A 57,671-nucleotide genomic window follows, 5' to 3' on the forward strand; every position below is an offset into this window, starting at 1 on the left:
AAAGAGTTGGAAAGGGTTTTGAAACAGGAAAAGTCCACATTGTCATTAAAGCAAGCTGCTGAAGTAACGCATAATATGTATCAAATAACTTATAAATTGCCCGAATCTAAACAGACCAAATCCAGATTGCTACAAATGGACCAGCAGCAATCTGAATTATTTGAAATTGTCAATAAACATTTTTAGGGTGTCCCAAGGCTGAAAACAGGTCTTAACCAATAATTCCTCCGTATAAATATTACTTACTTCGTTGATATATTACTTCTTATAAGTAGTCGTTAGTGGTTAGTCATTCGTCATCAGTTATTTAATACTAACCCCTTGTTAACTAATGACTAATCACTTCTTCTGCCTTCTGCCTGTGCACTTCTGCCTTGGGCTTTTTATACATGCTCTTTTGAGGCAGAAGTCGCCATGCTCGTTTCATCCGTATAAATATTACTTACTTCGTTGATATATTGCTTCTTATAAGTAGTCGTTAGTGGTTAGTCATTCGTCATCAGTTATTTAATACTAACCCCTTGTTAACTAATGACTAATCACTTCTTCTGCCTTCTGCCTGTGCACTTCTGCCCTGGGCTTTTTATACATGCTCTTTTGTGGCAGAAGCCGCCATGCTCGTTTCATCCGTATAAATATTACTTACTTCGTTGATATATTACTTCTTATAAGTAGTCGTTAGTGGTTAGTCATTAGTCATCAGTTATTTAATACTAACCCCTTGTTAACTAATGACTAATCACTTCTTCTGCCTTCTGCCTGTGCACTTCTGCCCTGGGCTTTTTATACATGTTCTTTTGTGGCAAAAAGTCGCCATGCTCGTTTCATTTGTTAAAACAGGGCTATCCGGGAAAATATTTTTCTATGTTTTCGCCGGTCTAATACAATGGACCGATGAAAATTGTAACTTTGAAAGTTTCAAAAAACCATTTTTCCATGAGAAAGACCGATACATCACGGCGAAAAAAAGTTGACTTTCTGGTAATAGGTTCCGGTATAGCAGGCCTTAGCTTTGCCTTAAAAGTGGCTGATAAAGGGAAAGTTTGTATCATTAGCAAAACCCGTATCGATGAGACCAACACATCGTATGCTCAGGGGGGTATTTCCTCAGTGACCTATGCACCCGATAATTTCGAAAAACATATTCAGGATACGCTAACTGCCGGCGCCGGTATATGCGATAAAAAAGTAGTCCGGAAAGTGGTAGAAGAAGCCCCAAAACAAATTGAGGAACTGCTTAAATGGGGCGTCCGGTTTGACAAAGATGAATCGGGAAGGTTTGACCTACACCGTGAAGGGGGCCACTCCGAAAACCGCATACTGCATCATAAAGACCAAACAGGCTATGAGATACAACGTGGTCTGGTAGAAGCAGTCAGAAAGCATCCCAACATCGAAATTCTGGAAAATCATTTTGCTGTAGAAATCATTACACAGCATCATTTAGGGGAACTGGTACATCGCTGGCGACGCGACATTGAATGTTACGGTGCCTATGTGTTAAATCGGCGAACCAACAGCGTAGAAACCATTCTGGCCAAAGTAACCATGATGGCCACCGGCGGCGTGGGCAGTGTATATCAAACCACCACCAATCCCACCATTGCCACCGGCGATGGTATTGCCATGGTTTATCGTGCCAAAGGCATCGTTGAAAACATGGAATTTATTCAATTTCATCCAACTTCTTTATATAACCCTAAAGAGCGCCCCTCATTTCTCATTACAGAGGCCATGCGTGGCTTTGGCGGCATTCTTCGCCGAAGGGATGGAAAGAAATTTATGCATAAATACGATGAACGGGAATGTCTGGCGCCTCGTGATATTGTTGCCCGTGCCATTGACCATGAATTAAAAACAACAGGTGATGATTACGTCTATCTGGATGTGACCCATAAGCCTGCAGATGAAATAAAAAAACATTTTCCCGCCATCTATGAAAAGTGTTTATCATTAGGTATCGATATCACTAAAGATTACATCCCGGTAGTTCCTGCAGCTCATTTCTCCTGCGGTGGCATAAAAGTAGATATGAATGCTCGAACCAGTATTGCCCGTTTGTATGCAGCAGGTGAATGTAGTTGTACAGGCCTTCACGGCGCTAACCGACTGGCGTCAAATTCTCTGCTCGAAGCAATTGTTTATGCCGATGCCGCAGCAAAAGATGCCGGTGAAAAAGTGCACACTTATTCGTTCTGCGATGATGTGCCCGAATGGAATGATGAAGGGACATCTCACCCTGAAGAGATGGTTTTGATTACCCAAAGCCAAAAGGAATTGGAACAAATTATGAGTTACTATGTGGGCATTGTGCGGTCTAATCTGCGGTTAAAGCGGGCCCTCGACCGCCTGGAAATACTATATCATGAAACAGAAGACCTATATCAACGCTCTACTGTTTCACAACGACTTTGTGAATTACGTAATACCATCCAGGTGGGATACCTGATTATCAAAATGGCAAGACAAAGAAAAGAAAGTCGTGGTCTGCACTACAATAGCGATTATCCTGAGACCATTGACCTGAAGCACCATGAATAACAATGGCTTCGGAAGATTCCGGCAACCGTTGTTTCTCCAGTCCCCAAAAATTTCGTTTAACTGAACCGAACTATTCTGAGAAGGCAAGGGGTTATAAACCATTTGCTAAAAACAAGTAACAACAAACAAAAAAGTACTCAAAAAAACTCTGTGGAATTTCGTGATAAATTGCATATCACAAAGTTCCACAGAGCAATATATCCATCCAATCTTTAAATCTATTGTATCTTAGTTGCTTTCCAGAATATTCAATATTTTATCAAGTCGAGGCGTAAGGATAATCTCAGTTCTTCTGTTTTTTCTTTTTCCTTCGGGCGTATCGTTGGATACTAACGGAACATATGGTCCACGACCGGCTGCAATAATCCTTGACGGGTCAATACCGGAATTCTCCAATAAAATCCGGACAACTGAAGTAGCCCGCTTTACACTCAAATCCCAGTTGTCCAACAACACTCCACTACGATATGGAACAGGGTCGGTATGACCTTCAACCATAATATTTATGTCTTTGTTTTCTGCCAATACTTTTGCCACCTGTCGCACCGCCGATGCTCCTTCAGCACTGACCTGGTAACTTCCCGAACCAAAAAGTAACTTCTCTTCCATTGATACATAAACCTTCCCGTTTTTCATATGAACCTTGAGTTGGCTTTGGTCAAAACCGGTAAGCGCATCGGCAATGGCTTGTCGTAAGGCACGACTGGCACTGTCTTTCTGTGCCAAAGCTTGTTCCAATTCCAACAATCTTTGGTTTTTAGCCGCCAAATCGTCCTGAGCAGCTTTTAACCTGGCCATTGCGTCTTCAAGTTCAGCTTTTCTTAATTTAAGGTCACGCTCTGCCGCAATAAGAGCATCTTCCCGCGCCTGTAACTCTTCCTGTAATTTTTGCAGATAGGCTAAAAGCTCTTCGGTGTCACCGGCTCCGGTACGGCTACGTAACTGAGATAGTAAATCGTCATATTCCTCCCTCAATTTTTTAAGGTCGTTTCTGCAACTTCTCACTTCACGTCCTTTTTGCAGTGTATCAGCCGACAGCTCAGCTATCTGTTCTTTCAAACGGTCGGCTAACTCTTTTAATTCATTTGTACGTCCCAGAAGAATTTCATTCTCACTACTTAAACTCTCAACCTTGTCATCAAGCTGACGATTAGCTTCTTCCAACTCGCGATACTGGTTGAGGGGGACACACCCAATCAAAATAAATAGTAATCCTGCCCCGGCAAATAATTTTTGATTTAACTTCATTCTCGGATGGTTTTCATGGTTATTGTTTGTGGAATATCGTGTGTTTTCAAATAATTATAACTAAAATACCGAAAGTTTATTTTACAAATATAAAAAGCTAAGTGCATCTATCATAGTCAAAATATTAACAAACTTCTATCTTTGCAGGGACAAAGGGAAAAATGGTTCGTTCCTTAAAGATTCCATTAATTAACCAGAGAGAAGGAATGACCGGAATAATGGGCTTTGATTTCAGAAATTCATACATTTAGATTATAGCCCATATATTGTCCGTTAATTTTTATCGGACAATAATCAGGATATTTGAACAAATTAAGAATAACGGGCATGGCCTTGGATGAAACCCAATATTTAAAACAAATTAATAGTCCGGAAGACCTTCGGAAATTACCTCCAAAGGAATTGATAAAGGTTTGCACCGAATTGCGCGACTTTATTATTTCTTCAGTATCATGTAACCCCGGACATTTTGGCGCAAGCCTGGGTGTGGTAGAACTAACCGTAGCGCTCCATTATGTTTTTAACACCCCCTACGATAAAATTATATGGGATGTTGGGCACCAGGCGTATGGTCATAAGATTCTGACTGGCCGTCGTGACAGGTTCCATACCAATAGGAAATACAAAGGTATAAGTGGTTTCCCCAGTATTTTTGAAAGTGAATACGACGCTTTTGGGGTGGGTCATTCCTCCACATCCATATCTGCAGCGTTGGGTATGGCTGTTGCAGCCCAACAAAAGGGTGAGGACCGACAAATTGTAGCGGTTATTGGCGATGGTGCGATGACTGCCGGTTTAGCCTTTGAAGGGTTGAACAACCTGGCAGCTACCAAAGCCAATGTTTTGGTTATACTGAATGATAACAATATGGCCATCGACCCTAATGTGGGGGGATTTAGTGATTATCTTGTTGACATTGCCACCAGCCGAACATATAATAAATTAAGAAGAGAGGTCTTTAAAGCCTTACAAAAATTTAATATTGGTGGTCCGCGTTCCCGTGAAATGATTATTAAAATTAATAACAGTATTAAAACGCTGTTAACACGGCAAACCAATATTTTCGAAGGCTTCAACATTCGTTATTTTGGACCGGTTGACGGTCACGATGTGGAACGACTGGCCAGCGTCCTAAAAGACCTAAAAGAGATAAAGGGGCCTAAAGTATTACATATCATAACAAAAAAAGGGAAAGGGTTTAAGCTTGCTGAAGAAAACCAGACTGCCTGGCATGCTACAGGGAAAAAATTCGACCCCCATACGGGTCGGTTCCTCGAACCCTCATCCAACAAACCTAAACCACCTAAATTCCAGGATGTTTTCGGACACACCATTATCGAATTGGCGAAACAAAACAACAAAATAGTGGGTATCACTCCCGCCATGCCCACAGGGTGCAGCCTAAACCTGATGATGCAACAAATGCCCGACCGTGCTTTCGATGTGGGAATTGCCGAACAGCACGCTGTCACTTTTGCCGCCGGACTGGCTATTGCAGGTATGGTCCCATTCTGCAATATTTATTCTACGTTTATGCAGCGAGCCTACGACCAGGTGATTCATGACGTTGCCCTTCAAAAACTGAATGTGGTATTCTGTCTTGACCGGGGTGGTTTGGTAGGTGCTGATGGCCCTACCCACCATGGTGCTTTTGACCTGGCCTATTTTAGATGTATCCCTAACATGACTATTGCATCACCGATGGATGAATCGGAACTAAGGAACCTAATGTATACCGCGCAACTGCCCAATCAGGGTCCTTTTGCCATCCGCTATCCGCGTGGCGTAGGAAGCCTCATAAACTGGCAAACCCCTTTCGAAGAGATTAAAATAGGTACCGGCCGAAAACTCGCCGATGGTCAAGACCTGGCATTTCTTACCATAGGACCTATAGGTGTGAAAGTGGCCCGTATTGTAGAAGAATTACAGGAAGAGGGTATCACAGCCGGACATTACGATATGCGTTTTGTAAAACCTTTAGATGAAGCCTTACTTCATGAAATATTTTCAAAATATAAAAAGATTATAACCATCGAAGATGGTACCATTGTTGGCGGACTGGGCACTGCGGTACTGGAATTTATGTCTGATAACCACTATTATGCTACTGTACATCGGATGGGCATCCCCGACCGATTTATAGAGCAAGGAACGCAAACCGAATTGGCACGCGACTGTGGATTTGACATGGAAAGCATTAGAAATACAGCCAGAAAAATGGCAAAAGAAAGTTGATAGCCCGCTAAAGGTTCGGCAAAACCAAGCCCGTCCTTTTAAAGTCATGTTTATTCTCATCACCCTAAACGGCATTAAACCTTTATGCCGGCTACGAGCGATTTTATTCGTATAAAAATCACTTTACTTATTGTCTAAATGAAACGAGCATGGCGACTTTTGCCACAAAAGAACATGTATAAAAGACATAGGCAGAGTTGCACAGGCAGAAGGGGGTTGTAATGGTTAGTGGTTAGTTATTAGTGCTTTGTGTTGATTTACAAATGACTAAATACTAACTACCAATCACTATTGACTAACCACTAAAACCCCTTTTTTCTGTGAACATATATTCTTGTTGCGGTAAGAGTCGCTGTACTCGTGACATTCCATTTCAAATAAGGGAATGAGTTAATTTCTCTGTATTAAAAAAACCATTTCAATCTAACGGCTCCCTGAAACGCGGCGATATCAGTTATTTTGTCCGACCCATCTACAAACATATTAATAAAGGTAGACAGATAAACGTTAGATTTTATTGAATACTCAAAGGACGGACCTACATAAAAAGCCCGGGTTGGTGGGAAAGCCATCGCCGCAAAGCTACCGCTGAGAAGCGGCGTAAAAGGATACTCTACCGAGGCAAACAAACTGTATTTGGCAAAACTCAGTTGTCGAATCGACGATTGACTGCTGAATAAGGAAGCTTGCCGGCCAATAAATTCCGTTAATGATTCAGCTTTACCGGACAAATTACTGCTGTACAAAGCTTCGGCCTGAATCAACAAAGAGTTTTTAAAGGTATAATTAAACCCCATAGCGGCAATAAGCGTTTGTTCACCATCATCGGGAAACAGAAGGGTATTTTCTCCATAAAAGGCGGCATCGCCAATTTGTCCGGACCATCCCATTCCGGTCACCCATTCCCGGTCATTTAATCGTCCACCTATAAATTGCCAGTCGTAACTGCCGGCATTAAAGCGGTAACGGGCAGCCCACGTTTTTTGTCGTTCGTGGTCTATTTTGACTACCCCATCCAACTGTGAAGCAACACCGGTAAAGAACTGAAGCCGAATGCCATCAATTCCCGGACGTTCCGGGTAATCAAAATCAAAATAAGAATAAGCATTAAAAATGTCATTGGGATTCCACACCATAGCCTGCCCCCAGTTTATACGTTGGCGTCCTGCCCTTACCTGCAATTTGCCAATGTAAAAATCGAGCCACAATCTGTCCACTGCCACATTCATTACAGATGAAGAACCCGATGTCAAATTGAACGACATATCCAAAAAGCCATCATCTTTTTCTATCAGTCCGGAATACCCAACGATATCTCTAACCGTTTCGCCGCTTATATATCGATTTCGAAATTGTATCACACCCAATACCGAAGGGGAAAAGTCGTAACTAAAGTTTAACCGATTATGGACTACATTTTCCCACATCTTTAAATCCTGCAGGTCGAGGTAATAACCCACCGGCATTACACCGATATAACCATCAGCTTTAATTTGTGCGGACAGCTGAATACTTGTCAATAGTAGAGCAATTGAAATTAGTTGCTTCATCAGTATACTGTTTATCCTCTTTTAGTTTAAGGTGCAAAGTTCAAAGTATTTAATGGTTAAAGCCAGATGCCTAAAAATAAACCACCCAAATGTTCTTAAACTTGCACTCATACCTCTATTTTCTCAAATAGTCTTGTCATCTTTAATGGTTCCGTCTTGCAAGGTAACCACCCTTCTTGCTTTTTTCACCACCCGCTCGTCATGGGTAGAAAAAATAAAGGTAGTGTTCTCCTGTTGGTTCAACTCATGCATAATAGACAAAAGGTTTTCGGCCGAAGTACTGTCCAGATTGGCCGTAGGCTCATCGGCCAGCACAAACCGGGGATTAGATGCCAGCGCCCGTGCTACGGCCACACGCTGCTGCTGACCGCCCGACAGCTGTCGGGGGCGCACATCTGCTTTTTCGGGAATACCCACCGCTTCCAGAAGCTGAAGACTTCTTTTCTTTCTCTCGGCTTTAGGGACACCCTGTAACTCAAGGATAAATTCAACATTTTCACGGGCCGTAAGTACAGGTATAAGATTATAGGCCTGAAAGATAAAACCGATATGGTTTAGCCGAAACTTTATTTTCTCATTTCCTGACAAACGGTTGACATAAACCTCATCAATTATCACATCGCCACTATCCGGGTCGTCGAGCCCTCCCAGAATATTTAAGAGCGTTGTTTTGCCTGACCCGGATGGCCCTACAATGGCCGTAAATTCACCTTCGTCAAATAAAAGGTCGACACCTTTCAGTGCATGAACCGGCACCTGACGACTGTTATAAGTCTTATAAATTTTATTTAAAGTTATGATTGACATACCTGAAACTTTTTTTCTGATATATAGTTAATTTGAAGTATTAAATTTTTTCTGACATCAAAATTCGGTGCAAGAGGTCTTAAAAATTTATACCGTTCGCTCAATCCTTTTTAAATGGTTCTGACTGCTTCGGACGGTTTAAGCTTCAAAGCTTTCCATGCCGGATAAAGAGAAGCCAAAATTCCGGTTATTACTACCAACAATGCGATATTTAAAACCAATGCAACATCCCATTCAGGATAAATTATCGGGTCAAATCCCATTTCGGTAAGCCCTGTGCTCCAAACTGATAAATCGATCCCTGTGTAACTTAGTCGCCAGACGGCAATCATTCCCAGTAAAATACCTGACATACCTCCGGCTGAGGACAACATTACCGTCTCCAGGACAATCATTAAGAAGATTCGCCTGCGGCTCATTCCAACCGACATTAGCATTCCTATTTCTCTGACCCGTTCCAGAACAACCATCAACATGGTATTGATAATACCAAAGCCCAGAGCCAAAAGAATAATAATGACAAAAAGATAGAGGTAAGTATTTCCCAACTCGGTCATATACCCCAACTCGGGGCTAAGCTCTTTCCATGGCACCACTTCCATTCCTGTTAGTTCAGATTGCAGCTCTCGGGCTACCACCATGGCCTTGTCAGCATCACTAAGACGAACAACCAAAGAATGGCATTTATCGGCCGAGACACCCAATAATGACGCCAGATTCTCTTTTTTTACCCACACATTGGCTTCGTCAAAAGCAGTGTTATTGGTTTTAAAAATGCCGGCCACCCGAAAAGCCCCGCCGGTGATATTCCCGTCTACATCCTGGAAACGCAGAATAATTCGAGATTTCAACTTCAATTGTAACTGACCGGCCAGCTTTTGGCCAATAACAATCGGTCTTTTATATGGCGATTCAAACCAGTCTCCCTCTATGATTTTTTCATGAAGGTTAAGCACCGCTTTTTCAGCATCAGGGTCTATCCCATTAATTTTCACTCCCCTGGCGGTTTCAGTAGAAGCTGCCATTCCTTGAACCATAATACGTGGCGATATACCCTTTATCAAAGGATTTTCTGAAACAACAGTAGCCAGTTCGGAATTAAAAGAAACAGACACTTCAGGATGTTTTCGATATCCGTCACGAAAAATCTGTAGGTGTCCCGTCTCTGTTTCAACCCCGTCATGCAGCCGTTGCATCATCCATCCATTGATAAATGTGGCAGAAAAAATACCGGCAAACATTCCTACTGTCAATGCTGATATGATAATCCAGCTACGTACCGGACTGCGCCAAATATTTCGCCAGGCAATTTTAAACAACATATTCTTCTATTATTTAGTCTGTTAACATCTAAAATTCTTCGAACAAACAAGGACTACTCTTTTCTCGGCGAACTTATATTTAAGCTTTTAAAGCTCACAATAAAAAACTGTATTACAATAAATAACGCATTATGTTATAATCCTATATTTTAAGTTATTTACAAACGGTTTAATTCTTTTCTCCAATTACCGGTGAAACTTTAAAGGCCCTCGTCACAGGATAAACAGAGACTACAATAGTCAGCAGTAACACAGCAATCACTTGCTGAATGAAAACGCCGATATCCCAGGCAAAAAACATAAAAGGTTCGAACCCGAGGTTTTTCATCCATTCGCCTGCCTGTCCGGCAATAGGAATAGGATGATAAACAAACCAGCTGATAACCGGCATACAGCCTATAAAGCCGGCCAGAACTCCCAAAAGCCCCATCAGCAAGATTTCCAGTAATAACATAAGAGAAAGGCGAGAGCGGAACATTCCTACAGCCACCATGACACTGAATTCAGCCCTTCGCTCAGCCATCATCATCACCACCGTCCCCAGAATGCCAAAACCAATGACCACATAAAGAATTAATTTCATAATTAAGGCTGACGCTCTGTCACTTTCAATTTGCTGTAGGACGGCCGGAAACATTTCCTGCCAGGTACGTATTACTAAATCGCTATCTATTTCCTGTTTTAATTCCGTCAAGATATAATCCATATCCTCCTGAGAGTGCGCAATCAGAGCCAGGGAAGTAACACGACCAAAAGCCTGGAAAAAATATTGAGTCTCGTTAAGCGGCAGATAGACCAAACGTCGGTTCAGTTCAGGATTGGGATGCTGAATAATTCCTTCAACCTGATATTGTCCGAAAGCACTCACGCCATGAAAGCCCTGGCTAATCATCACAAGTGTATCACCGACCTCCAGACCAAGGTTATCCGCCAAATCAGCACCTACCAAAGCCCCATTCTTATCGAGATAAGTTCCACTTACCACTTTATTCGCCAGCCCGGTCATCCTGTCTTCTTTCCCGGGGTCAATACCCAAAACCAGAACGCCTTCTGTTTGGTTGCCCGAGGAAGCTAAGGCAAAACTTTCGAGACGGGGTACTACCATTTCAATTTGGGGATGTTTGCGTAGCTTTTCAAGCAAAGAATCGGAAGGAACAAAAGAATTATTAATGGTCTGATGGTCGGGAAACTCCTTTTGCTGAATCTGGGCATGACCGGCATAAAACTTAACCACATTTTCAATCATTTTTTGATAAGAACCTTCTTGCATAGACCCCATCAGTGCAGAAAAAATAACACCAAAAAATATGGAAGAAACGGTAATGAGTGTCCGCCGTTTATTACGCCACAGATTTCGCCATGCAATCTTAATAATGCCATATTTTCCCGCCACAACTCCCTGGCGAGTATTTCCTAAATACTCTTTATTAGAAGTAGTCATTAACCATTGAGATTAAAAGATGAAAAAATCACTTCAGCGCATCTGCTTCATATTCTGAATAGAGAAAAATGAATCTTTAATATCGATACCAAACTTAATATCCTTGAATTTTAAAATGGTTTTATACCCATCCTTGTCAACAGGTATCATGGTATACCGGGTAGGAATGGTGCGGTCCCCCACATTTTCAATTTCATCCAAAATTTCTTCGTTAACTAACTCCCCGGTTTCATCATAATACTCATTTCTAAGATTAAGAAATCCATCTTTAGTAATCCAGCTAAGGACCTTCCCCCATACTACAGGGGCATCTTCATGCGGTACCATTTTAATAACATAGCAATGGTAGCCACGTAAAGTCTCGGTACGCAAAAGCTCATGGTCATAATCCTTAACAATAGAAGCAGCATTGACGAGGTCGTCATTGGTAAGGTCAGAGCCCATCCACGATTGCATCATCATACTGGGTGGTATCTTAATCATTCTGTCAATGGTTGGGACGAAATTCCACATTTCCCGTTGACGCTTCAGAAACCTTTGTCCTTTCTCACGTGGTGGATGGTCAATATAAACCAAAGAATAGTCGTCACCTTTGGCCCAGGTCCTGAAACGCAAGGTTCGTGTCCATGAAGGACGAATAATCTGCATCTCCATTTCAGAATAACTACTATTGTCTCGCATCAGGTCGTCTGCTTTTTTAACAATATCATAAGCAGAAAGGGTCTGAGACGCCACATTCGTCTTAAAAAAAGAGAACAACAAAACGGAAATTGCACAAAACTTAAACAATAAACCTGAAGTTTTCATGACATTCAATTTTTATCTTTCGGGGACATTTTTTTCAAAAGCCCCTCATAATATTTTATCAAACGGTCAACGGCATAGTCTAATGGGAAATTATGCGGGTCAACAACATAATTAACACTAATACCATCGAGCATGGAAAAGAAAAACCTTAATTCAGCAACAGGGTCGGTGAAACCACGATGCCTAAAAAAGGCCTCTGCTTTCTTCATATGAGGCTCGAGAATCTGCCAAAGCTCTTTTTCTAAAATAGCATTTACCTTAGGCTGAGTAACTATCGAGTAATAGAGAATTAAAAACTCCCTGTTTTTTATCAACCATTTTTTGCTCTTTTGAATTACCCGGAAAAATTCCTCCTCTGTAATAACTCCGTCATGGTCAGAATCCATCCATTCAACGGCCTCAACAATGGTTTCAAATATCAACGCTTTAAGAAGTGACTCTTTACTTTCAAAGTAATTGTAAACCGAACCTTTGGCCACTCCCGCAGCTTTAGCAATTTCTTCTATCGTGCTGGCATGATACCCTTTTTGGGCAAACAACCTCAAGGCACTCTCTAAGATTCTTACTTTTTTGTTCTTTTTCATAACTCAAAAATTGACTGACCGGTCAGTCAAATAGATAAAATTCTTTTCAACGCAAACTTTTTTTAAAAAAAATACCCGAAGCACAAAACATGCCGTCGGGTATTTATTAGAATAAGGATTTATTCATTACTTCACCTCAAACCGGCTATCGTCGATACCTGAATTTACCTCAATCGATTTAATCTCTATATCAAACATCTGCGGGCCAACGGTTTGTTTCATGGATGAAGGGAAAAGAATTCCATCAACATTTTCATATCCCATATAAATTGTAGAAACGGTTCCTTGCGGGGTTTGCATAACTTCCTTATGTTTCAATCCATCATCTACACCAAAAAACAAACTGGTTTTCAAGCCGGATGATTTAGTAACAACTACCTTATAAACATCAATACCGTTAAAAGATTCTACCCCTTCAACTTCAAGATTGCCATCACCCTGAAGATAACTTAGCTCAGGGAAAATATGTGCACTTTCTTTCATGTACTCCAGAGCTTTCCCTTCAACCATTTGTTCGCCCATAGGTGTCTTCATCTTCCCTTTTTCACCATCAAAAACCTGCATTGAAATCACATTGCCATTCATCAGTGTTTCCTGACACATTTTATTGGGTTTCTTTTGATAATAATTAATTTCAATAGGCATACCCTGCATTTCCATGCCCATCATCATTTTCAAATCATTCACTTTATCCAGTGCCTGCTTACCACCGATGGCATCAATGTAAGCAGAAAGAATCTGGGATGGCGTTACATCGGCACTTACAGCTTTCGTTTCTACCAGGTTACCATAGTAGTCATACTCTTCCACAGTATTAGAAGGACTAAATTTTTTCATTTTACTTTTAATGGCAGAGACATCACCTACGGCCAAAATAACAGCTCGGTCGGGCTTAAGATATTTCATAGCCATTTCGCGCACATCTTCCTTGGTCACTTTTTCTACTTTTTGCAAAAAAGTTTCATAATAATCCTTAGGAAGATTGTATCGTTCAATGTTAAGTGCAAAACGAGCCACTGTTTGCGGGTCTTCCAGCGACCGGCCAAAATCCCCTGCAATTACATTTTTGACCAGTTGTAATTCTTCATCGGTAACCAATTCGGTGCGCATGCGTTCCATTTCTTTAAGAATTTCGGTAATGGCACTGTCAGTAACAGATGTACGCACTTCTGCAGAAGCGGAAAAACGCCCAACACGCTCATCAGTTTCAAGTTGAGAATAAGCACCGTAAGTAAAAGCCTTATCTTCACGCAAGTTCTGAAACAAGCGGGCATTAAATGACCCTCCGCCCAAAATGGCATTCATCACACGAGCTTTAATGGCATCAGGATGTCCGGGTGTGAGCATAACTTCATGAGTGACCATTACCACTGATTGCTCAGCACCTTCTTTATTGGCAACAACAACTTTGGGCTCATTATAACAATTCGGATAAGGGAATAAATTTTGAGGCACGGGCGCATCTTTCCATTTTCCAAAATATTGTTTGGCCTGTTTTTTAGCTTCCTTAACAGATATATCCCCTACAATAACCAAATAAGCTTTCCCGGGACGGAAGTACGATTCATAATAATTCCGACAAAGATCAACAGTGACATTGTCCAGTGTTTCTTCGGTCATAATCTCAGCATAAGGGTCTTCTTTCCCATAAACCAAGACCCCTGCCACATTTTCGGCAATGGCCCGCGGTTCTTGTTTATTAGCTTGAATAGAGGTTTTATATTGAGTCACTAATTTATCCAGCTCTTCTTGCGGAAACGTCGGATTCAACAATACATCCGACATCACGGATAAGAGTTCATCACTATGTTTAGTCAACGAACGCCCATAAATACCTTTAGAATAAGTTTCTAAATAGGCACCAATGAAATCAACAGCCTCGTCAATTTCTGCTTTTGTTCGGTTAGTTGTTCCGGCACGCAGTAATTCACCGGCCAACTGAACATAACCGGCAGCATCCCCTTCACGGGGCAATGTAACATTCAGGGTAAGCGAATAAGAAACTACAGGAACTTTATGGTTTTCAACCACAATCACAGTGAGGCCATTGGGCAACTTAAAAGTTTTATAATCTCCTATTTGTACTTCAGGTGCAGGTCCGGGTTTGGGAGGAACTGAACGATCGATTTGGGCACTGACTCCCGAAATCATTAATGTTAATAATAGAATTAAAGAGAAATATCGTTTCATAATTTTCATTGTTTTTTATTTGACACAATCCAAGGTTAAGAAAGTATTTGAATTATTTTTTTGGCAAATAATAAAGCACCACACGATTATCTTTGGTAAAATATTTATTGGCCACACCCTTAATATCTTCACGCGTTACAGCCATATATTTATCAAGCTCTGTATTGATTAAGTTTGTATTCCCGAAATAGGTATAATATCTTGCCAAATTGTTAGCTCTTCTAGCGATACGGCTATTGCTGTTTATAAAATCATTTTCAAACTTATTGCGTAGCTTTTGAAATTCACGTTCGTCAATAAGCTGGGTTTTCACTTTGTCTATTTCATTAATCATAGCTTCCTCAAGTTCAGCAATGTCTTTACCCATATTAGGTAAAGCCAAAACGATGCTTACACTGGGATCTTTGTATGGAAGCGGGAAAGAGCCCACTTGCATTGCAATTTGTTGATTATCGACCAACGCTTTATATAATCTGGAACTATGACCATCCGACAGAAGCGTGCTCAGCATATCAATAGCATAATAATCATCGGTTCCCATAGCAGGTGTTCGATAAGCATGCAAAACAAGGGGAACCTGAATATTGTCAAAAATGGTATCTCTTATTTCTCCATTCAGTGGGGGCTCAACAACGTTAGGTCTGTAAATTTCTTCTTTTCCGGCAGGAATATCTCCAAAATATTTTTCAACCAACTGACGTGTCGTTTCCGGCTGAATATCTCCGGCAATAACCAGCACAGCATTATTGGGAACGTAAAATTGATTATAAAAATGTTGAAACTCCTCATCTTTGGCTGCTCTAATATGATCGGGGTCACCAATAGTTGTCCAACGATAGGGGTGAACTTTAAAAGCTCTTTTCATAACTTCTATAAGAAGCGAGCCATAAGGACGGTTGTCATAACTTTGCTTTTTCTCCTCTATCACCACTTTTTTCTGTGTGGCAATACCTATGCTATCCACTTTCGCATGAAGCATACGCTCAGATTCAAGCCATAATCCCATCTCCAACTGATTGGAAGGAAGTACTTCGTAGTAATAAGTTCGGTCGGCAGAAGTATTCGCATTTAGAGTTCCTCCTGCTTTTTCTACATATTTGGCATATTCGCCTCTAGGAATATTTTTTGTGCCTTCGAACATTAAATGCTCAAAGAAATGTGCAAAACCGGTTCGATTGGGTTGTTCATTCTTTGAGCCCACATGATACATTACACTTACAGATACTATCGGTGTAGAGTGGTCTTCGTGAAGAATAACATGTAATCCATTAGTAAGATCAAACTCTGTAAATTCAATTTTCTGTTGTTGGGCGAAGGCAAGGCTTCCTGACAACAGCAGTGTTAGTAAAATCAAATAACTTCTTTTTGTTCTTTTCATATTAGTCATTTTTAACAGTTAAGGTCTTATAGACAATTAAATTCCAACTGGAAAAATAATTAGCCGATTGAAACGAGCATGACAATGAGAGATTTTCACAAAAGAGAATGAATAAAACTCTTTGTCATGCGAGTTCCATCCGACCAATGATTTAAGTAAATTTTATACGGATGAAACGAGCATGGCGACTTTTGCCACAAAAGGACATGTATAAATTTTATTAAGCCATGCGAGTTCCATTCGGCCAATGAGTTAAATAAATTATATACGAATGAAATTTTAAAGTTCATTTGAATATAAATATAAAATTCGCGTGACCTATAAATTTGTAAAACTTCTTGTTGTAACAAATCTTGTTATTCATGATTGTTCATTCAACTTTCGGGGGAGGTAGTGATAAATTTTTCGGATAGTGCATTTTTTTTGCATTAAGGGTTATAATATTTTTCAGCGATAAAAAATAAAATATTAGTTTGAAACATAATAGCCCCTAACAAATCGGAGACCAAACACAACAAAACCCTGATTATATTAATGTTAGAAACAACGGCTTGACCCTGGTCAGTTTATACAATCGCCCGCAAATGAACATATAGGTGTACAAAAATGAACACTCAAAAACGACCACTTAAAAAACCACTTAATTTTCTACCTTTGTGCATTACAATCTAAATAATTATGAATTTAGTAAAATATACATTTTTAATTTCCATCTTGCTCTTAACAGCTATTGCGTGCAGTGACGATGAGGCTTGTCTTTCCAATCAGCACTCTGTTCAGGCACAATTGCTATCAGCATGGTGGGATACCGATGTCGACACAACATTAACAGAAGTTACCGTAATCGGTTTAGGCCAAGAAGATAGTGTTTACAATAATGAATCGGTTTCCGAATTGTTTTTACCTCTAAATTTTCATACCGACACCACGGTTTTTGTCATTTCAGCTAAAACCCTTAAAGATACCCTGCGTTTAGTGGCAAAAAGAGAGCTCGATTTTATCTCCAGAGAATGTGGCTACATCTTTTCCTTTGACTTGGATACCGTTATCCACACCAAGACCTTTATAGACTCTGTCTCTATTATTTATCCAAAAATCAAATATGGCGAAACTACCGAAAATATTCAGCTCTATATTTATTAGTTTTTTGCTTATCCAATCTACTGTAAACAGTCAAAATAAGGAAAGCAAGAATCTGTTATCCCGAGATTCAAACCCTCAAGGAATTACTTTAGGATTAAATTTGGAAGGGCCTATCGGTTATTTATTTGACAAAGATAAATCGGCCTTTTCAATGGTTACACACATCAATTTATCCTCAAACTGGTTTTTTAGAGGGGAAGCAGGATTTGAGAATTTAACCTTTTCGGATAGGCATGCAGAAGAAAGAAATTATCAATATCAGAGCAATGGCTCATTTCTTAAGGCAGGTCTTTTATATGATTTTTTTAATGTTGATGAACCGGGCAACAATGACAACATTTTCATAGGCCTAAGTTATGGATTTGCTTTACAAGAACATGGTAGCCAGAGCTTCTTAATAAAAAATGATTATTGGGGCGACTACCAAGCTTCGATGACAAATTATTTCCTCCAAACTCATTGGTTGGAACTCATCGCAGGTCCACGTACCGAAATAATGAAAAATTTATATATGGGATGGACATTAAATATCCGGGTAAAAGTATTTCAGGATAATTCAAAAGCACTCATCCCCTTTTCTATTCCAGGTTATGGAAGTGGTGATAAAAATATTAACCTGGGCTTTTCTTACATTATTGAATATTTTATACCATGGAATAAAAAAAGAAAATAGATCGAGAGTGAAACAAATAACCTGTAATTGAAGTAAGTTTAATACGAATGAAATCCCAACAGAACATAGCTGTTTTTTGTGCCTCGAGCCCTCAGGTACCAAAAAAATATTTTGATGCGTCCCGAAAAGCCACTGAAGTTCTCGTGAAATCGGGTTACGGAATAATCTATGGCGGCGGAGGTCAAGGCCTTATGGGCGCTGTAGCCAATGAAGCCTTGAAACATAATGGAACCATAACCGGCATCATACCACGTTTTATGGTCGAGGTCGAATGGCAGCACAAAGATGTTAAAGACATGATACTTGTAGAAACCATGCATCAACGAAAAGAGTTAATGGTTCAAAAAAGTTCGGGTATTTTAGTGCTTCCCGGTGGCATCGGAACTATGGAGGAGCTTTTTGAGGTATTATCACTTAAAAAGCTGGGAAAATATTCTTATCCGGCCATAATTCTCAACACTGATGGTTTCTATGATGGTTTGTTAACACTTTTTCAAAAAATGACACAAGAAAAATTTATGCGTCCCATTCACAATCAAATGTGGACAATAGTAGATGAACCAACGGATATTATTAAGGCACTTCAAAGTGCCACCCTATGGGGAAAGGATGCAATCAATTTTGCCGCACTTTAATAAAAGTTTTAATTTTGTACTTCAATTTCGAGGGTTATGAACAGCCAAAGCCACTTAGTTGAAAAATATTTAGTTACGACTAAGAATCAAGATAGTGCTGCACAAAAGAAAATGCACCCGGCTGTGATTGTGCCTGAAAAAATTGAGCTTAAATTACAAAAACCAACAATAAAGCTATTAGAGATACCTGACGACTCTTCGTTTCAGCAACGGCAACAAATTCATTTTGAGAGAAAAGCCAATGAACAAAAGCTTTCATTAGCATCCACTGACAATAGTGGTGAGTTGCCTTATTCAAATATTGAAGGACCAGATACATTGGACGCGGTATTAATACACAACTGGATATCCTCAGGATTCAGGCAAACTCTATGGGCCTCCGCATCCAATGATTCGGTATGTTTTATACCCTATAACTATTCTTCAAGAACTAATACAACCTTAAAAGATAGCGTTAAACATTCTAACAAGCCTTACAACAAATTAAATTTAACTGACAGTACATCATTCCTTCAAAGAACTGAGCGTGGAGCCACGCAAAGTTCGCTCAGTAAACAAAAAGAACCAATTACTCATCCATCGCACCACAATCTGGTAACCGAGCCTTGGTTCATCTCAGCCCTCATACTATTTGTAGCCATTACCGGTTTTATTCGTTTAAAATGGCAAGCATATTTAACCAAAATTTTCCAGGCTGTTACATTTTCCACTATTGCCACCAAATTGCAGACTTCATCAAGCAGTAAAGAAAAAGTGGCATCCTTTTTTCTTAATGTATTGTTTTATGGTAATTTTTCTTTGTTTTTATATGAGTATATGGTTTTTAAAAACCATTCCTATTTTCATTGGACGGGATGGAATTTATGGTTATTAATTGCCGCATTTTTAATGGCTATTTCTTTTTCAAAAACTATTGTTTACAAATTTATAGGATGGGTATTCCGAATTGAGAAACAAACCACCAACTATTTATTTCAAGCATCCGTAATGAACAAGGCTTATGGCGTTATACTTATGCCTCTAGTAGTGCTTTTCCCGTTTTTAAACCCCGAAGCCAGCCCAATCGTTTTAAAAATTGGATTGGCTGCTTTTGTTTTGATGTATTTCATTCAAATAGTCAGAGGAATTGGAGCAAATTTAAGAGATGCGCTTTCAGTTTATTACATTATTTTGTACCTTTGTGGCTTAGAAATATTACCCTTATCCATACTGTACAAGGTACTTATTCATTGACCTGATTACTGGAATGGTTTCTGGTTTTGTTGAACTAAAACTTAAGTAAATTGAAGATCAAAAAAATTCTGGTTTCACAGCCTAAACCGTCAACGCCAAAATCCCCTTACTTTGAATTGTCTGAAAAAAACAACGTTAAAATTGATTTCAGACCATTTATCCAAATTGAAGGGGTTTCTGCAAAAGAATTCCGACAACAAAAAATTAATATTCTTGAACACACGGCAGTGATCTTTACAAGCCGTACGGCAATAGACCACTTTTTCAGGATTTGTGAAGAAACGCGCGTGACGGTTCCTGATGATATGAAGTATTTTTGTATTTCTGAGGCCACTGCTTTTTATCTTCAGAAATACATTGTGTATAGAAAGCGGAAAATTTTTCACTCAACCGGTAAATTTCCTGATTTGGTGGAGGTAATCAAAAAACACAAACAAGAAAAATTTTTGGTACCTCTCTCTGATATCCATAAACAGGAAATTCCGGACCTGCTGACAAAAGCCAAGGTGAAATTTACCAAGGCTATCTTGTATAGAACAGTAAGTAGTGATTTGAGTGATTTGAAAGAGATCGATTATGATGTGCTGGTATTTTTTAGTCCTTCCGGTATTAAATCATTATTGCAGAATTTCCCGAACTTCAAACAAAATGACACGCTAATTGCTTCCTTTGGACCAGCCACCGCAAAAGCGGTTAAGGAAGCAGGCCTGCGACTGGACATTCAGGCGCCAATGCCTCAAGCACCATCAATGACTGCTGCGCTGGAAATGTACATTAAAAAATACAACAAAAAGTAGCAATAATTCCTGCCAATTAACGGCGGGAATTATTGCATTACAGTTAATCTTATTCTGAAAAGAATATTCATCGACAAAAAGGACCTCGTATATCTTCATAATTGGGGGGTTAATATCAATGATTAGCGAAAAAGCCCGCCGATCGCAACCCATTCAAACTTGTTGATTAGGGGCCTTTTCTTGCTTTACAATATTCATATAAAAGCAGGCACTTTGTTCTTAACCTTAATGCATATTTTTATGTCATGAAAGGCTGTGAATTATTGAACCAGTTACCAATATGCATCAATCAGGATTCACGTTCGGAAAGTCAGAAAAGCTCTGTCGCCGAAAAATAATTGACCAATTATTTGGAAAAGGCAATTCTTTTCTGGCTTTTCCTTTAAAGGTACAATTTTTGTTCACAGAACTTCCTGAAGATGTCCCGGCTCAGGTAATGTTTTCAGTATCAAAACGTCGTTTTAAAAGGGCCGTAAAACGTAATTTATTGAAACGACGCATGAGAGAAGCCTTCCGGCTAAACAAACATCAATTGCACGAATGTGCCCAAAGCAAATCACTTCAAATGGCTATTGCATTCATTTACATTGGGGACAGCATACTCGACTACCATACTATTGAAAAAGGAATGAAAAAAGCCTTGATTAAACTAACAGATGAAATGAAAAAAAATGACACTATTCAGAGCCGTGATTAAGGCATTGAAAAAAACTATGGTTTTCTTATTAATAATTCCTATCAAAATATATCAATGGACCATTTCCCCAATGATTGGTCCTTCCTGCCGATATACGCCTACCTGTTCAACTTATTCTATTCAAGCCTTGAAGAAACATGGTCCGATTAAAGGATTATGGTTAGCCATAAAACGCATTTTATCATGTAACCCATGGGGTGGTAGCGGATATGATCCGGTGCCATGAACAGAAATTCATTTATTAAAACTCATCTGTGTGAAAGTACTGCATATAAATAAATTTGATTCCACAGGAGGTGCTGCTCTGGCAGCAGTAAGATTACTTCAAGCACAACGAGCCTATGGCATTGATGCCCACATGCTCGTTTTACAAAAACAAAGCGATTCGCAGTATATTACTCCCATATTCAAGAGTATAAAAGGCCAGATTTTTCAGAATCTGAAGTTTATTAGTGAAATATTGTGGTTTACCAGATATGAGAAAGACCGACAAAATCGATTTACTTTTTCTCCCGCCCGTTTTGGATTTAATCTTCACAAGCATCCTTTGGTAAAAAATGCCGATATTTTACATATTCATTGGATAAATCAAGGCTTCATTTCCCTGCCAGGTTTACAAAAGCTAACAACATTAGGAAAACCTATTGTCTGGACTTTACATGATTTATGGCCGGTTACCGGCGGATGCCATTATCCGGGAAATTGTGATAACTTCACTTCGGGCTGTGGCCATTGTCCTTTACTTAAAAAGCCAGGAAAAAATGATTTATCTGCTATCCAAAATAAAAGAAAAGAAGACATTTATTCTAAAGGAACAATAGCTTTTGTGGGCTGTAGTCAATGGATAAAAAATGAAGCAGAAAAAAATTCTCTTACCAAACTACTCAATCCACCCTTTTATCAAATATTTAACCCAATAGATTTAAATCTCTATTGTCCTGCACCCAAAGATGAAGTAAGACGACGGCTTGGGCTTCCCCGCGACAAAAATCTTTTATTATTAGGGGCAGCCAACATTTTTGATCCGAGAAAAGGAACTCAATATTTAATTAAAGCACTAAAAAATTTAGCAACTCAACATCCGAAACTATTAAAAGAGATAGAATTAATTACCTTCGGGAAAAACACTAATATATTTCAGGAAAAGTTAGCATTTCCCATTCATGATTTAGGCCTTGTAAAGGACGAAGTAAAAATGGCTCAACTATACCAGGCATCGGATCTATTTATTTTGTCATCCTTACAAGATAATTTACCTAATACGGTTGTGGAATCTCTGGCTTGTGGGACACCCGTTGTTGCTTTTAATATAGGAGGTGTCCCCGAAATGATTCACCATAAAAATAACGGCTATTTAGCTCAATCAGGACAATGGGATAAATTAAGTGAAGGCATTCTGTATGTCTTAAAAAACCATGAACAACTAAGTACCAATGCCCGAAAATTTGCAAAAAATAATTTTGCCCCTCATATTATTGCCCGGAAATACAATGAAATTTATCGGTCATTCCATTAATGCGCAAGGCAATAAACTTATTCTTTTTGAATACGAAAAACAAAACGTACTGTTCATCATTATGAAATTAAAAATAGTCTTTGATGCATAAACCCAGCATATCCATAATAACGGTAGTATATAACGCAGCCACATCAATTGAATATACTATCCAGGCAGTATTGGCTCTTACATATCCCAATAAAGAATATATTATAATTGATGGAGGTAGCACCGATGGTACAGTCGACATCATAAAACGGTACGAAAGGCATATATCAAAATGGGTGAGTGGTCCGGATGCCGGCTTGTATGATGCCATGAACAAAGGATTAGAAATGTCAACGGGCGATTTTGTTTGGTTTATTAATGCCGGGGATGCTCCCGCATCCCCCGATATTCTTGAAAGGGTCTTCACCGGCAACTCATACGCCGATATTTATTATGGAGATACCATGATTATTGATGAGAATGGAAAGAAAATAGGTAGACGACGCCTCTCACCTCCCTCTGCACTGAAATGGAAAGACTTCCGAAAGGGAATGCTTGTTAGCCATCAATCATTTATTGCTTCACGGAAAGTAGTGAAAAAATACGATTTAAGATATAAATTTTCTTCTGACTTTGACTGGTGCCTATATGCACTAAAAAATGCCTCAAAAGTCCAAAATACTCATCTAATTTTATCTCTTTTTCGTGATGGCGGAATAACTAAAAAGAACATTATTCCGGGCTTGAAAGAGCGTTTTCAAATTATGGTAAAAAATTATGGGTTGATATCCACATTACTAGCTCATCTAACAATTACACCAAAATTCTTTTGGTTTTGGATAAAACACAAACGATTTTAATAAAGCAAAACATAGACCAATACTCTGACGCTTGCCAAAAGTTTTTACAGAGCCAGTTAATTATTCTTCTTTGTTATTTCAGAAGGTCTATAGATATATACTACCCCATATTCAGAAGCTTTTTCTCTCTTTTGATCCGGTTCCAAATCCCCAAAAAATGCCTCAACTTCGTTCCATATCTTGACAATAAGAGAATCGGCAATTTCTCTTTCGGCAGCCACTTTCTTCTGCATTTTTTGGGAGGTTTTAACCAGATCTTTGTGTATGTTATAGTTTTCTAAAAATTTTTCAAAATGCACTTTCACCATGGCTATAGTCGGATTGAAAACCCTTGATCCTCCTTGCCCCATTCTTTTCTCTTCTCCTTGAATTACTTTTTCGCCCCAATGGATAAGTTGTTGTTCGGTATTAATTTCCGGAAGGTTTTTATCGGTTTCATTCAACCCATAAAAAGTTCTAACATTAGGCTTTAATTCACCCCTTGCGATAGCCATATTCACAACTTGAAGGAAATGTGAAAGGTACATTCGGGCAATGCGGAAATGCTCCGAAAGCAACTTCCCAAATTTTGATTGACGTTCTTTACTAAATTGATATTGACGGATAGCTTGTTCAAATTGTGGAACAAAAACCTTGACCTCGAATAATAATTTTTGGGAAAAAGCCAACTCTAAGGGACTAATTTGCGCCCCTTTACTTTGAGCAGTCTTTAAAGCTCTTAACCTAGCCTGATCTGTATTGGGAAGTCGTCGGTATGGCATGGTTTCATCTTTTCCTGCGGCATGAATATAGCAAAAAGTTTAACCAATTACAATACAAACAGATAATCTTATAATAAACAATACAAAAAACAAACCCCGGAGTCTTAAACGATCCGGGGTTATATAATTTTCAAATTCAATAACTATTATTCTTTAAGCTTAGCTTTAAGAAATTCACGATTCAATCGTGCAATATTGGCTAATGAAATTCCCTTAGGACACTCCACTTCACAAGCGCCAGTATTGGTGCAATTTCCAAAGCCCAATTCATCCATTTTGGCTACCATATTCCGAGCCCGCCGAGCTGCCTCAACGCGTCCCTGGGGCAATAGGGCAAGATGGCTAACCTTAGCTGAAACAAATAACATGGCAGAACCATTTTTACATGCAGCAACACAGGCTCCACAACCAATACAAGAAGCAGCATCCATGGCTTCATCAGCTGCTTCCTTGGGAATAGGAATAGCATTAGCGTCAGGAACCCCACCTGTACTAACAGAAATATACCCACCAGCAGCAATAATTTTATCAAAAGCGCTGCGATCAACAATAAGGTCCTTAATTATTGGGAAACCAGCAGAGCGCCACGGTTCTACAGTGATTGTTTCTCCATCCTTGAACTTACGCATATGCAACTGGCAGGTGGTAACACGGTCGTCGGGTCCATGAGGGCGACCATTTATATAAAGCGAACACATACCACAAATCCCCTCCCGACAATCGTGATCAAATGCAACAGGTTCTTTCCCTTCGCTAATTAATTGTTCATTAAGAATGTCCATCATCTCCAAAAAGGAGCTATCAGTAGATATGTTTTTGAGCTCATACGTTTCGAACCGACCTTTAGCTTTAGGACCGGCTTGACGCCAAACTCTAAGTTTAATATTAATCGTTTTTTCCATGACAAAATACTCCAATTAATTTAACACCCCCGTTATTTGTAGTTGCGTTGAACAGGTTTTACCACTTCAAATTTCAACTCTTCTTTGTGCAATTCTGGGTCCTGATCTTCACCTTTGTATAGCCAGCAGGCGGAATAAGAAAACTTATCATCCTGACGAAGTGCCTCTCCATCTTCCGTCTGATATTCTTCACGGAAATGACCTCCGCACGATTCTTCACGGTGCAACGCATCTATAGCCATTAACTCGCCAATCTCAATAAAATCAGCTAGTCTACTGGCTTTTTCCAATTCAACATTCATACCTTCGGAAGACCCGGGAATGCGCACATTACTCCAAAATTCTTTTTTGATGCTACGAATTTTTTCAATAGCTTGCTGCAATCCTTCCTTGTTGCGAGACATTCCCACAAAGTCCCACATAACAAGTCCCAATTCTTTATGAATGCTGTCGACCGAACGTTTTCCCTGTATGCTCATAATTTTGTCCAGTCGTTCTTTGGCTGCTTTTTCTGCTTCCTCAAATTCTTTTTCGTTAGTCGACATTCGCGGTGTTGAAATATCATCCGCTAAATAATTTTGAATAGTATATGGCAGAATAAAATAACCGTCTGCCAATCCTTGCATTAATGCGGATGCACCTAAACGATTGGCACCATGGTCGGAAAAGTTAGCTTCACCAGCAGCAAATAATCCGGGAACAGTGGTTTGCAATTCATAATCAACCCAAAGACCACCCATTGTGTAATGAATGGCGGGATAAATCATCATTGGTGTTTCATATGGATTTTCATCCACAATTTTTTCATACATCTGGAACAAATTGCCATAACGAGCCTCAATTGCATCTCGCCCAAGTCGTTCGATAGCAGATTTAAAATCAAGATAAACAGCCAATCCAGTAGCGCCTACACCATATCCGGCATCGCAACGTTCTTTGGCAGCCCTGGAAGCCACATCTCGGGGTACCAGGTTACCAAATGCAGGATAACGACGCTCAAGATAATAATCACGATCTTCTTCGGGAATATCTACTGGTCTTAATTTTCCAGCCCGGATAGCTTCTGCATCTTCTTTTTTCTTCGGCACCCATATACGTCCATCGTTCCGAAGGGATTCGGACATCAATGTAAGTTTACTTTGAAACTTGCCATGAACCGGGATACATGTTGGGTGAATTTGGGCAAAACAGGGGTTGGCAAACATAGCGCCTTTTTTATAGGCTCTCCAGGCAGCAGATCCATTCGATCCCATGGCATTGGTCGACAGGAAAAAAGTATTTCCGTACCCTCCGGTCGCCAAAACTACTGCATGCCCAAAATATCTTTCGAGCTTACCGGTAACCAAGTTACGAGCAATAATACCTCTGGCTTTGCCGTCAACAATAACGATTTCTACCAACTCGGTCCGGGTATGCAACTCAACGCTACCCTGATGCACTTGACGCATCAAAGCCTGATAGGCACCTAAAAGCAGCTGTTGCCCGGTCTGTCCTTTAGCATAAAAAGTACGACTTACCTGCGCACCACCAAAAGACCTATTATCTAACAATCCGCCATATTCCCTGGCAAATGGAACGCCTTGCGCAACACATTGATCTATGATACTATTACTTACCTGCGCCAACCGATATACATTAGCTTCTCTGGCCCGATAATCCCCTCCTTTTACGGTATCATAAAAAAGACGATATACAGAATCTCCGTCGTTAGGATAATTCTTGGCGGCATTAATACCACCTTGAGCAGCAATAGAGTGCGCACGACGAGGAGAATCCTGAATAGTAAAGACTTTTACATTAAACCCCATTTCACCGAAAGAAGCGGCAGCAGAAGCACCGGCTAATCCGGTTCCTACAACAATGATATCCAGCTTTCTTTTATTGGCCGGATTAACAAGTTTTTGATTAGCTTTATAATTGTCCCACTTTTGAGCTAAAGGCCCTTCGGGAATTTTCGCATCTAATTTAACCATGATCTCTCCGTATTTTATTTAGTTTGGCTGATAAAATAAGTATTGAAGAATGGCAATGGAAGAAAATCCTACTCCAATAATCCAGGCAAAAATATTACCTAAAATGGTTAATCTTTTTCTCCATAATTGGTTGCTAAAACCAATAGTCTGAAAAGCGGACCAAAATCCATGCGAAAGATGAATAGCCAGCCCAACAGCCCCAATGACATACACCACAACTATCCATAAATAACTAAAGGTAGTATTCACCAAAGCGTAGGCATTCTCCACCTGAGTAGGAACTCCACCAATTTCAATGGTTGTATGCTCAAGTCTTGGATCGCCTGTTATTTTCATTTTTACCCAAAAATTGGCAATGTGAAGTACCAAAAAGGCAGCAACGGTAATACCAAGCACCAACATGTTTTGCGAAGCCCAAGAAACGCCCTGGGTCTTTTTACCCGAAGCATAACGTTCCGGCCCTCGCGCTCGCCGATTCTCAAGCGTAAGCTTAACACCATAAAGGATGTGAATGATAAAACCCAGCGCCAACAAAGGCTCAATCACCCGTACCGCAGGATTGGTCGCCATAAAATGAGCGCCGGCATTAAAAAGGTCACCTCCATCGGGGACCAACAGAAAAGAGTTCACAGTTAGGTGAACTACAAGGAACAGAATCAGAAAAAGCCCTGATATACTCATCAGAAGCTTTTTCCCAATTGAAGAACCTAGTGTACTACTCATAAACCTATCAATTTTATTTGTATCTCGATTGTTTAACTAATTATTGAACCCCGTTTACATTGTTTATTGCCGCAAAGGTAGAAGCTACTTTCTTTATTACCCAAGAAAATTAAAGAAATTGTTCTTTATTTATAACTAATCTAATTTGGTTACTTCAAAAACCACTATTTCAAATCGTTTTTTTAATTTCTATATCTAAATTTAACAAGCTATAATCATTTTCATTTTTCATTCTACCACAAAAGTAGTATAAAATCAAAGATTTGATAAAAAATATAGCTTTAATTTATTCACATATCGCACTAATTGTTATATTTTATTTTTAAAAATCTTCAGTATCTTAAAAAATGTTTGACTGAATAACTAATTTTGAATTATTGTACTACATGAATCAAAAACTTACTGAAAAATTACAGCCATAAAATGAGAATATATTATTTATCAAACAAGTTTCGAATTGTACTAAAGTTTTATATTTTTGTTCAAAAATAATCCAGAATCAAACCATAATCAATTGATTTTAGCCATGGAAGATGATGTTCAAATTATAATTGAAAGCGCAGAAGAAAAGATGCAAAAAACCATTAATCATCTCGACCGGGAACTTGGAAAAATACGGGCAGGGAAAGCAGATCCCAGGTTGCTGGAAGGTGTATTAGTGGAATATTACGGCAGTATGACGCCTCTTAATCAAGTGGCAAGCATTAATACTCCTGATCCCCGTACAATAGCTATTCAACCCTGGGAAAAGGGAATGATTGCCACAATTGAAAAGGCTATTATGAATGCTAATCTGGGTCTTAACCCCGACAATAATGGTGATGTTATCCGGATTAATATTCCGCCTTTAACCGAAGAAAGACGGCAAAACCTTGTAAAACAAGTAAAGAAAGAAGGCGAAGAAGCTCGTATCAGTATCCGAAGCATACGACGCGATGCCAATGAAGAACTTAAAAAATTAAAAAAGAATGGACTTCCGGAAGATATTGAAAAAAATGCAGAAGAAGAAGTCCAAAAATTAACAGATAAATACGCTAAAACAATTGACTCAATGTTGGAAAAGAAAGAAAAAGATATAATGACCTTCTAAGAATGAATTTTCTTTCAAGATATACAAATTCCCGGACATCTATTAGTCTTAACAAAGATAAAATGTCCGGGATTTTGTTTCAATAAAATTTATTGACTTACTATATTTTATCTGACAGCTTTTTCCTTACAAAATCTTCGGTATATTCCAAGCGGTTCTGTCCTTCCACATCCATAAGCGTAATTTCACTTTTATTTTGCTCCCTCATGGAAGTTAATATCCTTATCATAACATTAATATTCCCTAAAGATTGATTTATCCGAGCCCTCATTTTCTTGGTTTTAGATTCAACCAGCCAGTCTTGGATCATATCACTTATCAATCCCTCCACAAATTCATCCGCCATTTTTTTCAGAATCAAAATATCACGAGCAGGGAAAAATGGCTCATTAAGAGCAGCAAAGCAATTCATCAAACTTGCAATGTAAGGGATAGCATCAAAAGCTTTGTCAATTTCACTTGGGGGAATAGCATCAAACTTAACTTTCCGCGAAAAATACAACTCCCAAGAACCCCAACTATCTTCTTGTTTCAGATAATCCACAGCTTCATTCAATGCTAGTTGAATTTTTTTACCGATGTCAATTGCTTTTTCCAAAGTTAGTGAACGCGCATTTACTTCCCCGGCCTTTTCAGATAGGTATAGCAAACTTGAAACTTCCTGAAAATAATACTTATCCATAGTAGCCTGCCTGATATTTTTCACCAGAACCCGTAAGCTCCGCGTTTCCCGTTTAGATTTAAGCAAAGGCTTAACTTTTTCCAGTTCTTGATCAAAAATCTGTATCCTTTTGGGGAAGGACTTTAGCAACATATAGGTTTCAAGAAATTTTAGCCTCTTAGGATCATTTTCATTATCTTGTTTTTCTAGGACAACATAAAATAACGATCTTAACCCAGGTATTTGGTCAAGGTTTTGAGAAGATAAATGAGGCAGTAATTGTTTGGTAAATGCTGTATTGGTTTTTCTCTCTTTTCTGACCTTTTCTTTCCGGAAATTTGTCAGCATCTCAAAATAGTTCTGAAGCGTCTCTTGCTTAATTATCTCTTTTTGAGCTTCTTTTATCTGATCTGCTATCCCCTTAAACATGATTATTTTTTTAATTGAATTTAATGCTAATTGTCCTATTATTCTGCAAAATATAATAAAGCCAGGAACACGCCTAGAAATTTCATTAACCTTTTAAAATTTCTCCTTTAAAACTTACTTGAATAAATTAATAGAATTACAGTTTTTTTACCGAATGAAACGAGCATGGCAACTTTTGCCACAAAAGGGCATTTATAAATTTTATTAAGCCATGCGAGTTCCATCCAACCAATAACTTAGATAAATTTTATACGGATGAAACGAGCATGGCGACTTTTTGCCACAAAAGGATATGTATAAATTTTTTAAGCCATGCGAGTTCCATTCGGCCAATGAGTTAAAAAGATTCTATACGAATGAAATTAAACTTATTTTACTGCAAATTGTGTTATATCCTCTTCTGCAATTTTTTAACTACAATAGAAATTTCTAAATAAATTCCCTTCTGCCTGTACTCTATTTTTTATATATTCATTTGGTTTAGCTTATTACATCGGAACAAAATATATTTAATTAATTGGTCCGATTAAACTTACATTACCTAAAGTTTATACATCTTCATGTTGTTACAACCTTTGTGGTACTGCTTGTTTCATTCAAAAAAACTTTTAAATTTAAATCACCATGACAATAAAATAATTTCTAGAAATATTTTTACAATCATATTTTAGAAAATTCTATTTTTTTAAATGCAAAATGATTAGATACAATACATTGAAGCCATAAATATAAACAAATATACTGTTCTTCAAATATTAATTTGACTGATAATAATGGATAAATGACGGTTCCCATATATCAGCCTGATTAATGAAATAACTTCGCTATAAAATTTAAATATTACACTTTTCTAATTAAAAACATAAGATTATATTTAAATAGTGGCACAATTTCTAATAGCCAAATCAAAAATTCTTCAATATAATTAATTATAAAAGTGCAAGTAAGCTTACAAGAATCAAACAAACCTCGGAAAAACAAAAAGCTTAAATTAAAATCTCCCAATCCCAATAAATGTCCGGCTTTAAATTCATTCCAATAAAGAATTGAAAAACAACAATAAAACTATAGTCCTATAACATATTTTTAGGCCACAATAAATGGTTGTTAAGAAATCAAATGTAACATTTAACAATAATCCAGTTCATGAATTCTTCTTTCTAGCATTTTACCTTCCCCCAAAAGTCCTTCAACCATAGATATTGTTAACTTGGAACAATATCAAAATCTTATGAGATTTTTTAAAATCCCACTATAATTTAATTCCGGAAACCAATAACTATAGTTAATTCCTTCGAATTTTGCAATTATGGCTATAAAATTGCCAAATAAAGACAAACATACCTACTGATGCAAAAGCAACGAACAACCAGGAAATAGTCATTTGATCAGGCAAAGGCTGAAGTGGATTTATTTCAGGATGTGTATATCGATAATAATAGAACAATATCAATGATAAAAAATTGTTGGCAAAGTGTCCTGCGATGGGATACCAAAGATTTTTGCCCCAAATCATCAGATAACCAAGAATCAAACCGAGGAAGAAACGCGGTAAGAAAGAAAAAAATTGTAAGTGAATAGCGCTAAAAATAAAAGCTGTCAAAAAAACTGCTAAATGTTCATTGCGAAACCATTCTTTAAATATAGGCTGCAATACCCCTCTGAACAACATTTCCTCACCTAAAGCTGGTAAAATGGTTATCATAAAAACATTAACCAAAACAAGATAAAATTGATCGGTATCCAAAAATCGGAAAATCAAATCTGCAGCACTCTCCTCTGATTGACGCATCCATTTCTCTAATCCTCCCAAAAAATCGGGCAACTTTAAAGTGCTATTCCAAAGGCCTAAATAATTAACTAACGGTTGAGAAAAAATTATAATCAAACAGCTAAGTATAAGCATTATTCTTTGGGGCTTATATAGGCCTAATCCCCGGGAAAAATGACCCCAAAACAAACTTCCTGCCAACAAAGAGGGAATAATAAACAGCGACATACTTTGAACTATCTGAAGATAGCGCAGCATCCCGGTAGTCATCAATCCATCTATACTACTTCCCTTCAGTAAAGAAATATTATCTACAAAAGGCAGAGCTACAAGCACAGCTAAAAAAGAAAAAACCATAAAGCTGGATATTACCAGCAATATGGTCATGACTATTTTCCCAAATCCCCCAAAATGATTCCAGACTGCTTTCATTCGCATAAAATTCACTTAAGTTATTGTCAGGATAAACATGCATGACCTAAAGCTTATGCAAGTTCTTGTTGTGAAAATCTTACACTGTCAAGCTCGTTTCATACCAGTAAATTATTCCACTATAACTAAGTAATAATTTTTTTTGCCTTTCTGAACCAGCAAATATTTGTCATTCAAAAGATCTGATGAATTAACCTTTTTATCTTCTGATTGAACTTTTTCCTTATTTATTCCAAGGCCTCCTCCTTTAAGAGTGCGGCGAGCTTCACCTTTCGATGGGAAAATGGGAGTTTCCCCTGCAACCAAATCTATAACGCCAATTCCTTGCTCAAGATTTTTGCGGCTGATATTAAAAGTAGGTACCCCCTCAAATACTGATAATAGTGTTCTTTCATCCAATTTTCTTAATGTATCTGTTACATTTTTCCCAAAGAGAATTTGAGATGCATCAACAGCCATTTGAAGTGCATCCTGGCCATGAACCAATTGTGTAACTTCTTCTGCCAAACGCTTCTGTAATAATCTTTGGTGCGGTGCTTCGTTGTGCTGAACTATAAGTTCTTCTATCTCTTCACGAGGTATACGAGTAAATATTTTAATATATTTTTCAGCGTCTTCATCAGAAGTATTAAGCCAGAATTGATAAAAAGCATAAGGACTGGTACGCTCCGGATCAAGCCAAACATTTCCGGTTTCTGTTTTCCCGAACTTACCGCCATCGGCTTTGGTAATAAGAGGACATGTTAATGCAAAAGCTTCACCTCCGGCTTTTCGCCGGATAAGTTCTGTCCCGGTAGTAATATTTCCCCACTGATCCGAACCTCCCATCTGTAATTTACACCCATATTTCTGATACAAATGGAAAAAATCATATCCCTGAACCAATTGATAAGTAAATTCAGTAAATGATAACCCCTCTCTGGCCTCATTACTTAAGCGCTTTTTAACTGAATCTTTAGCCATCATGTAATTGACGGTAATGTGCTTACCAACGTCCCTTATAAACTCCAGGAATGAAAAGTCTTTCATCCAGTCATAATTGTTCACTAAAAGGGCACTGTTTTCCTTCTCGGAATTAAAATCCAAAAATTTGGAAAGTTGTTTTTTTATACATTCCTGATTATGTCGAAGCGTTTCTTCATCCAGAAGATTCCGCTCTTGAGATTTCATGGAAGGATCTCCTATCATCCCGGTAGCACCACCAATCAACACAATTGGCCTATGCCCAAAGGCCTGGAGGTGCCGGAGCATCATAACTCCAACCAAATGACCTATATGTAACGAATCGGCTGTAGGATCAATACCCACATAAGCCGTGGTCATCTCTTTTTCCAATTGTTCTTCAGTTCCGGGCATGATATCGTGAATCATCCCTCTCCACCGTAATTCTTCTACAAAATTCATATTATTATGGTTCTCTTTTTTTAATATTAAAAACAATAATTAAACCTCATCAAATCGTTAAAAAGGTTTGACCTTCTTCTTCAGCTTTAAGTATATCATTCAAATCTTTGTTCATCAATTCAAAAAAGAATGGAGCTACGTTTTTAACCGGACCATAAAATTTCGAACGTTCCTGCTCCGATGGAGTAATAATATTATCTTCTAATCCAAAAGCATTTAAACCAAGCAATACGACACTTATTATGAACCCGGCTTTCAGAACACCAAAAATCAATCCTATTATTCGATTTATCAACCCTAGCGCTATAGCCTCCAGCAGCATATGAATCAAACTTGCCACCAGATGAACTATTACCACAACTACCACAAAAGTGATCAAAAAAGCGATGATACCCAAATATTGTGTATTGATAAAGCCGGAAATTAAATCGCTTGTAACATCTGAAAACTGCACAGCCATTATTATCCCCAATATTAAAGCTGTAAGTCCTGCTAACTCTTTTACAAAGCCATTTTTCAACCCCTTAATGCCTGCCCAAATGAAAATAATTCCGGTAATTATATCAAAATAACTCATAATTATATTATTTAGTTGGAGACAAAAAATATTTAAAGTCCATTTTTTAAGTAGGGTTGAAAAATAACCATTGCCAAATTCCTCATCTTATGCTTTTTTTATATCCGCAACTCTATTACAAGTCAAGGGAAGGCAAAATTATTTATATTTATATGCAAAACAACAAATATAATGTCATATTTTTGGAGAGGGTTTAAACAAAGCCTCTTTATTATTCTAGATTTTTTGCAGAGAATTCTCTTAAATTTTGATAATTAATTCACAACAATACAAAACAAAGAAACTATTTTATGCCGTTATTTTCGAGCATTATTGGATTATTCAATGCCCGGCGCTTATCTCAAATAGATCTTTTCAGAAAGGCGCCTATGGAAGTTCAAGAATCGGTTTTCTTTTCATTAATTGAAGAAGCTCAAAACACGGAGTGGGGTAAAAAGTACGATTATTCATCCATTCGCCGAATTCAACAATTTCAGGAAAGAGTTCCTGTTCAGGGTTATGAAAGCTTTGAACCTTATGTGGAAAGACTGCGAAAAGGCGAAAAAGATGTACTCTGGCCGGGAGTAACACGCTGGTTTGCAAAATCCTCAGGAACAACTTCCTCAAAAAGCAAATTTATTCCTGTAACTAAAGACGCTCTTGAATCTTGCCATTTTCGAGGAGGAAGAGATGTTCTCGCAATTTATCACGACAATTATCCTGACAATGGTGTTTTTTCCGGGAAAACATTAACATTAGGCGGAAGTCATCAAATCAACAATTTTAGTAATGATTCTTATTACGGTGATCTTTCCGCAATTCTTATTGAAAATCTTCCTTTTTGGACTCAGTTTTTTAAAACACCGGGACAAGATGTAGCATTGATGGAAGACTGGGAAGAAAAACTGGAAAAAATAACGCAAATAACCATTGAAGAAAATGTTACCTCTTTAGCGGGTGTTCCTTCCTGGTTTTTAGTGCTGATAAAACATATTTTAAAAACAACAGGTAAAAATAATTTGCTTGAAGTATGGCCCAACCTCGAACTTTTCATTCATGGTGGCATCAACTTCACGCCTTACCGAAAGCAATATCAAGAGATTATACCTTCCGACCAAATGCATTACATGGAAACGTATAATGCCTCAGAAGGTTTTTTTGGCATACAGGATGACCCATCATCTTCTTCAATGCTTCTAATGCTTGATTATGGCGTTTTTTATGAATTTATTCCATTAAACGAATTGGGACAAGATCATCCCAAAACCCTATTGCTTGACGAAGTAGAACTCAATAAGGACTATGCATTGGTCATTTCCACCAATGGCGGGTTATGGAGATACATAATTGGCGATACAATACGATTCACCCACAGATATCCCTTCAAATTTATTATTTCTGGACGTACTAAGCATTTTATTAACGCTTTTGGAGAAGAAGTGATTATCGACAATGCCATTAAAGCACTTCATGCAGCCTGTGATGCTACAGGCGCCATTGTTAGAGACTATACTGCCGGACCACTCTATATGAGCGCCGGGACTAAAGGAGCACATCAATGGATTATTGAATTCGAAAAACAACCCGACTCATTAGATAAATTCAAAGAGGTCCTTGACAAAACACTGCAAAATGTCAACAGTGATTACGAAGCTAAACGTTACAAAGATATTACGCTTGGTCCTCCCGATTTGGTTGTTGCCAGGAAAGGATTATTTTTTGACTGGATGAAATCAAGAAATAAATTAGGTGGACAAAACAAAGTCCCCAGGTTATCCAATAATCGGGACTATTTAGATGATTTACTCAAGCTTAACCATTAAAACACCAGATTTATGCATATCGCAATTGCCGGAAACATAGGTGCAGGAAAAACCACCCTGGCAGGCTTACTGGCCAAACACTACGGATGGGAAGTTCATTATGAAGAAGTAGATGAAAACCCCTATTTGGCCGATTTCTATAATGACATGAAACGATGGGCTTTCAACTTGCAGATATACTTTCTTAAAAGTAGGTTTTCTCACATTATTAAAATTAGAGAATCCAACAAAAATGTAATTCAAGACCGAACCATATACGAAGATTCGGTAATCTTTGCCGCGAACCTTTATGACATGGGATTGATGAGTCCGCGGGATTATGAAAATTATACCGGACTTTTCAATCTTATGAGCCGTTTAATTGCTCCACCCGACCTGTTAATATACCTTCGGGCATCGGTACCAACCTTGGTCCGGCATATTCAAATGAGGGGTCGCCCTTACGAATCATCCATTCGTCTTGATTATTTAAAACGACTTAACGAACGGTACGAAACCTGGATACGAGATTTCAAAGAATCAGACCTGTTAATTGTTGATGTTGACAAAAACGAATTTATTAAAGACAAAGGAAATCTTAGCGCCATCATCGATAAAGTTGACAGTAAAATCAACGGTCTTTTTAGCTAATAAAAATGTGAATGAAACAATAAAAAAATATCCTTTTAAAAACCCCAAAGCGACTTATTGATGAACGAATAATCCTGGAAGCAAAACGACTTCTTGTGCACCCCAATTTATCCGTCAAAGAAATTGCATACCAAACCGGATTTGAGGGTCCCACTAATTTTATTAAATATTTTAAGAAGCATACCTCTTTAATCCCCTTACAATTCAGGAAACAGTATTAACCTTAACCAGAGCATCAACACCCGCTGCCTGTAACATATAATTGTGTAAATCTGTGTTACGGACAAAAGGTGGTAATGCTTCGGTTTCTACCCCAAACATGGCCAATTCCACAAAATCCCCGGAATGATTCATTCCTGACCAGTAAATTGAAAGATATTTTTCCTGAATTTCGGCCAATTGACGGAACGGCAACTTATACGCATTGTAAAGCCCATCATTATCAAGCGAATGATACTCATTCAACAATATTTGTGCTTCATCAGTGGTTATAGAATATCCTTGGGCATAATTAATGCGTTCTATAACATCAGCGGGTGAATCGTTCCTTTTTATATTAGTCAGTATCCACTCATTGGTATGTTTAAAATTTTGCATTAAATCAAACTTCGCATCTACCTTAGAACTCATTATTAGACCTGGATTAGAGTTCCCATGGTCAGTAGTGATGATAACCAATGTGTCATCCCTGTTTTCAGCAAACTTAATCGCTACATCAACAGCTTCATCAAAAGCTATCTGATCATACAATAAGGCACCAGCATCATTCCCATGAGCAGCCCAGTCAACTTTACCCCCTTCAACCTGCAGAACAAAACCATTGGAATTTTCCGACATCAAGGCAATAGCTTTAGAGGTCATCTCTGCTAGTGTGGGCACTTTTTGTGTCAACTCCTTATCCGATTTTTGGTCAAGTGTATAAGGCAATCCACTTTCAGAAAAAACACCTAAGGTTGGTTTCCCCGGTTCAACCAATTCCATTTCACTTTTGGTTTGAACCACATTAAAACCACGTTTCTTAAAATCATCAAAAATATTTCTACCGTCTTCTCTCTTCGTGCCATCAAAATATTCTCTTCCGCCACCCATCATCACATCAAATTGAAGTTCCAAATATTTATCTGCAATTTTTTCCTGCATATTTCGGTGCTTCATATTTACACAAAAACCTGCAGGAGTGGCATGTGTAATTGGAACAGTAGTAACACATCCAACGGCCTTCCCGGCTTCCTTAAACTTCTGAAGAATTGGCTTATGCTCCAGACCGTTTGGGCCCACATTAAGAGAACCATTCTTAACTCTGATGCCCCCTCCCCATGATGAACTGGCAGCAGCCGAATCCGTTACTAAAGAATCGGCCGAGGCTGTATCCATCAAGGCATGTTTAACTTTATTTTGACGATACAAAGACATCCACCTGCTTTCTCTGCCCTCCTTCCTTTGCAACAGTAAATCAGCCATGGTAAGGGTACCATTGCTCATTCCATCACTTACTAAAAAAATTATGTTTTTGGCTTTCCCTTTAAAACCTTTTTTCCCTGTTGATGATACCGGACTACATCCTACTGATGCCATTGTGCCACCTAAGGCAGCTAACAACCCTGCATTTAAAAACTCTCTTCGTTTCATTCGTATTAAATTTTCTTTAACTATTAACAAGCAAAATAATCATGAAAAAATAACTGATAAAAAGTATTTATTGTTCTTTATTGAAACAATCATCCCCGTAAAAATAATTAATTCAACCAAAAACAAAGATACTTCCGGCTTTATTTAACGCAATGTAAACATTGATTTTATTTTATCTTTATACTTCAGTTTCAGTCAAATTAATAACCTATTGCATTTTCAGCTCATGCTGCCAAATTGTAACCATATCCCCACATCCACAAAAAAAAATCACACCTCGAGAATATTTTTCACCACAATTCTATTGTTGGCAAACCACAACACAGCCTCCCCTATCCACATTCAGCTTTATCCGTTAAAAAACTAAATTGCGTTAACTTTGTGTTTCATTTATAGGATACGAAATTAATTGTTTAATTTAACAACCTGAAAAAAAATAAAAATAGTACCCTATTAAATGAAATCATTTACAGAAGTTATGAATAAATTATTCATTTATTTTGCTCTAATTTTATTTGTCCTGGGTTGTCAAAACAAAGAAAATAGTTCTCATTCCCCCTTTCATCCGGCAATAAGTGCATTCACTTCGGGACAGATTTCTGCAAAATCACCCATAATGATTGAATTTGCCAATCCGGTTTCAACAGCGGCGGCTGGCGAACAAGTGCCCGCCGAAATTATCTCATTTACTCCCTCAATTAAGGGTACCGCTACCTGGTCCGATAATCGCACAATTGTATTCAACCCTTTTGAAATACTTCCTTCGGGAAAGTCATTTAAATGCAAGGTCAACTTGCGTAGCCTTTTCCCTAATGAAAAGGAATCTTTCTATTTCACATTTCAAACCATTCCTCAAAATTCCTGGATTACCACTGAATTTATCGGGCCAAAAACTGTCGCCGATTACAATACTTACCAAGCCGTTTTTAAAATTACTTTGGCAGACATTGCCGAAAACAAAATGGTTGAAGACAACATTGACATTGACTTTAACGGGGAAAAATTATCCCCTCAATGGACGCATATCGATGGACGTAATCATCGCTTAACAATTAATGGAATAAAACGCGGCCCAGAAGAACAAGAATTAATAATTACTGTAAATAAAGGACCTTTATCACCGGAGAAAAACAAACAATTATCAGTAGTTATTCCTCCTATCAATACTTTTAAAATACTTTCGGCACAGTTAAGTAATTCACCTCGAAAAATTATAACGGTTACCTTCAGCGACCCCATTGATCCTGCCCAAAATATTTCAGGACTTTTCCGATTATCAAATCATGACCTTGATTGGAGTCTTGATAATAATGTGGTTGAACTATATCCCGATGAAAAAATTTCCGGAGAGCATACACTGGTCATTTTACCAGACATTAAAAGTCTTACCGGTCAAAAGTTACCAGGCAGTGCAGAATTCACTTTTTCATTTACAACTGATATGCCCGCAGTGGAAATTATTGGTGACGGGACCATTCTTCCTGGCACCAACGGTTGGTTTTTACCTTTCAAAGCGGTAAGTCTAAAAGCAGTAAGGGTACGAATTATCAAAATTTATGAACATAACATCGGTCATTTTCTACAGGTCAACCGATTAAACGGGGAAACCCAACTTAAAAGAGCAGGACGTCTTGTTCATAAACAACGAATAAACCTTGATACAGATCCTACCCGAAACCTTCTGAACTGGAATACATTTTCATTGGATTTGTCGCGCTTTATTCAGCCTGATCCCGGAGCCATCTATCGTGTAGAATTAGGTTTCGAAAAAACGGATGCTATTTTACCGTGTACAAATCAATCTTCAGGCATCACTAATACCAGCGAGCAGCCTGATCCAGAGGAAGGTTTTTGGGATGATGCTGAAAACTACTATGCGGTATATCCGTATTATTACGGTCCAAATTTCAACTGGTACGAACGCAATGATCCCTGTTCCGATTCTTATTATTCCCGTGATCGATGGGTAACACGCAATGTGCTGTCATCAAATATAGGGTTATTGGTCAAAGCCGGAACTAATCAACAATTACTGGTTACTGCTACCGACTTAATAACAGCCCACCCGCTCGAAAAAGTAGACATTGATATTTTTAATCTGCAAATGGTAAAAATAGGAAGCGGAACGACAGGAAAAGACGGACAAGTTTGGGTTAAAATCGATGGCACGCCATTTCTTCTTATAGCCAAACAAGGCAAACAAAGAGGTTACCTTCGCCTGGATAAAGGTCAGGCACTTCCTACGGATCGCTTCGATGTTGCCGGTGAACAAGTAAAACAGGGATTAAGAGGATTTATCTTTGGAGAACGAGGTGTGTGGCGACCAGGCGACTCACTTTTCATCTCATTTATGCCCATTGAAAATGAGCCTGGTACACTGCCCGAAGGTCACCCTGTGACACTCGAGTTAACTGATCCTCGAGGACGATTGGTTTATCGGCAAACACAATCACAACCTGAAAACCGTCTCTATACATTCCGCACTAAAACCAACCCCGATTCACCTACCGGATTTTGGTTGGCCCGAATTTTTGTTGGAGGAGTAACCTTTGAAAAAAGCATCCGGATTGAAGCTTTCCGTCCAAATCGACTGAAAGTACAGTTAACAACACCTGAAGCTATTCTCAATGCTGGTTCAACAGAAAATTTCAAAATATCATCGGAATGGTTACATGGTTCACCTGCCAAAGACCTCAAAACAGACGTGCATTTAAATCTTATTCCAGCTAAAACTTCCTTCAACAATTATCAAAGCTTTATTTTTGATGATCCAACCCGTTCCATCAACGAATCGGAAATTACCATTTTCGAAGGAGTACTTAACTCAGAAGGACAAAGTTCTTTTCAATATAAAATTCCTCATATTAACCGCGCACCAGGATTGATTAAAGGAAATTTCTCCATACGTGTTTTTGAAAAAAGCGGAACATTTAGCATCGGAACAAAATCAGCACTTATTTCCCCATATAAAACCTATACCGGTATTCGCATACCCAAAGGGGATGACAGAGGATTTCTATTAACAGATCAAGACCACCAAATTGATGTGGTTACTGTTAATGCAAAAGGTCAACCTGTTGGCCAACAAAAGGTACAATACTCTATTTATAAAATAAATTGGCGGTGGTGGTGGGAAAAAACAGATGAAGACCTGGGGCGTTACATTTCGTCCAATAGTAGCCATATCATTGATAAAGGAATAATTACAACCGATAACGAAGGCAAAGGGCACCTTAATTTTCGCATAAACAAACCCGACTGGGGCAGATACCTAATTCGTATGGTAAACCCGGAATCGGGACATTCAACCGCAGCCACTGTACGTGTCGATTGGCCGGGATGGGCCAGAGAAGCTCATGAAGGCGACGGCGCATCTCAATTAGCAATTTCTTCAGATAAGTTGTCCTATGATGTAGGGGAGCAAATAACTGTTACCTTCCCATCAAGCAATGTTGGAAAGGCGTTGGTGAGCATTGAATCAGGTAGTAACATACTCAGAACATGGTGGGTAGATCCCAAACCTAAACAAACTGAAATAACCTTTGAAGCTACTCCTGATATGGCGCCCAATATTTACGTCAACATTACTTTAATTCAACCTTTTGGGCAAACCGTTAACAATCGTCCTTTACGCCTATACGGCATCATTCCCATTATGGTAAAGGATCCCAATACCCTCTTAAGTCCGGTCATTCAAACTCCCTCGTCATGGGAACCCGGAAAGGAAGCAGTTATAAAGGTTAGCGAAGCCCAAAATAAAGAAATGTCTTATGTTTTGGCTGTCGTAGATGAAGGATTACTCGACATTACAGGTTATGCCACCCCTGATCCCTGGACACGCTTCAATTCCCGGCAAGCACTGGGAGTAAATACTTGGGATCTGTTTGACGATGTTATTGGTGCTTTTGGTGGAAAAATAGAACAAATTTTTAGTGTCGGAGGCGACCTTTCACTGTCCGAAGATAAAGGAAAACTGTCTACTCAAAGATTTGAGCCCATGGTCAAATTTTTTGGGCCTTACCAACTAAACAATAGAGAAAAGAACGAACATCGGTTCAAAGTTCCTGCCTATACCGGTTCGGTAAGAGTGATGCTAATTGGCACCAATGGCCATGCTACCGGAAGTTCTGAGACCATTGTAAAAGTAAAAAAACCGCTTATGGTATGGGCTGCTATGCCCCGATTATTAGGCCCAAATGAAAAACTCTGGTTGCCTGTAACCGTTTTTGCATCGGAAACTAACATTAAAAAGGTGACCGTATCGCTCTCTGGCTCTCACCACTTCTCCATTGAAGATAATGCAGAAAAAACCGTATCATTTGATACACCCGGCGAAAAAACCATCTATTTTAAAATATCCACCACATCATCGCTAGGAGTATCCAAACTAATGATAAGTGCCTCAGGTAACAACTATCAGGATAATCTAACCAAACAACTGGAAATAAAATTACCCAACCCAAGCGTAACAAAAACAGCTTTTTCTGTTATTAAACCCGGTACTTCAATCCATATTCCTTACAATCTCCCGGGAATTAAAGGTACCAACACACTTAAGCTGGAAGCTGCTAATATTCCACCCATAAATATTGCTGAGCGTCTAAATTTTCTTGTCACCTACCCTCATGGATGTATAGAACAAATTGTTTCCGGTGCATTTCCTCAATTATATCTAAACAACATTACGGAGCTTAGCGACACGCTTCGTCATGAAGTTCAGAATAACATTGCTTCCGTTCTCCAACAACTTAAGGCTTACCAAACACCTGATGGCGGTTTTTCTTACTGGCCAGGTCAATCACAATCGGATGACTGGGGCTCTAGTTTCGTTGGTCACTTTATGCTTGAAGCCGAAAAAAAAGGTTATCCCATTCAACCAAATTTAATGAATGGCTGGATTAAGTGGCAAAAAAACAGAGCATCCAACTGGTTACCTCGCCCTGAATCCACTAGCTATTCTTCTGAACAAATGATACAAGCATATCGCCTGTTCACTCTTGCACTAGCTGGTGAACCTGCAACTACTGCCATGAATCGCCTTCAACAACAATCAAATCTTATACCTCAGGCGCGATGGTTATTGGCTGGTGCCTATGCCCTTGCAGGAATGTCTGAAGTAGCTGAAAAAATCATGGACCATACACCTATGATTAACACAACCAATCTTATTCCTCATACCTACGGGTCTTCTTTGAGAGATAAGGCTATTTTAATATATACGCTCAATTTACTAAACAGAAAAGAAGTAGCGCTGCCATTAATTCAAGAAATAAGCAAAGCCCTCAGTTCAAAACAATGGTACAGTACTCAAACTACGGCCTGGTCCCTACTTAGTATTCTGGCATTTTCCGATAATAACAAATATGAATCCTCTCTTCACTTCTCATATTCCTTAAATAATGGGGCGAACATTACTGTAGGGACAGACAAACCACTGGCACAACGCACCCTTCATATCGGTTCTAATCTCAACGGAGAAGTTAAAGTTACCAACCATTCTAGCAAGGAACTTTTTATCACATTACTAATGCAGGGTACTCCTGCAAATATCGACACAACTGAATGGTCAAAGAACATTTTCATTGAACGACGATTTGTTACTCTTGATGACAAACCCTTAAATCCTCATCAAATCGAGCAAGGAACCGATATAAAATACATAATAAAAGTTACCAATCCAGGATCGGCAGGTGATGCCTCTCATCTTGCTTTAACGACTATGATTCCCTCGGGATGGGAAATTCGTAATTCCAGATTGGAGGGAATACACATATCGGGTAACGACCAGCCGGATTATCAAGATATAAGAGATGACAGAGTTCTAACTTATTTCAATTTACCGGCAGGAAGTACCAAACAATTTGTAATATTAGTACATGCAGCATTCCCTGGAAGCTTTTATCTGCCTCCTATTACTGTTGAGGATATGTATAATAATTCTATTAATGCTAAAACGTCGGGGTTGATGACTACTATCACAAAACCATGACATTAATTTTAATTTATGAGCTTTCCTCAAACAAATTAGACCCAAAATATAATTCTAATGCTCGTAGATGTAATTTTTTACTCGCACTCTTAAGCTTTTTATAAATTTGAAAATAGAGAAAAGTGCACAGAAAGAAGTAAGAAGAAGTTTTTGTGATTTGTCATAATGAACAGTCATTAGTGATTTGTCAATAGCCCATAGAGAGTTGGTGCAACTAATGACTAAAGACTAACCTTGAAAATTATTTGATCAATGAGTTAAGTAAATTTTATACGGATGAGATACATAAATTTTCATACTCACTATCCCCCGGCAGATACCAAACCGGAAATTGCCATTGTTAGTTGCGTAGCGCCCGAACCACTACAACAATGTCCTCCCGGAATTTGGTTATCCTATGGTATTCATCCTTGGTATATCCTCCACTCAAACATGACTAATTTAATTGAAAAGGTCAAAACTTTAGCCCATAACCAACAAGTGATCGCTATTGGAGAAGCAGGATTGGATAAGCTTAGAGGACCCGCAATGGATATTCAGAGACAGATTTTTTGTCAACAAATTGATATTTCTGAAACCACGCAAAAACCATTAATAATTCATTCCGTTAAAGCCAACAATGAAATATTAAGCCTGAGAAAGAAAAGAAAGCCTTTGCAACCTTGGATAATTCACGGTTTTAATGGTCTTCCACAGGAGATGGAACAACTGATTAAGGAAGATTTTTATTTGTCTTTTGGACCCAGAATATTTTACTCAGACAGTAAAGCAGCCAATTCATTAAAAGCAATACCATCCGACCGTTTTTTTTTGGAAACTGACCATACCAATAAATCCATTTCGGCTTTATATCTTCGTGCCGCAGAAATAAGAGGAATTTCTACCCAAGAACTGGAAGAAATTATTGAAAACAACTTTAGAAGATTATTCGGAAATATCATTGAATAATGGACAATTATTGGCTGGAACGTACCGACCTTCTGATAGGTAGTAAAAATCTTCAAAAACTCAAACAATCACATGTATTGGTAGCAGGCCTGGGTGGGGTTGGATCATGGTGTGCCGAAATGCTTGCAAGAGCCGGAGTAGGCGAGTTGACGCTTCTCGATGGCGACGTTGTTACACCCTCGAATCGTAACCGGCAGTTGCCGGCTCTCAAATCAACGGAAGGAATAGCAAAAACAGAGGTGATGGCTGCACGAATTAAAGATATTAACCCCGATATTGTTCTTCATACACTTAATCAGTTTCATACAGGAGAAGATTTTAAGACACTTTTATGCCAACCCTTTGACTATGTTGTGGACGCTATCGATTCTCTGCATCCTAAGGTTTGTTTAATTGTTACCGCCATTCAAAAACAACATCGGTTAATCTCTTCCATGGGGGCAGGTGGTAAAATCCATCCCGAAAACATACAAATTGTGGACATCAGCCGTTCATACCACTGCAAATTGGCGCGTATGGTACGAAAGCGCCTTTCAAAGTTTAATATAAAAAAGGGATTCAATGTTGTCTTCAGTCCTGAACCCGTCCCTAAATCTGCAGTAATTTCTACGCAATCGGAACGAAACAAAAAGTCAACCGTTGGCACCATTTCATACATGCCTGCCATATTTGGTTTGATGGCGGCCTCAAAAGTTATCAGAGATTTAATCGAAAATAATCACAAAAATCTAAAGCCTAAATCACAACTTCATAATCACTTTCCTGATTTGCATTAAAAATAATTGTTGATTCGTATAAAATTTGCTTATATAATTAGTTAAAAGATCATTGATGCCAACGCTCACTCCATAATCCCCTAAAGGGGAAATTCCCATACCAGCATCAAATTCAATAAATTTCACTTCTGCCTTCTGCCTGTACACTTCTGCCTTAGAATTTTATACATGCACCGGGGCAAACCCTCTTAGTCATGTTCGCCACATTCATCATTTCTGCCTGTTTTTTTATTTCTTTGCACTATGATTGAATCAATAATAAATCCTTTACACACAGATTGGACGACATGGTTGGCTACATTGGCAAGTGCATTATTAGTAGGCTTATCCAAAAGCGGACTTAAAGGTATCGCCATGGTTACCATTCCTCTTTTGGCCCACTTCTACGGGGGGATGGCCTCCGCCGGATTGTTAGTCACATTCCTGGTTTTCGGTGACATGTTTGCTATTCGCTACTATTATAAAAGCCTAAGGTGGGAGCATATCAAAAAGCTCTATCCTTATGCATTGGCGGGCATTATATTGGCGCTCATTATAGGAAAAATGATTACTGATAATCAGTTTCGCAACGTCATTGCCATTTCAATACTAGTTTGTTTAGCTTTAATTTTTTATCGTGACTACTCAGGTACCTCTGGTGGTTTTACTCAAAGAAACTGGTTTGCCCGAACATTAGGGGTAACCGGAGGCTTTGCTACCATGATTGGCAATGCGGCAGGACCAATCTTTAACTTGTATCTTTTATCAATGCGACTACCCAAAAACAGTTTTATAGCTACCGGTGCAGTATTCTATTTGAGTATGAATCTGCTTAAAATTCCACTTCATTACTTTGTATGGAAATCGGTAACCATCGAAACATTTCAGCTAAATTTTGTTATGTTGCCTGCCGTATGGCTGGGCTCTGTCACCGGCAAATACCTGGTACGTTTCATCCCGGAACGGGAATTCAGAATCTTTGTAACTTTTGTCATTGCTGCCTCAGCTATCTTGCTTTTCTTTAAGTAAAAAAATTGTCTGGCATTCCTCTTATAATCCCTAATTTTTATCTTATCCCAACCATAGTTATTCATAAAAGTATACTTCCCCCGGTAATGGGAAACGCTTTCCCTCGATAATGGGAAACACTTTCCCTCGGTAATGGGAAACACTTTCCCTCGGTAATGGGAAACACTTTCCCTCGGTAATGGGAAATGCTTTCCCTCGGTAATGGGAAATGCTTTCCCCCGGTAATAGGAAACGCTTTCCCTTTACCCATAGAAATACATTCCCGACAAAAGAAGACAAGGACGGATAGTATTCCTCCGAATGTTTTGGGGTATTATTCTACCCGATATTTTTTCGAATTCAAATCTATTACATAACATGTTTACGACTCTGTTCCGGAAAAGTTGATCAACCCCGAATAATCCCAAACTGGGAAAAGCTATGTAAAAATAAATCTTACCGGGATCCTACAATATGTATAGCCCGGTAAGATTTCAAATTATTAAACACCTACAACAATAGACTTCGGGTCACGACAATTAATTTACCGCTTGACGAATAGTGCTTTATTTTTTTGTTTCACTACTCCACTCAACTCCGCTGATATCGGTCAGTATCACCTTGTATTTTCCATTTGGCAAACCCATTAGCCCATCATCTACAATCGACAGAACTGCCCGGGCTCCAAGAGGAATTATAAGGCTATGCTTTCCCGGTTTAACTTTGGTGACGTACCTGTTTTCAATCCGTTCTTTCGGGAAAGAAGCCAAGGCCTCGCCATCCAGTTTCAAAACTGTCTCGCCTTGCTCATCTTCGAGGCGAATACCTATCAGGAAAGAGCCGTAAACATCCACCCCCTCTGTACGAAACACTTCAAAAGAAATGGTATTCCCCGAAATCTTTGCATCCGATATTTCAACCCGTGGCTTTACCGATTTATTATGCAACGGCCCCCATAATCCGCCATGAAAGTATTGATTGGTAAAAAGAGTGATAAACAAAATAAACAGGGAACCTGCCAACACAATCTTGCTCAATAAGGACTCTCTGATTGAAAGAGCACCTGACCCAAGCCAGTTAAACCACTTTTTACCGGCAATAACAGGCTTATTTTTCATCAACCAATAATCCAGGGAATATTTGTCGCTTCCGGCAATAAAAACGGTAAAACCGGCCGCTATACCCAATACCCCAATTTGCCATTCGTCCAGACAGGTGGTACCAAGCCACCCCGACCCCATCAGAATGCCGGTAGCAAGACTAAATACTCCGATACTCATCAGGCGCGTCAGCAAACCAAACATAAAAAGCAGCCCTACCACTCCTTCTATTATCGTAAAAATCACCATCGCCCACCACAACAGGTCGGGGTGCAACACCAGATACTCTATCATCGGTTTTATCCCCAATGCATTGGGCAAAAAATGATTGAACTTCTCACCGATATATCCTGCCGCTTCGGGGTTTAATTTGTCGGCCAAAAACAGTCTTCGCCAAAAAGCCGAAAAATAGGTCCAACCTACCACCAAACGTAAGGCCAGGGTAAACAATCCCTCTTTATATTGTATATGTTCAAATCTATTGTCATTCATAATAATGATGTTTTATTTTTTTTAATTCTCTAATGAAGAAATATATTGCCCATCGTCCTAACCGGGCAAGCTTCGCATGCTAACCTAAATATTTCCGGAATACACTGATTTCTTCTAAAAGTCACCGTCCTTGAGGTTGATAAATGGATGTAGTTTCTGCCATCAAACTCAAGACATCATCATCTCCCCTATCCGACAAAAAATAACTTTTGCTGCTGATGGAAAGACGATAGGTGCGTTCCTTAAGAGCGGTGAAATCTGTTTTATTTCAACCGTCATTAAAGCATTGTATTCTATCTTTTTGAGAACGACAAGTCTAAACCCAATATTTCATTTTTTTGTAGAGAATATAGACAGGAATCTTTACAGAAAGAGGCCATCCCTGAGATGGGGAAAGCAATGAATAACCAACATTTAAAACTATTGGTGAACAACCAACCTCTTTAACCTGGCATGAATGCAAAGAGGTATCAACAGTCGCTTTTGAAGAGGTGAAAAAATATGTTTGGACTCTATCCAGACTACAATGACTACCTGCATGAACAGTGGCTCTGGATGGATTAAGCAATTTAATAAAAGGCAATTCCAGCTCGTAGCTGATAAACCTTCGCACAGTACAGGAGGAGAGAATCACCAGCAAGACCATCCCGGCAAACACGAAAGCAGGCTTCCTTTTCTCAATTATGTTATGGATATTGCCGTACATTTCCCCTAAACGAAAAGTTTGATGCAAAAAATTTTTGCCTTGAAAAAATTTTCTGTCAAATTTAATATTTTGAAGCGAAAGAATCTCAAAAAGCAGAATCTTTACCCGGATAAATTTCCTCTAACCTAACAAACCTCATCCACCATTACGGAAAAATCCTTAACTTTAAGGTCTCTAAATGCGGATAGTAAAGTTATTTATCATGAATATAGATTGGTCTAATTTATCATTTAATTATCTGGATACCGACTACAATGTTCGGTGTTATTATCGCAACGGGAAGTGGGGAGAATTGGAAGTCTCATCATCCCCGCAAATCAACATTCACATGGCGGCAACAGCGCTGCATTACGGACAGGAAGCATTTGAAGGGCTTAAAGCCTTTAGGGGGAAAGACGGCAAGATCAGAATTTTTCGTATTGAAGAGAATGCCCGTCGTATGTTATCCTCGTCAAAAGGTATCATGATGGCCGAGGTGCCGGAAGAGCTGTTTGTTGAAGCAGTAAAGAAAGTGGTAAAGCTTAATGAACATTTTGTGCCTCCGTACGAATCGGGTGCATCACTTTACATACGTCCCTTGCTGATTGGAACCGGTGCGAAAGTAGGCGTTCATCCGGCTGATGAATATCTGTTTCTGGTATTTGTTACGCCTGTTGGGCCCTATTTTAAGGAAGGATTTCAGCTCACCAATATTGCAGTGATGCGGGAATACGATCGTGCAGCACCCCAAGGTACCGGTAACATCAAAGTGGGTGGAAACTATGCAGCCAGTCTGAAAGCCGGTATGCTGGCTAAAGAAAAAGGCTACTCGGCGGTATTATATCTTGACAGCCGAGAAAAAAAATACATTGATGAATGTGGACCGGCTAACTTCTTTGGTATAAAAAACAACACTTATATCACCCCGGAATCCCGTTCTATATTACCGTCCATTACCAATAAAAGTCTCATTCAATTAGCTCAAGACATGGGACTAAAAACCGAACGTCGTCCCATTCCTTTTGAAGAAATTTCAACATTTGAAGAGGTAGGTCAATGCGGTACCGCAGCGGTGATTAGTCCGGTAGGTAAGATTGATGACCTTGACAACAACAAATCTTACAGTTTCTCAAAAGATGGGAAACCAGGTCCTATATGCACCAAATTATATCATAAATTAAGAGCAATTCAATATGGCGACGAGCCCGATCCCTATGGTTGGGTTACGGTTCTCGAATAATCGCATCAGAGGGTGTCTAAAAATTTTGTAGTGTTTGGTACAAACAAACCTATTTCTTTGGATTTTATTATTTCACAAAGTAAAAATTACAGTTTTTAGACACCCTCTTTTTCCTATCCTGATATTCACTCCGCATATCCTATTAAACTCATTGACATATCCTTATCTCAGGCTACAGACAAGATTACAACGTTAAGACTTTCTTCCCAATTCCTAACCTTATTTTACTGTACCTTATGGTTTACAGACGTCACCAATCCACCTCTTTAAATCGGGTTAAGACACCCGGCATATGTGCTTTCCCCACAAAAAATGATGCGCACCATCCGGCAATATCATGTCCATCATTTGGTCAAAACATGCGCATCTTTCAACAATTTCATCGGTATCAAATTTTCGGTCGAAAAGCATCTTTTTAATATTCCATGCGGATGGAACGAGTACAGCCAGGCAATGTTGTCTTAAAATGAAGGCATAAAGCCAGAAAAACAAGGCATACATGTTCCTTACATTTAGCCGCGGGAGATTCCCGGAAGGTTAATCTTAACCTTTAATAAAGACAAAATCGTGCTCATGAATCAAACAAAAAGTCCTACCCATTATTTTGGATAGGACAAAAATCTTTTCTTCACCGAAAAAACTATCTATTTATTTAATCTCCTCGTAATCCACATATTCGCCTTTCTGGTCATTCTTGCCTGAGGTATTGGAACTTCGGGGATTATACTCTATTGTTACTTTACCCTCTTCTTTCTTCCTTTGGTTTATATAATCTTCTCGCGCCTTTTCCTGTTTATTCTGCATTTTATGCACCTGACGGGTAATAAACAGGGGCACCAGATACCGAAAAATTAGTCGGAATAAATAGTAGAATAAAATGAGATATATTATAATTCTAAAAAGCATAATCAATTAAAAAATAAATTGGTTTAACGAAGGAAGATTTCGGGCAATGTTTATTGCTGTTCAATGGCCACAGCCTGTTTATTTCCATCCTCCATTGTCCCGGCGGCGAAGTGCAGAATAGAATCTCTGAGACCACTTCGAATCACCTCTAAAGCCTTATTTAAGACCTCATCCTGTTCTCTGATAATAGGATAAAAACCTTCATTATCGAGGATATTTCGGGCGATATAGGCTTTTGTTTCGTTAATGATAAGTTTTTTTGAAACCTGATATTGGGCGGGATTAAATTTCACTTTCTCTTTTGTGGCAAATTCCACCAGCATATCACCAATGGGTTGTTTGTCGAGGTAAGCTTTTAATTCATCAACCGTTTCGTATTTGGAAAGTTCATTTCGGTTTCTGTCGGCATAGTCCAACGCAAATTTATAAATAACCCCCGATTCTCTAAGATTGAAATAATAATCAGAAAAGTTAGAAGTATCTCTTCCCACAAAAACATCGGGCATAATGCCGCCACCACCATAAACGATTCGACCACCCACGGTTTTGTAAACGAGTGAATCGTTAACGGTTATACTATCTTTATTAAAAAATTCGCCATGCTCGTAACGATAAAGAATGTCTTTGTAGTAGTCTTCGATACCGTTGTTGTAAGGTTTCTGGATACACCGACCACTGGGGGTATAATATCTTGCCACGGTAAGCCTGAGAGCACCCCCGTCGGGCAACGGAAATTGTTGTTGAACCAAACCCTTCCCGAAGGAACGACGACCAACAACTAAGCCTCGGTCATTATCCTGCATGGCACCGGCAAAAATTTCACTGGCCGAAGCACTAAACTCATCAATCAATACAGTAACATCGGTATTCTTACACGAACCGCTGCCATTGGCATGTATTTCCTGACGAGGGCTATGAACTCCTTCGGTATAAACAATCATATCGCCTTTATCCAAAAATTCGTTAACCATGCTAATGGCTATATCGAGATAACCACCGGAATTTCCTCTCAAATCAACAATTACATGTGAGCAATTATGCGCTTTTAACTTAGCAAGGGCACCTAACAATTCCTGATAAGTATTGCGCGCAAACCTGTTAATTTTAATATAACCAATGGAATCATCGAGCATGTAGGCAACATCTACACTGTATAGGGGGATACTACCTCTGGTTATTTCAAAGTTGATAAGGTTTTCTCTGTTTTTTCTTTTTATTCCAACGTTAACTTTTGTTCCGATATCTCCCCGCAACATACTTACCACATCATTGGTCGGCATATTAACGCCGGCAATAACAGAATCGTTAACAGTAATAATGCGGTCGCCGGGTAATATACCAACCTTTTCGGAAGGACCGCCCGAAACGACACTGATAACCATCACCGTATCATTCTGCATGCTAAACTCAACACCAATACCTCCAAATTTACCTTCCAACTCCTGATTGGCTGCCTGTAAATCTTTGGGGGGAATATAGACGGAATGCGGGTCAAGATTTTTTAAGACTTCCGGTATAACCTTTTCTTCCAGTTTATCTACATCTATACTATCGACATACTGTTCTTTGATAAGATTGATAATGGACTGAAGTTTTCCGGATTGTGGATATAACAACAGCCGCCGACCGCTTTCGCTGGTTGCGGAAGGCATCGTAACGCGACCAATCCACATGCCGAAAACCAATACTATCGCCAGTACTATCGGGAAATAAATTTGTTTGGATGTGTGTTTTCTTTTTTCTGTCATCGTGTTTCTTATGTTATTTTATTGCTGCCTAACTATTCAATTGCGTTGAGTTTCAATGCTGCTATCAGTAAATCTACCAGAAAATCGAAGACCCTACAAAACAATCAAAAATTTTGTTTCACTTATCAAATATTATACCTAAAAAACTATTGCCCTTCATCCTCGTCTACCTGCACCACTTCAATATTTGCCCGTTTCAGAAGATTTATTCCGTCTTCCACCCTATATTTCTCTGAGAAAACAACCCTTTTTATACCTGCCTGGATGATAAGCTTGGCACATTCGATACAAGGGGAAGAGGTAACATAAAGAGTAGCACCTTCAGAGCTGTTGCCAGACCTTGCAACTTTAGTGATAGCATTGGCTTCGGCATGCAATACGTAAGGTTTGGTTTTATTATTCTCATCCTCACACTCGTTCTCAAACCCGGAAGGTGTTCCGTTGTATCCATCGCTGATAATCATTTTGTCGCGTACCAGCAAAGCTCCAACCTGCCGGCGACGGCAATAACTGTTTTGAGCCCAGATGCGTGCCATTGCCAAATAACGCTGGTCCAGAAGTTTCTGTTTTGTAATAGATTTTTGTGAATTTCCCATATCCGTTGTTAAATGGTAGTCCTACAAAAATAACAAAGAAAGCAACTTACAGTTGCATCCTAAGATAAGTTTTTCATCTTAAAAGACAAGAAAAGCTAAAAGAGGTAGTAAAGGAAGAAATGATAAGTAATACAATTGTGGGGTATAAGCGCTCCTTTAAATTTCTCAAATCACAAAATTGTCGTCGATGTATCTTTGCAATTTTTCCTTGTATTGTTCACTGACAGGAATCCGCATCTCATCGAAAACAATGCGTGACCGCTCAATCATGGTGATTTTCTCTACATTAACGATATAGGACCTATGTACCCGGATAAACCCGGAAGAAGGAAGTTTCTCTTCAATTTTTTTCATGCTCAGCAGAGTCATGACGGGTTTAGCATTTTCAAGAAAAAAACGCAAATAACCTCTGTTACCTTCGATGAACAGAATTTTATCCAGTTCAATGCGAATAATTTTATATTCAGACTTAATGAAGATATGATTGGGGGTAGAATTTAATTTCTCTTCAGAATGTTTTTGTTTAAAGTGTGAAAGCGCCTTATTTGCCGCTTTCAAAAATGTAGAATAATCAATTGGTTTCAGTATATAATCCAGAGCGTCCAGTTTAAAGCCATCAATGGCATAATCACTGTAGGCTGTAGTAAAGATGATGTCGGGACGGGGCGACAAAGTCTTAACCAATTCAATGCCGTTTAAATCAGGCATTTGGATATCCACAAACATCAAATCAATCTGATGATTATTCAAAAACTCCAATGCCGTCATTGCGTTCTCAGTTGTTTTAAATTTCAAATTAATGGATTGTTGGATTTTAGATTTGAAACAAGAACGAACCATGACAAAAATTTCACCATTAGGGCATAGTCGCCGCTTTTTTATTCATCGATATTCCTAACGCACCGCACAAAGTTATAAACATATCGGATATCGCCCTGCGGCCCTAAATACTGTGGATAATCCTCCGGGTTTCCACTCTTGGGGTCACTGCGCTGACAACCCGCGCCATGCACATCCATAATCATGTCATTCATCATCCCCAGACCTTCACCCAAAGCAATATAAACGGCACTGGAATAAGGATTAACGCCATCCCGGTGGGTTGTACTTGTCCAGAAAAAGGGGTAATGGCCCCCACTCCCATCCGGATAGTTTATCTCGGTTGTTTCGAAAACCGGGTCAATAGCCGGGGAATTGGTCGTTTGCGGGGATCGAGAATAATCAACAATACAACAGACCCGAGAACTTAGACTCTCGGGTCTGTTAGACTTAAAATCTCATATCACCATGCTAATCCGTTTTCATCTTCTTAAGGAAATCAGTTATTTCAGCCGGTTCTGCCCGCTCCCGGTAATCGGCATCCAGGAAGGCGTAAACAATTTTTCCATCGGTATTAATGATGTAAGTTGCTGCCAGAGGGAGTTCATTGGATGAATCGCCGTTATGGCTGTTAAGGCCAAACTTCTCATTGTAAATGCGGGCAACCTCATCCGTCAATTTAAATACTACGCCATATTGTTTTGCCACTTTATTTCCAACGTCGCTTAGTACTTCAAAATCCAACTGATGCTTTTCACTGGTTTTTAAGGATTCATCGGGCAATTCGGGAGTTAAGGCAAGAAGATTTGCCCCTTGTGCCTTAATATTCGGCAATTCTCTCTGCAAAAAATGTAAATTGATATTGCAATAAGGACACCATCCGCCACGGTACCAAACCAAAACAACCGGTCCTTTGGCCAGATAGTCCTGAAGCGATACCTCTTTACCCAAAGCATTCTTCAAAGTAAAGTCAGGAGCCATATCTCCCACATTTTTTGCGGATTTCAACACTCCGCTCTGCGCCACGGCCAATAAACCTTCTTCATAAATTTGTTTGGTTTTTTCATCGGCAACTTTTTCAAAGTCGCTTTTGCGTTCCAATAATGCTTCTTTTTGAGTTTTATAACTTTCTGTTTCCATCGGTTTTTCTTTTTCGTTGGTTTTACGACTTCCCGTTTGAGTGTTACAAGCAGCTGAAACTACCAGCAAACACAAGAGTAAATTTTTAATTTGCATCGCTATTTTATGTTTATTTGATCACTTTTATTCCTTTTTTTTGAAGCCTATTAAGTCATCCTTTTAGGAATAATTCTTTTTTAAAAAGTTGATCCAATCAAAATTGAATTGCAACTACATAATCTAAACAACTGGTACTTCATCTTTGTTGCCACAACTAATTCTCATTAACCTAAATTAATCATTAATCAACTGAAAGTTATATCACTATCTCTACGCATACATCCATATATAATAAAGAATAATCTTATTACAAACATTTGGCTCACAAAAATTAACAAAATATTTACAAATGTATTTTTTACTTAAACCATTCATCCTTCAAGTAGGTTAGCTTGAACAATTCAATCCTAAAAGATGTTTTTAACATTCAAAACAAAAACTCTAATCACAAATGAATTTTATTATGAAAAACTATTTACTAATTTTTCTTGTCTTTTTTAGTTTAAATAAAGCTGCTAATACCAAAAATTTTGCGGCTTTTTCTCATAATGATTATAATGGAATCAAATCCTTCCATGAATTATCCCCCCCCATTTTTTCGGGAGAAACAGATTCGGAAGACAGCAGCTTAACGGATTCCGGAAGTCGCGAAACCGACTCTCTGGCACTGGTGGCTTTATATAACCAGAATGGCGGAGAAAACTGGACAAACAAAGAAAACTGGCTAACAGGTCCGCTGGATACCTGGGAAAACGTTACCATTGAAGACGGAAGAGTAATAGCTCTCGAACTTAGCAAAAATAATCTAACCGGAGAGTGGTGTAACGAGTTAACCAATTTATCGGAATTGAGAATTTTGGATTTATCATTTAATGATATTTCAGGTAGCCTGTCTTCTGATATCGAAAAGTTAACAAACTTAGACACACTAAATTTATACTCTAACAATTTTTCAGGGAACTTACCCCCAGAAATAGGTAGTTTAACGAACCTCACCTTTTTAGCTTTGGATTATAACAACTTTTCAGGAGAACTTCCCGGTAGCATAGGCAATCTGTCTCAATTGAACTACTTATATTTAAGTTCCAATAAATTCTCTGGAGAAATACCCCAAGAAATTGGCAATCTTACCAACCTAATAGCCCTAAATCTGAGATACAACGACCTAACTGGAGAAATCCCTGAAACAATTGGCAATTTAATCAACCTAGAAACACTCGAATTGCAATATAATGAACTTTCCGGTACAATCCCTGAAACCATTAATGACCTAACATCTCTTGAATATTTAAACCTGGCTAGCAACAATTTTACCGGGACATTTCCAAACATTAGCAATCTTTCACAATTGTATTATCTGGCAATAAGCAATAATAATTTTACTGAGCTTCCTTATCTTTCCGGTTCTATTGCTTCAATATCTAAGCTTTACCTTCAATACAATTATTTTACCTTTGAAGACCTGGAACCTTTAATGGACGACGCACCTTCTTTCTTTTACTATTCCCCACAAAATTTATCCTATAAAGACACCTCAATAATTGTAAAACCAGGCGACGCCTTAACATTGGATTTTGAGGTTGGTGGCTCTCAAAACAAATACGTTTGGTATCGCAATGATGTAAAAGTTGACAGTACCGGGCATACTTTATCCATTGAAGATGTCGACGAAACCACCTCGGGCATTTACCATTGTGAAGTAACCAATGAACTGGTTCCAAATCTAACAATACGCTCAGGTAATTTTGATGTATTTGTGAGATTTCAGGCCAATACCACCGACTCGCTGGCTCTG

At 38.8% G+C, this 57,671-nt stretch carries 47 protein-coding genes and 1 pseudogene (1 of these 48 running past the window's edge); 22 read left to right on the top strand and 26 right to left on the bottom strand.

Annotation, left to right across the window (positions count from 1 at the left end; translation table 11 throughout):
• Together BM130_RS15585 and nadB are read left to right on the top strand one after the other, a co-directional pair.
• A pseudogene (locus tag BM130_RS15585) lies at nucleotides 1-186 on the top strand (IS1634 family transposase); the annotation flags it as partial.
• Nucleotides 187-936: 750 nt separating this feature from the next.
• Entirely contained in the window at nucleotides 937-2,541 is a 1,605-nt protein-coding gene (gene nadB, locus BM130_RS12900) for an L-aspartate oxidase (RefSeq protein ID WP_010528741.1), read from the top strand.
• A gap of 228 nt (nucleotides 2,542-2,769) precedes the next feature.
• On the opposite strand, the gene BM130_RS12905 is transcribed toward nadB, so the two are convergent.
• Nucleotides 2,770-3,789 (bottom strand): OmpA family protein, encoded by a 1,020-nt coding sequence (locus tag BM130_RS12905; protein ID WP_010528742.1) that lies wholly within the window; start codon nucleotides 3,787-3,789, stop codon nucleotides 2,770-2,772.
• 303 nt (nucleotides 3,790-4,092) lie between these two features.
• On the opposite strand from BM130_RS12905, the gene dxs reads away from it, so the two are divergent.
• Nucleotides 4,093-6,024, top strand: coding sequence for a 1-deoxy-D-xylulose-5-phosphate synthase (gene dxs / locus BM130_RS12910; protein WP_237706178.1), 1,932 nt, complete (start codon nucleotides 4,093-4,095; stop codon nucleotides 6,022-6,024).
• Nucleotides 6,025-6,428: 404 nt separating this feature from the next.
• On the opposite strand, the gene BM130_RS12915 is transcribed toward dxs, so the two are convergent.
• The 8 genes from BM130_RS12915 to BM130_RS12950 all read right to left on the bottom strand — a co-directional run bounded on the left by BM130_RS12915 (nucleotide 6,429) and on the right by BM130_RS12950 (nucleotide 16,103).
• On the bottom strand, nucleotides 6,429-7,574 hold the full coding sequence (locus tag BM130_RS12915) for a hypothetical protein (RefSeq protein ID WP_010528744.1): 1,146 nt from the start codon (nucleotides 7,572-7,574) through the stop codon (nucleotides 6,429-6,431).
• Nucleotides 7,575-7,697: 123 nt separating this feature from the next.
• Nucleotides 7,698-8,381 carry an ABC transporter ATP-binding protein gene (locus BM130_RS12920; RefSeq protein ID WP_010528745.1) on the bottom strand — a complete coding sequence of 228 codons (684 nt, stop codon included), beginning with the start codon at nucleotides 8,379-8,381 and terminating at the stop codon, nucleotides 7,698-7,700.
• A 110-nt stretch (nucleotides 8,382-8,491) separates the two neighbouring features.
• The gene (locus BM130_RS12925) at nucleotides 8,492-9,703 is read right to left on the bottom strand and encodes an ABC transporter permease (RefSeq protein WP_010528746.1); all 1,212 of its coding nucleotides are present in this window, start codon (nucleotides 9,701-9,703) and stop codon (nucleotides 8,492-8,494) included.
• Nucleotides 9,704-9,872: 169 nt separating this feature from the next.
• On the bottom strand, nucleotides 9,873-11,144 hold the full coding sequence (locus BM130_RS12930; RefSeq protein ID WP_010528747.1) for an ABC transporter permease: 1,272 nt from the start codon (nucleotides 11,142-11,144) through the stop codon (nucleotides 9,873-9,875).
• 33 nt (nucleotides 11,145-11,177) lie between these two features.
• Entirely contained in the window at nucleotides 11,178-11,951 is a 774-nt protein-coding gene (locus BM130_RS12935; protein WP_010528748.1) for an outer membrane lipoprotein-sorting protein, read from the bottom strand.
• A 5-nt stretch (nucleotides 11,952-11,956) separates the two neighbouring features.
• Complete coding sequence (locus tag BM130_RS12940) at nucleotides 11,957-12,535, bottom strand: TetR/AcrR family transcriptional regulator (RefSeq protein WP_010528749.1); 579 nt, start codon at nucleotides 12,533-12,535, stop codon at nucleotides 11,957-11,959.
• Nucleotides 12,536-12,661: 126 nt separating this feature from the next.
• Nucleotides 12,662-14,725, bottom strand: a complete 2,064-nt coding sequence (locus tag BM130_RS12945) for a M16 family metallopeptidase (RefSeq protein ID WP_029626733.1) — start codon at nucleotides 14,723-14,725, stop codon at nucleotides 12,662-12,664.
• A 52-nt stretch (nucleotides 14,726-14,777) separates the two neighbouring features.
• Entirely contained in the window at nucleotides 14,778-16,103 is a 1,326-nt protein-coding gene (locus tag BM130_RS12950; protein WP_010528751.1) for a M16 family metallopeptidase, read from the bottom strand.
• Between the two features lie 678 nt (nucleotides 16,104-16,781).
• Here BM130_RS12950 and BM130_RS12955 point away from each other — a divergent pair.
• From BM130_RS12955 to BM130_RS12995, 9 genes are all read left to right on the top strand, one after another.
• On the top strand, nucleotides 16,782-17,246 hold the full coding sequence (locus tag BM130_RS12955; RefSeq protein WP_010528752.1) for a DUF6452 family protein: 465 nt from the start codon (nucleotides 16,782-16,784) through the stop codon (nucleotides 17,244-17,246).
• A complete protein-coding gene (locus tag BM130_RS12960; protein WP_010528753.1) occupies nucleotides 17,206-17,919 on the top strand; it encodes a DUF6048 family protein in 714 nt (237 codons plus the stop codon). The genes BM130_RS12955 and BM130_RS12960 overlap by 41 nt, the downstream gene beginning before the upstream one ends.
• A gap of 47 nt (nucleotides 17,920-17,966) precedes the next feature.
• The gene (locus BM130_RS12965; RefSeq protein ID WP_010528754.1) at nucleotides 17,967-18,554 is read left to right on the top strand and encodes an LOG family protein; all 588 of its coding nucleotides are present in this window, start codon (nucleotides 17,967-17,969) and stop codon (nucleotides 18,552-18,554) included.
• A 36-nt stretch (nucleotides 18,555-18,590) separates the two neighbouring features.
• The gene (locus tag BM130_RS12970; protein ID WP_081474958.1) at nucleotides 18,591-19,787 is read left to right on the top strand and encodes a DUF4271 domain-containing protein; all 1,197 of its coding nucleotides are present in this window, start codon (nucleotides 18,591-18,593) and stop codon (nucleotides 19,785-19,787) included.
• A 50-nt stretch (nucleotides 19,788-19,837) separates the two neighbouring features.
• A complete protein-coding gene (locus BM130_RS12975) occupies nucleotides 19,838-20,584 on the top strand; it encodes a uroporphyrinogen-III synthase (RefSeq protein WP_010528756.1) in 747 nt (248 codons plus the stop codon).
• 280 nt (nucleotides 20,585-20,864) lie between these two features.
• Nucleotides 20,865-21,281: a ribonuclease P protein component gene (rnpA, locus tag BM130_RS12980; protein ID WP_010528757.1), complete on the top strand. Its 417-nt coding sequence runs from the start codon at nucleotides 20,865-20,867 to the stop codon at nucleotides 21,279-21,281.
• A gap of 16 nt (nucleotides 21,282-21,297) precedes the next feature.
• Nucleotides 21,298-21,507 (top strand): membrane protein insertion efficiency factor YidD, encoded by a 210-nt coding sequence (gene yidD / locus BM130_RS12985; protein WP_010528758.1) that lies wholly within the window; start codon nucleotides 21,298-21,300, stop codon nucleotides 21,505-21,507.
• Nucleotides 21,508-21,537: 30 nt separating this feature from the next.
• Nucleotides 21,538-22,797, top strand: a complete 1,260-nt coding sequence (locus tag BM130_RS12990) for a glycosyltransferase family 4 protein (protein WP_010528759.1) — start codon at nucleotides 21,538-21,540, stop codon at nucleotides 22,795-22,797.
• A gap of 83 nt (nucleotides 22,798-22,880) precedes the next feature.
• Complete coding sequence (locus BM130_RS12995; RefSeq protein ID WP_010528760.1) at nucleotides 22,881-23,627, top strand: glycosyltransferase family 2 protein; 747 nt, start codon at nucleotides 22,881-22,883, stop codon at nucleotides 23,625-23,627.
• A 56-nt stretch (nucleotides 23,628-23,683) separates the two neighbouring features.
• Here the strand turns inward: BM130_RS12995 and BM130_RS13000 are convergent, their stop codons facing one another.
• The 4 genes from BM130_RS13000 to BM130_RS13015 form a co-directional block, all read right to left on the bottom strand.
• Nucleotides 23,684-24,388: a hypothetical protein gene (locus BM130_RS13000; RefSeq protein WP_010528761.1), complete on the bottom strand. Its 705-nt coding sequence runs from the start codon at nucleotides 24,386-24,388 to the stop codon at nucleotides 23,684-23,686.
• 146 nt (nucleotides 24,389-24,534) lie between these two features.
• Nucleotides 24,535-25,290, bottom strand: a complete 756-nt coding sequence (locus tag BM130_RS13005) for a succinate dehydrogenase/fumarate reductase iron-sulfur subunit (RefSeq protein ID WP_010528762.1) — start codon at nucleotides 25,288-25,290, stop codon at nucleotides 24,535-24,537.
• Nucleotides 25,291-25,322: 32 nt separating this feature from the next.
• Nucleotides 25,323-27,263, bottom strand: a complete 1,941-nt coding sequence (locus BM130_RS13010) for a fumarate reductase/succinate dehydrogenase flavoprotein subunit (RefSeq protein ID WP_010528763.1) — start codon at nucleotides 27,261-27,263, stop codon at nucleotides 25,323-25,325.
• Nucleotides 27,264-27,281: 18 nt separating this feature from the next.
• Nucleotides 27,282-27,986 (bottom strand): succinate dehydrogenase cytochrome b subunit, encoded by a 705-nt coding sequence (locus tag BM130_RS13015; RefSeq protein WP_010528764.1) that lies wholly within the window; start codon nucleotides 27,984-27,986, stop codon nucleotides 27,282-27,284.
• A 514-nt stretch (nucleotides 27,987-28,500) separates the two neighbouring features.
• Between BM130_RS13015 and frr the strand changes: the two genes are divergently transcribed.
• A complete protein-coding gene (gene frr / locus BM130_RS13020; RefSeq protein WP_237706179.1) occupies nucleotides 28,501-29,076 on the top strand; it encodes a ribosome recycling factor in 576 nt (191 codons plus the stop codon).
• A 100-nt stretch (nucleotides 29,077-29,176) separates the two neighbouring features.
• Here the strand turns inward: frr and BM130_RS13025 are convergent, their stop codons facing one another.
• The 4 genes from BM130_RS13025 to BM130_RS13040 form a co-directional block, all read right to left on the bottom strand.
• Nucleotides 29,177-30,166 (bottom strand): hypothetical protein, encoded by a 990-nt coding sequence (locus tag BM130_RS13025; protein ID WP_010528766.1) that lies wholly within the window; start codon nucleotides 30,164-30,166, stop codon nucleotides 29,177-29,179.
• 1,285 nt (nucleotides 30,167-31,451) lie between these two features.
• A complete protein-coding gene (locus tag BM130_RS13030; protein WP_010528767.1) occupies nucleotides 31,452-32,369 on the bottom strand; it encodes a CPBP family intramembrane glutamic endopeptidase in 918 nt (305 codons plus the stop codon).
• 111 nt (nucleotides 32,370-32,480) lie between these two features.
• The gene (gene tyrS / locus BM130_RS13035) at nucleotides 32,481-33,773 is read right to left on the bottom strand and encodes a tyrosine--tRNA ligase (RefSeq protein WP_010528768.1); all 1,293 of its coding nucleotides are present in this window, start codon (nucleotides 33,771-33,773) and stop codon (nucleotides 32,481-32,483) included.
• A gap of 49 nt (nucleotides 33,774-33,822) precedes the next feature.
• Nucleotides 33,823-34,350 carry a CvpA family protein gene (locus BM130_RS13040; RefSeq protein WP_010528769.1) on the bottom strand — a complete coding sequence of 176 codons (528 nt, stop codon included), beginning with the start codon at nucleotides 34,348-34,350 and terminating at the stop codon, nucleotides 33,823-33,825.
• 290 nt (nucleotides 34,351-34,640) lie between these two features.
• On the opposite strand from BM130_RS13040, the gene BM130_RS13045 reads away from it, so the two are divergent.
• From BM130_RS13045 to BM130_RS15845, 3 genes are all read left to right on the top strand, one after another.
• The gene (locus BM130_RS13045) at nucleotides 34,641-36,152 is read left to right on the top strand and encodes a GH3 auxin-responsive promoter family protein (RefSeq protein WP_010528770.1); all 1,512 of its coding nucleotides are present in this window, start codon (nucleotides 34,641-34,643) and stop codon (nucleotides 36,150-36,152) included.
• A gap of 12 nt (nucleotides 36,153-36,164) precedes the next feature.
• Nucleotides 36,165-36,782, top strand: coding sequence for a deoxynucleoside kinase (locus tag BM130_RS13050; protein WP_010528771.1), 618 nt, complete (start codon nucleotides 36,165-36,167; stop codon nucleotides 36,780-36,782).
• A 74-nt stretch (nucleotides 36,783-36,856) separates the two neighbouring features.
• Entirely contained in the window at nucleotides 36,857-37,003 is a 147-nt protein-coding gene (locus BM130_RS15845; RefSeq protein ID WP_373419094.1) for a helix-turn-helix domain-containing protein, read from the top strand.
• On the opposite strand, the gene BM130_RS13060 is transcribed toward BM130_RS15845, so the two are convergent.
• Nucleotides 36,987-38,411 carry an alkaline phosphatase gene (locus tag BM130_RS13060; RefSeq protein ID WP_029626735.1) on the bottom strand — a complete coding sequence of 475 codons (1,425 nt, stop codon included), beginning with the start codon at nucleotides 38,409-38,411 and terminating at the stop codon, nucleotides 36,987-36,989. The genes BM130_RS15845 and BM130_RS13060 overlap by 17 nt on opposite strands.
• A gap of 457 nt (nucleotides 38,412-38,868) precedes the next feature.
• Here BM130_RS13060 and BM130_RS13065 point away from each other — a divergent pair, with 457 nt between their 5' ends.
• The 4 genes from BM130_RS13065 to BM130_RS13080 all read left to right on the top strand — a co-directional run bounded on the left by BM130_RS13065 (nucleotide 38,869) and on the right by BM130_RS13080 (nucleotide 47,132).
• Complete coding sequence (locus BM130_RS13065) at nucleotides 38,869-44,400, top strand: alpha-2-macroglobulin family protein (RefSeq protein WP_010528775.1); 5,532 nt, start codon at nucleotides 38,869-38,871, stop codon at nucleotides 44,398-44,400.
• A 276-nt stretch (nucleotides 44,401-44,676) separates the two neighbouring features.
• Entirely contained in the window at nucleotides 44,677-45,348 is a 672-nt protein-coding gene (locus BM130_RS13070) for a TatD family hydrolase (RefSeq protein ID WP_010528776.1), read from the top strand.
• Entirely contained in the window at nucleotides 45,348-46,124 is a 777-nt protein-coding gene (locus BM130_RS13075) for a tRNA threonylcarbamoyladenosine dehydratase (RefSeq protein WP_010528777.1), read from the top strand. Before BM130_RS13070 ends, BM130_RS13075 begins: the two co-directional genes overlap by 1 nt.
• Before the next feature lie 243 nt (nucleotides 46,125-46,367).
• The gene (locus tag BM130_RS13080; RefSeq protein ID WP_081474960.1) at nucleotides 46,368-47,132 is read left to right on the top strand and encodes a sulfite exporter TauE/SafE family protein; all 765 of its coding nucleotides are present in this window, start codon (nucleotides 46,368-46,370) and stop codon (nucleotides 47,130-47,132) included.
• Nucleotides 47,133-47,677: 545 nt separating this feature from the next.
• On the opposite strand, the gene BM130_RS13085 is transcribed toward BM130_RS13080, so the two are convergent.
• Nucleotides 47,678-48,703: a TQO small subunit DoxD gene (locus BM130_RS13085; RefSeq protein WP_010528799.1), complete on the bottom strand. Its 1,026-nt coding sequence runs from the start codon at nucleotides 48,701-48,703 to the stop codon at nucleotides 47,678-47,680.
• 316 nt (nucleotides 48,704-49,019) lie between these two features.
• On the bottom strand, nucleotides 49,020-49,436 hold the full coding sequence (locus BM130_RS13090) for a hypothetical protein (RefSeq protein ID WP_010528800.1): 417 nt from the start codon (nucleotides 49,434-49,436) through the stop codon (nucleotides 49,020-49,022).
• Nucleotides 49,437-49,611: 175 nt separating this feature from the next.
• Between BM130_RS13090 and BM130_RS13095 the strand changes: the two genes are divergently transcribed.
• On the top strand, nucleotides 49,612-50,628 hold the full coding sequence (locus tag BM130_RS13095; protein ID WP_083399211.1) for a branched-chain amino acid aminotransferase: 1,017 nt from the start codon (nucleotides 49,612-49,614) through the stop codon (nucleotides 50,626-50,628).
• A gap of 276 nt (nucleotides 50,629-50,904) precedes the next feature.
• On the opposite strand, the gene BM130_RS13100 is transcribed toward BM130_RS13095, so the two are convergent.
• The 6 genes from BM130_RS13100 to BM130_RS13125 all read right to left on the bottom strand — a co-directional run bounded on the left by BM130_RS13100 (nucleotide 50,905) and on the right by BM130_RS13125 (nucleotide 55,933).
• Nucleotides 50,905-51,129 carry a hypothetical protein gene (locus BM130_RS13100; protein ID WP_010528802.1) on the bottom strand — a complete coding sequence of 75 codons (225 nt, stop codon included), beginning with the start codon at nucleotides 51,127-51,129 and terminating at the stop codon, nucleotides 50,905-50,907.
• A gap of 147 nt (nucleotides 51,130-51,276) precedes the next feature.
• Nucleotides 51,277-51,534: a DUF4834 family protein gene (locus BM130_RS13105; RefSeq protein WP_010528803.1), complete on the bottom strand. Its 258-nt coding sequence runs from the start codon at nucleotides 51,532-51,534 to the stop codon at nucleotides 51,277-51,279.
• 50 nt (nucleotides 51,535-51,584) lie between these two features.
• Nucleotides 51,585-53,282 carry a S41 family peptidase gene (locus BM130_RS13110; protein ID WP_010528804.1) on the bottom strand — a complete coding sequence of 566 codons (1,698 nt, stop codon included), beginning with the start codon at nucleotides 53,280-53,282 and terminating at the stop codon, nucleotides 51,585-51,587.
• A gap of 146 nt (nucleotides 53,283-53,428) precedes the next feature.
• Complete coding sequence (locus BM130_RS13115; RefSeq protein WP_010528805.1) at nucleotides 53,429-53,878, bottom strand: deoxycytidylate deaminase; 450 nt, start codon at nucleotides 53,876-53,878, stop codon at nucleotides 53,429-53,431.
• 165 nt (nucleotides 53,879-54,043) lie between these two features.
• Nucleotides 54,044-54,718, bottom strand: a complete 675-nt coding sequence (locus BM130_RS13120; RefSeq protein ID WP_044138856.1) for a LytR/AlgR family response regulator transcription factor — start codon at nucleotides 54,716-54,718, stop codon at nucleotides 54,044-54,046.
• Nucleotides 54,719-55,168: 450 nt separating this feature from the next.
• Nucleotides 55,169-55,933 (bottom strand): peroxiredoxin-like family protein, encoded by a 765-nt coding sequence (locus tag BM130_RS13125; protein ID WP_010528808.1) that lies wholly within the window; start codon nucleotides 55,931-55,933, stop codon nucleotides 55,169-55,171.
• Nucleotides 55,934-56,339: 406 nt separating this feature from the next.
• Here BM130_RS13125 and BM130_RS13130 point away from each other — a divergent pair, with 406 nt between their 5' ends.
• Nucleotides 56,340-57,671 carry the start of a leucine-rich repeat domain-containing protein gene (locus BM130_RS13130; RefSeq protein WP_175560431.1) on the top strand. Its footprint extends 4,299 nt past the window's final position, so only the first 1,332 of its 5,631 coding nucleotides appear in the window; the start codon lies at nucleotides 56,340-56,342; its stop codon lies beyond the right edge, outside the window.

The sequence above is a fragment of the Thermophagus xiamenensis genome (assembly GCF_900112795.1).
GTDB lineage: Bacteria > Bacteroidota > Bacteroidia > Bacteroidales > Marinilabiliaceae > Thermophagus > Thermophagus xiamenensis.

Excerpts from the sequence above, each read along its gene's own strand:
- nadB (WP_010528741.1), top strand. The coding sequence starts at position 937 with ATGAGAAAGACCGATACATCACGGCGAAAAAAAGTTGACTTTCTGGTA.
- BM130_RS12905 (WP_010528742.1), bottom strand. The coding sequence starts at position 3,789 with ATGAAGTTAAATCAAAAATTATTTGCCGGGGCAGGATTACTATTTATT.
- BM130_RS12915 (WP_010528744.1), bottom strand. The coding sequence starts at position 7,574 with ATGAAGCAACTAATTTCAATTGCTCTACTATTGACAAGTATTCAGCTG.
- BM130_RS12920 (WP_010528745.1), bottom strand. The coding sequence starts at position 8,381 with ATGTCAATCATAACTTTAAATAAAATTTATAAGACTTATAACAGTCGT.
- BM130_RS12925 (WP_010528746.1), bottom strand. The coding sequence starts at position 9,703 with ATGTTGTTTAAAATTGCCTGGCGAAATATTTGGCGCAGTCCGGTACGT.
- BM130_RS12930 (WP_010528747.1), bottom strand. The coding sequence starts at position 11,144 with ATGACTACTTCTAATAAAGAGTATTTAGGAAATACTCGCCAGGGAGTT.
- BM130_RS12935 (WP_010528748.1), bottom strand. The coding sequence starts at position 11,951 with ATGAAAACTTCAGGTTTATTGTTTAAGTTTTGTGCAATTTCCGTTTTG.
- BM130_RS12940 (WP_010528749.1), bottom strand. The coding sequence starts at position 12,535 with ATGAAAAAGAACAAAAAAGTAAGAATCTTAGAGAGTGCCTTGAGGTTG.
- BM130_RS12945 (WP_029626733.1), bottom strand. The coding sequence starts at position 14,725 with ATGAAACGATATTTCTCTTTAATTCTATTATTAACATTAATGATTTCG.
- BM130_RS12950 (WP_010528751.1), bottom strand. The coding sequence starts at position 16,103 with ATGAAAAGAACAAAAAGAAGTTATTTGATTTTACTAACACTGCTGTTG.
- BM130_RS12955 (WP_010528752.1), top strand. The coding sequence starts at position 16,782 with ATGAATTTAGTAAAATATACATTTTTAATTTCCATCTTGCTCTTAACA.
- BM130_RS12960 (WP_010528753.1), top strand. The coding sequence starts at position 17,206 with ATGGCGAAACTACCGAAAATATTCAGCTCTATATTTATTAGTTTTTTG.
- BM130_RS12965 (WP_010528754.1), top strand. The coding sequence starts at position 17,967 with ATGAAATCCCAACAGAACATAGCTGTTTTTTGTGCCTCGAGCCCTCAG.
- BM130_RS12970 (WP_081474958.1), top strand. The coding sequence starts at position 18,591 with ATGAACAGCCAAAGCCACTTAGTTGAAAAATATTTAGTTACGACTAAG.
- rnpA (WP_010528757.1), top strand. The coding sequence starts at position 20,865 with ATGCATCAATCAGGATTCACGTTCGGAAAGTCAGAAAAGCTCTGTCGC.
- yidD (WP_010528758.1), top strand. The coding sequence starts at position 21,298 with ATGGTTTTCTTATTAATAATTCCTATCAAAATATATCAATGGACCATT.
- BM130_RS12995 (WP_010528760.1), top strand. The coding sequence starts at position 22,881 with ATGCATAAACCCAGCATATCCATAATAACGGTAGTATATAACGCAGCC.
- BM130_RS13000 (WP_010528761.1), bottom strand. The coding sequence starts at position 24,388 with ATGCCATACCGACGACTTCCCAATACAGATCAGGCTAGGTTAAGAGCT.
- BM130_RS13005 (WP_010528762.1), bottom strand. The coding sequence starts at position 25,290 with ATGGAAAAAACGATTAATATTAAACTTAGAGTTTGGCGTCAAGCCGGT.
- BM130_RS13010 (WP_010528763.1), bottom strand. The coding sequence starts at position 27,263 with ATGGTTAAATTAGATGCGAAAATTCCCGAAGGGCCTTTAGCTCAAAAG.
- BM130_RS13015 (WP_010528764.1), bottom strand. The coding sequence starts at position 27,986 with ATGAGTAGTACACTAGGTTCTTCAATTGGGAAAAAGCTTCTGATGAGT.
- BM130_RS13025 (WP_010528766.1), bottom strand. The coding sequence starts at position 30,166 with ATGTTTAAGGGGATAGCAGATCAGATAAAAGAAGCTCAAAAAGAGATA.
- BM130_RS13030 (WP_010528767.1), bottom strand. The coding sequence starts at position 32,369 with ATGAAAGCAGTCTGGAATCATTTTGGGGGATTTGGGAAAATAGTCATG.
- tyrS (WP_010528768.1), bottom strand. The coding sequence starts at position 33,773 with ATGAATTTTGTAGAAGAATTACGGTGGAGAGGGATGATTCACGATATC.
- BM130_RS13040 (WP_010528769.1), bottom strand. The coding sequence starts at position 34,350 with ATGAGTTATTTTGATATAATTACCGGAATTATTTTCATTTGGGCAGGC.
- BM130_RS13045 (WP_010528770.1), top strand. The coding sequence starts at position 34,641 with ATGCCGTTATTTTCGAGCATTATTGGATTATTCAATGCCCGGCGCTTA.
- BM130_RS13050 (WP_010528771.1), top strand. The coding sequence starts at position 36,165 with ATGCATATCGCAATTGCCGGAAACATAGGTGCAGGAAAAACCACCCTG.
- BM130_RS13060 (WP_029626735.1), bottom strand. The coding sequence starts at position 38,411 with ATGAAACGAAGAGAGTTTTTAAATGCAGGGTTGTTAGCTGCCTTAGGT.
- BM130_RS13065 (WP_010528775.1), top strand. The coding sequence starts at position 38,869 with ATGAAATCATTTACAGAAGTTATGAATAAATTATTCATTTATTTTGCT.
- BM130_RS13070 (WP_010528776.1), top strand. The coding sequence starts at position 44,677 with ATGAGATACATAAATTTTCATACTCACTATCCCCCGGCAGATACCAAA.
- BM130_RS13075 (WP_010528777.1), top strand. The coding sequence starts at position 45,348 with ATGGACAATTATTGGCTGGAACGTACCGACCTTCTGATAGGTAGTAAA.
- BM130_RS13080 (WP_081474960.1), top strand. The coding sequence starts at position 46,368 with ATGATTGAATCAATAATAAATCCTTTACACACAGATTGGACGACATGG.
- BM130_RS13085 (WP_010528799.1), bottom strand. The coding sequence starts at position 48,703 with ATGAATGACAATAGATTTGAACATATACAATATAAAGAGGGATTGTTT.
- BM130_RS13095 (WP_083399211.1), top strand. The coding sequence starts at position 49,612 with ATGAATATAGATTGGTCTAATTTATCATTTAATTATCTGGATACCGAC.
- BM130_RS13100 (WP_010528802.1), bottom strand. The coding sequence starts at position 51,129 with ATGTATGCCTTGTTTTTCTGGCTTTATGCCTTCATTTTAAGACAACAT.
- BM130_RS13105 (WP_010528803.1), bottom strand. The coding sequence starts at position 51,534 with ATGCTTTTTAGAATTATAATATATCTCATTTTATTCTACTATTTATTC.
- BM130_RS13110 (WP_010528804.1), bottom strand. The coding sequence starts at position 53,282 with ATGACAGAAAAAAGAAAACACACATCCAAACAAATTTATTTCCCGATA.
- BM130_RS13115 (WP_010528805.1), bottom strand. The coding sequence starts at position 53,878 with ATGGGAAATTCACAAAAATCTATTACAAAACAGAAACTTCTGGACCAG.
- BM130_RS13120 (WP_044138856.1), bottom strand. The coding sequence starts at position 54,718 with ATGGTTCGTTCTTGTTTCAAATCTAAAATCCAACAATCCATTAATTTG.
- BM130_RS13125 (WP_010528808.1), bottom strand. The coding sequence starts at position 55,933 with ATGCAAATTAAAAATTTACTCTTGTGTTTGCTGGTAGTTTCAGCTGCT.